This is a genomic window from Roseomonas sp. GC11, from assembly GCF_024437745.1.
GTDB lineage: Bacteria > Pseudomonadota > Alphaproteobacteria > Acetobacterales > Acetobacteraceae > Pseudoroseomonas.
In genome coordinates this window covers 11,692-67,940 of record NZ_JANFNY010000012.1, presented here as the reverse complement: position 1 = coordinate 67,940, position 56,249 = coordinate 11,692, and the positions used below count along the sequence as shown (strand labels likewise).

Annotated in this window: 50 protein-coding genes and 1 tRNA gene (1 of these 51 running past the window's edge); 28 read left to right on the top strand and 23 right to left on the bottom strand. The window is 70.1% G+C overall.

Annotation, left to right across the window (positions count from 1 at the left end; all coding sequences use genetic code 11):
* Positions 1-1,455 carry the 3' portion of a chloride channel protein gene (locus tag NON00_RS05770; RefSeq protein ID WP_256018389.1) on the top strand. The gene continues 321 nt to the left of window position 1, outside the view, so 1,455 of the gene's 1,776 nt are visible here — the last part of the coding sequence; the start codon falls outside the window, past its left edge; its stop codon occupies positions 1,453-1,455.
* Between the two features lie 109 nt (positions 1,456-1,564).
* On the opposite strand, the gene NON00_RS05765 is transcribed toward NON00_RS05770, so the two are convergent.
* A complete protein-coding gene (locus NON00_RS05765) occupies positions 1,565-2,683 on the bottom strand; it encodes a 2-aminoethylphosphonate--pyruvate transaminase (protein WP_256018386.1) in 1,119 nt (372 codons plus the stop codon).
* 47 nt (positions 2,684-2,730) lie between these two features.
* On the opposite strand from NON00_RS05765, the gene NON00_RS05760 reads away from it, so the two are divergent.
* Positions 2,731-2,955, top strand: a complete 225-nt coding sequence (locus tag NON00_RS05760; protein ID WP_256018383.1) for a hypothetical protein — start codon at positions 2,731-2,733, stop codon at positions 2,953-2,955.
* On the opposite strand, the gene NON00_RS05755 is transcribed toward NON00_RS05760, so the two are convergent.
* Complete coding sequence (locus tag NON00_RS05755; RefSeq protein ID WP_256018380.1) at positions 2,947-3,564, bottom strand: DUF1194 domain-containing protein; 618 nt, start codon at positions 3,562-3,564, stop codon at positions 2,947-2,949. The two genes, NON00_RS05760 and NON00_RS05755, sit on opposite strands and share 9 nt — an antisense overlap.
* Before the next feature lie 118 nt (positions 3,565-3,682).
* Here NON00_RS05755 and NON00_RS05750 point away from each other — a divergent pair, with 118 nt between their 5' ends.
* Positions 3,683-4,324, top strand: coding sequence for an exopolysaccharide biosynthesis protein (locus NON00_RS05750; protein WP_256018377.1), 642 nt, complete (start codon positions 3,683-3,685; stop codon positions 4,322-4,324).
* Positions 4,325-4,375: 51 nt separating this feature from the next.
* On the opposite strand, the gene NON00_RS05745 is transcribed toward NON00_RS05750, so the two are convergent.
* The 4 genes from NON00_RS05745 to NON00_RS05730 all read right to left on the bottom strand — a co-directional run bounded on the left by NON00_RS05745 (position 4,376) and on the right by NON00_RS05730 (position 10,554).
* Positions 4,376-4,927, bottom strand: a complete 552-nt coding sequence (locus tag NON00_RS05745; protein WP_256018374.1) for a cob(I)yrinic acid a,c-diamide adenosyltransferase — start codon at positions 4,925-4,927, stop codon at positions 4,376-4,378.
* A 10-nt stretch (positions 4,928-4,937) separates the two neighbouring features.
* The gene (locus tag NON00_RS05740; RefSeq protein WP_256018371.1) at positions 4,938-5,825 is read right to left on the bottom strand and encodes a cation diffusion facilitator family transporter; all 888 of its coding nucleotides are present in this window, start codon (positions 5,823-5,825) and stop codon (positions 4,938-4,940) included.
* A 242-nt stretch (positions 5,826-6,067) separates the two neighbouring features.
* The gene (metH, locus tag NON00_RS05735; protein ID WP_256018368.1) at positions 6,068-9,568 is read right to left on the bottom strand and encodes a methionine synthase; all 3,501 of its coding nucleotides are present in this window, start codon (positions 9,566-9,568) and stop codon (positions 6,068-6,070) included.
* 38 nt (positions 9,569-9,606) lie between these two features.
* Positions 9,607-10,554, bottom strand: coding sequence for a metalloregulator ArsR/SmtB family transcription factor (locus tag NON00_RS05730; protein WP_256018365.1), 948 nt, complete (start codon positions 10,552-10,554; stop codon positions 9,607-9,609).
* A gap of 28 nt (positions 10,555-10,582) precedes the next feature.
* On the opposite strand from NON00_RS05730, the gene NON00_RS05725 reads away from it, so the two are divergent.
* Positions 10,583-10,948 carry a hypothetical protein gene (locus tag NON00_RS05725; protein WP_256018362.1) on the top strand — a complete coding sequence of 122 codons (366 nt, stop codon included), beginning with the start codon at positions 10,583-10,585 and terminating at the stop codon, positions 10,946-10,948.
* Between the two features lie 116 nt (positions 10,949-11,064).
* Here NON00_RS05725 and NON00_RS05720 read toward each other — a convergent pair whose 3' ends face one another.
* The 4 genes from NON00_RS05720 to NON00_RS05705 all read right to left on the bottom strand — a co-directional run bounded on the left by NON00_RS05720 (position 11,065) and on the right by NON00_RS05705 (position 15,112).
* Positions 11,065-12,027 (bottom strand): lactate/malate family dehydrogenase, encoded by a 963-nt coding sequence (locus tag NON00_RS05720; protein WP_256018359.1) that lies wholly within the window; start codon positions 12,025-12,027, stop codon positions 11,065-11,067.
* Position 12,028: 1 nt separating this feature from the next.
* Positions 12,029-13,534 carry a DASS family sodium-coupled anion symporter gene (locus NON00_RS05715; protein ID WP_256018357.1) on the bottom strand — a complete coding sequence of 502 codons (1,506 nt, stop codon included), beginning with the start codon at positions 13,532-13,534 and terminating at the stop codon, positions 12,029-12,031.
* A 271-nt stretch (positions 13,535-13,805) separates the two neighbouring features.
* Positions 13,806-14,168, bottom strand: coding sequence for a hypothetical protein (locus NON00_RS05710; protein ID WP_256018423.1), 363 nt, complete (start codon positions 14,166-14,168; stop codon positions 13,806-13,808).
* A 152-nt stretch (positions 14,169-14,320) separates the two neighbouring features.
* On the bottom strand, positions 14,321-15,112 hold the full coding sequence (locus NON00_RS05705; RefSeq protein ID WP_256018354.1) for a ferredoxin--NADP reductase: 792 nt from the start codon (positions 15,110-15,112) through the stop codon (positions 14,321-14,323).
* A gap of 188 nt (positions 15,113-15,300) precedes the next feature.
* Here NON00_RS05705 and NON00_RS05700 point away from each other — a divergent pair, with 188 nt between their 5' ends.
* From NON00_RS05700 to NON00_RS05680, 5 genes are all read left to right on the top strand, one after another.
* Positions 15,301-15,951: a GNAT family N-acetyltransferase gene (locus tag NON00_RS05700; protein WP_256018351.1), complete on the top strand. Its 651-nt coding sequence runs from the start codon at positions 15,301-15,303 to the stop codon at positions 15,949-15,951.
* Positions 15,952-16,024: 73 nt separating this feature from the next.
* Complete coding sequence (locus NON00_RS05695; RefSeq protein WP_256018349.1) at positions 16,025-16,165, top strand: hypothetical protein; 141 nt, start codon at positions 16,025-16,027, stop codon at positions 16,163-16,165.
* Positions 16,166-16,251: 86 nt separating this feature from the next.
* Positions 16,252-17,655 carry an esterase-like activity of phytase family protein gene (locus NON00_RS05690; RefSeq protein ID WP_256018346.1) on the top strand — a complete coding sequence of 468 codons (1,404 nt, stop codon included), beginning with the start codon at positions 16,252-16,254 and terminating at the stop codon, positions 17,653-17,655.
* Positions 17,656-17,771: 116 nt separating this feature from the next.
* Positions 17,772-18,293: a GNAT family N-acetyltransferase gene (locus NON00_RS05685; RefSeq protein WP_256018342.1), complete on the top strand. Its 522-nt coding sequence runs from the start codon at positions 17,772-17,774 to the stop codon at positions 18,291-18,293.
* 228 nt (positions 18,294-18,521) lie between these two features.
* Positions 18,522-19,628 (top strand): mechanosensitive ion channel family protein, encoded by a 1,107-nt coding sequence (locus tag NON00_RS05680; RefSeq protein ID WP_256018339.1) that lies wholly within the window; start codon positions 18,522-18,524, stop codon positions 19,626-19,628.
* A gap of 58 nt (positions 19,629-19,686) precedes the next feature.
* Here the strand turns inward: NON00_RS05680 and NON00_RS05675 are convergent, their stop codons facing one another.
* On the bottom strand, positions 19,687-21,120 hold the full coding sequence (locus NON00_RS05675) for a chlorohydrolase family protein (RefSeq protein ID WP_256018338.1): 1,434 nt from the start codon (positions 21,118-21,120) through the stop codon (positions 19,687-19,689).
* Positions 21,121-21,329: 209 nt separating this feature from the next.
* Between NON00_RS05675 and NON00_RS05670 the strand changes: the two genes are divergently transcribed.
* Positions 21,330-21,806, top strand: coding sequence for a glutathione S-transferase (locus NON00_RS05670; RefSeq protein ID WP_256018337.1), 477 nt, complete (start codon positions 21,330-21,332; stop codon positions 21,804-21,806).
* A gap of 19 nt (positions 21,807-21,825) precedes the next feature.
* On the opposite strand, the gene NON00_RS05665 is transcribed toward NON00_RS05670, so the two are convergent.
* Positions 21,826-22,923, bottom strand: coding sequence for an alpha/beta hydrolase (locus NON00_RS05665; RefSeq protein WP_256018336.1), 1,098 nt, complete (start codon positions 22,921-22,923; stop codon positions 21,826-21,828).
* A gap of 117 nt (positions 22,924-23,040) precedes the next feature.
* On the opposite strand from NON00_RS05665, the gene NON00_RS05660 reads away from it, so the two are divergent.
* The 4 genes from NON00_RS05660 to purH all read left to right on the top strand — a co-directional run bounded on the left by NON00_RS05660 (position 23,041) and on the right by purH (position 29,332).
* Positions 23,041-23,265, top strand: a complete 225-nt coding sequence (locus NON00_RS05660; protein WP_256018335.1) for a zinc-finger domain-containing protein — start codon at positions 23,041-23,043, stop codon at positions 23,263-23,265.
* 90 nt (positions 23,266-23,355) lie between these two features.
* Entirely contained in the window at positions 23,356-26,190 is a 2,835-nt protein-coding gene (gene polA, locus NON00_RS05655) for a DNA polymerase I (protein WP_256018334.1), read from the top strand.
* A gap of 180 nt (positions 26,191-26,370) precedes the next feature.
* Positions 26,371-27,513 (top strand): ferrichrome ABC transporter, encoded by a 1,143-nt coding sequence (locus tag NON00_RS05650; protein ID WP_256018332.1) that lies wholly within the window; start codon positions 26,371-26,373, stop codon positions 27,511-27,513.
* A 241-nt stretch (positions 27,514-27,754) separates the two neighbouring features.
* Positions 27,755-29,332: a bifunctional phosphoribosylaminoimidazolecarboxamide formyltransferase/IMP cyclohydrolase gene (gene purH / locus NON00_RS05645; protein WP_256018330.1), complete on the top strand. Its 1,578-nt coding sequence runs from the start codon at positions 27,755-27,757 to the stop codon at positions 29,330-29,332.
* A gap of 72 nt (positions 29,333-29,404) precedes the next feature.
* Here the strand turns inward: purH and NON00_RS05640 are convergent, their stop codons facing one another.
* Positions 29,405-29,917 (bottom strand): GNAT family N-acetyltransferase, encoded by a 513-nt coding sequence (locus NON00_RS05640; protein ID WP_256018327.1) that lies wholly within the window; start codon positions 29,915-29,917, stop codon positions 29,405-29,407.
* A gap of 11 nt (positions 29,918-29,928) precedes the next feature.
* Positions 29,929-30,507, bottom strand: coding sequence for a helix-turn-helix domain-containing protein (locus NON00_RS05635; protein WP_256018324.1), 579 nt, complete (start codon positions 30,505-30,507; stop codon positions 29,929-29,931).
* A gap of 144 nt (positions 30,508-30,651) precedes the next feature.
* Here NON00_RS05635 and NON00_RS05630 point away from each other — a divergent pair, with 144 nt between their 5' ends.
* Positions 30,652-31,839, top strand: a complete 1,188-nt coding sequence (locus tag NON00_RS05630; protein ID WP_256018321.1) for a DNA recombination protein RmuC — start codon at positions 30,652-30,654, stop codon at positions 31,837-31,839.
* A gap of 139 nt (positions 31,840-31,978) precedes the next feature.
* Here the strand turns inward: NON00_RS05630 and NON00_RS05625 are convergent, their stop codons facing one another.
* The 4 genes from NON00_RS05625 to NON00_RS05610 form a co-directional block, all read right to left on the bottom strand.
* Positions 31,979-33,379 carry a nitronate monooxygenase gene (locus NON00_RS05625; protein ID WP_256018318.1) on the bottom strand — a complete coding sequence of 467 codons (1,401 nt, stop codon included), beginning with the start codon at positions 33,377-33,379 and terminating at the stop codon, positions 31,979-31,981.
* 227 nt (positions 33,380-33,606) lie between these two features.
* On the bottom strand, positions 33,607-35,817 hold the full coding sequence (gene pnp / locus NON00_RS05620; protein ID WP_256018417.1) for a polyribonucleotide nucleotidyltransferase: 2,211 nt from the start codon (positions 35,815-35,817) through the stop codon (positions 33,607-33,609).
* 518 nt (positions 35,818-36,335) lie between these two features.
* On the bottom strand, positions 36,336-37,952 hold the full coding sequence (locus NON00_RS05615; protein ID WP_256018315.1) for a phosphoenolpyruvate carboxykinase: 1,617 nt from the start codon (positions 37,950-37,952) through the stop codon (positions 36,336-36,338).
* A gap of 215 nt (positions 37,953-38,167) precedes the next feature.
* A complete protein-coding gene (locus tag NON00_RS05610; RefSeq protein WP_256018310.1) occupies positions 38,168-38,893 on the bottom strand; it encodes a HugZ family protein in 726 nt (241 codons plus the stop codon).
* Positions 38,894-39,150: 257 nt separating this feature from the next.
* Here NON00_RS05610 and NON00_RS05605 point away from each other — a divergent pair, with 257 nt between their 5' ends.
* Together NON00_RS05605 and NON00_RS05600 are read left to right on the top strand one after the other, a co-directional pair.
* Positions 39,151-39,852, top strand: coding sequence for a response regulator transcription factor (locus NON00_RS05605; protein ID WP_256018308.1), 702 nt, complete (start codon positions 39,151-39,153; stop codon positions 39,850-39,852).
* 2 nt (positions 39,853-39,854) lie between these two features.
* Positions 39,855-41,588 carry a stimulus-sensing domain-containing protein gene (locus tag NON00_RS05600; protein WP_256018306.1) on the top strand — a complete coding sequence of 578 codons (1,734 nt, stop codon included), beginning with the start codon at positions 39,855-39,857 and terminating at the stop codon, positions 41,586-41,588.
* Positions 41,589-41,642: 54 nt separating this feature from the next.
* On the opposite strand, the gene NON00_RS05595 is transcribed toward NON00_RS05600, so the two are convergent.
* From NON00_RS05595 to NON00_RS05585, 3 genes are all read right to left on the bottom strand, one after another.
* Positions 41,643-42,110, bottom strand: a complete 468-nt coding sequence (locus NON00_RS05595) for a GNAT family N-acetyltransferase (protein WP_256018305.1) — start codon at positions 42,108-42,110, stop codon at positions 41,643-41,645.
* Positions 42,103-42,558, bottom strand: coding sequence for a hypothetical protein (locus NON00_RS05590; RefSeq protein WP_256018304.1), 456 nt, complete (start codon positions 42,556-42,558; stop codon positions 42,103-42,105). The genes NON00_RS05595 and NON00_RS05590 overlap by 8 nt, the downstream gene beginning before the upstream one ends.
* Before the next feature lie 195 nt (positions 42,559-42,753).
* Entirely contained in the window at positions 42,754-43,725 is a 972-nt protein-coding gene (locus NON00_RS05585) for a threonine/serine dehydratase (RefSeq protein WP_256018303.1), read from the bottom strand.
* Between the two features lie 462 nt (positions 43,726-44,187).
* Here NON00_RS05585 and NON00_RS05580 point away from each other — a divergent pair, with 462 nt between their 5' ends.
* The 10 genes from NON00_RS05580 to NON00_RS05535 all read left to right on the top strand — a co-directional run bounded on the left by NON00_RS05580 (position 44,188) and on the right by NON00_RS05535 (position 54,253).
* Positions 44,188-44,676, top strand: a complete 489-nt coding sequence (locus NON00_RS05580) for an HPr kinase/phosphorylase (protein WP_256018301.1) — start codon at positions 44,188-44,190, stop codon at positions 44,674-44,676.
* On the top strand, positions 44,673-45,671 hold the full coding sequence (rapZ, locus tag NON00_RS05575; RefSeq protein ID WP_256018299.1) for an RNase adapter RapZ: 999 nt from the start codon (positions 44,673-44,675) through the stop codon (positions 45,669-45,671). The genes NON00_RS05580 and rapZ overlap by 4 nt, the downstream gene beginning before the upstream one ends.
* Before the next feature lie 13 nt (positions 45,672-45,684).
* Positions 45,685-46,146 carry a PTS sugar transporter subunit IIA gene (locus NON00_RS05570; RefSeq protein WP_256018297.1) on the top strand — a complete coding sequence of 154 codons (462 nt, stop codon included), beginning with the start codon at positions 45,685-45,687 and terminating at the stop codon, positions 46,144-46,146.
* A 181-nt stretch (positions 46,147-46,327) separates the two neighbouring features.
* Positions 46,328-46,630, top strand: a complete 303-nt coding sequence (locus NON00_RS05565) for an HPr family phosphocarrier protein (RefSeq protein ID WP_370688678.1) — start codon at positions 46,328-46,330, stop codon at positions 46,628-46,630.
* A 553-nt stretch (positions 46,631-47,183) separates the two neighbouring features.
* Positions 47,184-48,965 (top strand): phosphoenolpyruvate--protein phosphotransferase, encoded by a 1,782-nt coding sequence (gene ptsP / locus NON00_RS05560; RefSeq protein WP_370688677.1) that lies wholly within the window; start codon positions 47,184-47,186, stop codon positions 48,963-48,965.
* A 154-nt stretch (positions 48,966-49,119) separates the two neighbouring features.
* Positions 49,120-49,794, top strand: a complete 675-nt coding sequence (locus NON00_RS05555) for a class I SAM-dependent methyltransferase (RefSeq protein ID WP_256018292.1) — start codon at positions 49,120-49,122, stop codon at positions 49,792-49,794.
* Positions 49,795-49,904: 110 nt separating this feature from the next.
* A complete protein-coding gene (ahcY, locus tag NON00_RS05550) occupies positions 49,905-51,215 on the top strand; it encodes an adenosylhomocysteinase (RefSeq protein ID WP_256018289.1) in 1,311 nt (436 codons plus the stop codon).
* A gap of 283 nt (positions 51,216-51,498) precedes the next feature.
* Positions 51,499-52,590, top strand: coding sequence for a TRAP transporter substrate-binding protein (locus NON00_RS05545; protein WP_256018286.1), 1,092 nt, complete (start codon positions 51,499-51,501; stop codon positions 52,588-52,590).
* Positions 52,591-52,822: 232 nt separating this feature from the next.
* Positions 52,823-53,629: an undecaprenyl-diphosphate phosphatase gene (locus NON00_RS05540; RefSeq protein ID WP_256018284.1), complete on the top strand. Its 807-nt coding sequence runs from the start codon at positions 52,823-52,825 to the stop codon at positions 53,627-53,629.
* A 138-nt stretch (positions 53,630-53,767) separates the two neighbouring features.
* Positions 53,768-54,253 carry a hypothetical protein gene (locus NON00_RS05535; protein WP_256018281.1) on the top strand — a complete coding sequence of 162 codons (486 nt, stop codon included), beginning with the start codon at positions 53,768-53,770 and terminating at the stop codon, positions 54,251-54,253.
* A gap of 145 nt (positions 54,254-54,398) precedes the next feature.
* Here NON00_RS05535 and NON00_RS05530 read toward each other — a convergent pair whose 3' ends face one another.
* Together NON00_RS05530 and NON00_RS05525 are read right to left on the bottom strand one after the other, a co-directional pair.
* Positions 54,399-55,031, bottom strand: coding sequence for a CoA transferase subunit B (locus NON00_RS05530; RefSeq protein WP_256018278.1), 633 nt, complete (start codon positions 55,029-55,031; stop codon positions 54,399-54,401).
* A gap of 16 nt (positions 55,032-55,047) precedes the next feature.
* A complete protein-coding gene (locus tag NON00_RS05525; protein WP_256018276.1) occupies positions 55,048-55,752 on the bottom strand; it encodes a CoA transferase subunit A in 705 nt (234 codons plus the stop codon).
* Positions 55,753-55,923: 171 nt separating this feature from the next.
* On the opposite strand from NON00_RS05525, the gene NON00_RS05520 reads away from it, so the two are divergent.
* Positions 55,924-55,999 (top strand) — tRNA-Ala (locus NON00_RS05520).
* Positions 56,000-56,249 lie beyond the last annotated feature (250 nt).

Here is a 56,249-nt window from a genome sequence, read left to right as displayed (position 1 = left end):
CTCGACCCCATCGAGGCCAATGCCCTGCATGGCGGCCGCCTCTCGCTGTGGGATGCCGTGGTGGTCGGGGCGCAGAACCTGCTCTCCAACGGCTTCGGCGCCTCGGTGGGGCTGGAGGCGAGCTATACCCAGGCCGGCGGCGGCGTGGCCTCGCGCCTCGGCCGCCTCTTCGGGCTGCGGCGGGGCGATCTGCGCGTGCTGGTGGGCTGCGGCGCCGCCGGCGCCATCGCCGCCGCCTTCGGCGCCCCGCTCACCGGCGCCTTCTATGCCTTCGAGCTGGTGATCGGCACCTATGCCATCGCCTATCTCGGCCCGGTGCTGGCGGCGGCGGTGGCCGGCGCCATGGTCACCGCCCTGCTCGGCGGCGGCACCCAGGTGCTGGCCGCCGGCCTCGGCCCGCCGGACTGGGACGACACCGCCCTCTCCCTGCTGGTCGGCCTGCTCTGCGCCCTGGCCGGCATCGCGCTGATGCGCGGCGTCACCCTGGCCGAGGCGCTGATCCGCCGCGCCATCCCCTGGGGGCTGCTGCGCCCGGCGATCGGCGGGCTGGCGGTGGGCGGGCTGGCGCAGATCACCCCGGCCGTGCTCTCCGCCGGCCATGGCGCGCTGCACCTCGCCTTCGTGGTGGAGGGGCCGGCCCTGCCGCTGCTCCTGCTGCTGCTGCTGAAGGCGCTGGCCTCGGCCATCTCGATCGGCGCCGGCTTCCGCGGCGGGCTGTTCTTCGCCTCCCTGCTGCTCGGCGCGCTGCTGGGCAAGCTGGTGGCGGCGGCGGCGCTGGCGCTCGGCATCATCGTCGATCCGCTGATGGCCGCGCTGGTGGGGATGAGCGCCTTCGGTGCCGCCGTCATCGGCGCCCCGCTGGCCATGGCCTTCCTGGCGCTGGAGACCACCGGCAGCTTCCCCATCGCCGGCGTGGTGCTGATGGCCGTCGTTGTCTCCGCCACCGCGGTGCGGCGGCTCTTCGGCTATTCCTTCGCCACCTGGCGCTTCCACCTGCGCGGCGAGGCCATCCGCAGCGCCCATGACATCGGCTGGCTGCGCGACCTGACGGTGGGCAAGCTGATGCGGCGGGAGGTGCGCACGGTGCGGCGGGACACCCGGCTGGGCGCCTTCCGGCGCGACTTTCCGCTGGGCTCCACCACCCATGTCGTCGCGCTGGACGAGGCCGGGCGCTATGCCGGGCTGATCCTGGTGGCCGAGGCCCATACCCCCGACCTCGCCGAGACGGAGACGGTGGACAAGCTGCTGCACCTGGAGGACCAGGTGCTGATGCCCGCGCTGAACGCCAAGCAGGCCATGGCCCTGTTCGACGCCACCGATGCCGAGGCCCTGGCGGTGGTGGACCAGAAGGACACCTCCCGCGTGCTGGGCATCCTCAAGGCCTCCCACCTGCTGCGCCGCTACAGCGAGGAACTGGACAAGCGCCGGCAGGATGAGCTGGGGCTGGTGGCCTGAACCCACAAAAGGCCCGGGGCCTTTGGAAGCCCCCATGCCGGTTTCCCCTGCCGGGGGCGTCTCATGGGGAAGTCTGAGGGGGGCGAAGCCCCCTCAGGGCCGCAAAACCTCAGGCCGCGTTGCGCTGGAGGACGCCGAGTTCCTCCAGCGCGCCACGCATGGCGCCCAGGGCGAAGCGCATCTCGTCCGGCCCGACATGGCCGATGCAGCCGATGCGCATGGTCGGCGCCTCGGTGTTGTAGAAATTGCTGATCAGCACGCCACGCCGCTTCAGCGCGTCCACGAAGCCCTGGAGCGTGAAGTTCTCATGCAGGGGCTGGTGGAACAGGGCGATGATCGGCCCCTGATTCTCCCAGGAGAGATAGGGCTTCAGCCCCAGCGCCTGCGCGCCCTCATAGAGGATGCGGCAATTCTCGCGGTAGCGGGCGAGGCGCGCGGGCTGGCCGCCCTCCGCCACGAAAATGTCCAGCGCCACGCCGAAGGCGTGCAGCGCCTGCACCGGCGGCGTGAAGCGGAAGCTGCCCCAGCCGGCGCGCTGGGCGGTGTCATAGACATCGGCGAGGTCGAAGGACCAGGACCCGGCCTGGCCCCGGCTGGCCTCCACCCGCGCGATCGGGCAGACGGCGAAGGCGATGCCCGGCAGCCCCTCGATGCACTTGTTGGAGGTGAAGACGACGGCATCGACCTCCGGCTGCTCCTCCAGGCTGAAGGGCAGCGCGCCGAAGGCCGAGACGGCATCGACGATCATCCGCCGCCCCGCGGCGCGCACCACGGCGCCCACGGCCGGGACATCGTTCACCAGCCCGCTGCCCGTCTCGGAATAGACGATGCCGACATGGGTGATGGCCGGGTCCGCCGCCAGGGCGGCCGCCACGGCCTCCGGCGCCACGCTGCCGCTATCCGGCGCGGGGAGGTTGACGACACTCCGCCCGGCCTCCTGCGCCAGCCGCGCCATGCGGTCGGCATAGGTGCCGTTGCGCACGATCAGCAGCTTGCCCGTGCCCACAGGCACGAAGGTGCGGATGGCGGCCTCGGTGATGAAATGCCCGGCCCCCTGCAGGGGCAGGCAGGCATGCACCCCGGCCCGCCCGCCGGCGAGGTCCCGCACCTTCTCGCGGATGGCGATGTATTCGGGGGCGAAGTCGCGGTCCCACGGCGCGATGTCCACGGCCATGGCGGCCCGCACATCGGGGCGGGTCTGCACGGGGCCGGGAATGAGCAGCAACATGTTCGGGTCCTGAGGAAGACAGGGAAACGCCATCCGGAAGCCGGCAGGTGGCCCTCCACCCGCGCCTCTGCACAGACAAGCCTTCCCAGGCTGCACCCTTCGCGCGGCAAAGGGAACCCCTGGCGGGGCAGAGATTTTTCCCAGAACAAGAATGTTCTTTTTTGAAAAAAAGAACCAAAAAACTTTTATCCGTTGAGCGTCCCGCTGCGCCGGGAGACGGCGGCAGCCTGAAAGAAAATCTTTTTCTTCAGAAAAAGAAGTATTTATACTGAAATAAAATCCCTCTCGATCTCGCGCAGCAGCTTGCGCTGGATGGCCTCCGCGAAATCCGCGTAATCGGCGCAGCTCATGGCGAAGCTGCCGGGGCCGCCGATCACCTCCGCCGTGTAGTGCTCCAGCAGGTCCGGCTCCTCGTTCAGCACGGCCAGGGCGTTGATGGTGACGCCCGCGCCCACGCCGATATCGCGCACCGGCCCGGGTGGCCGCCCCTGATTATGCGCCCCATCGCCCGAGACATCGAGCGCGAGGCGCGCCGCCTCCGCCGGGCAGCGCGCCAGCAGCGCCAGCGCCGCCGCCATGCCCGGCCCCAGCGCCGTGGCCCCCGCCTCCGGCAGGCGCGGCGCCGCCTCCAGCGCATCGGCCAGGGCCGTGGCCGCCGCCAGGCCGTCCAGCCGCATCCAGGGCACCGCCACATCCTGCGCCGAGGACCAGAACAGCACCGCCACCGCCACCGCCCCGCGCGGCCCCGCCGTGCAGGCCGCCACGATCTCCGGGGCGCGGAAGGCCGCGGCCAGCCCGCCCACCATCAGCCCGAACTCGTCGTAATCGACGCTGGCCGAGACATCGACGGCCAGGCACAGCGCCAGATCCACCGGCTCCACGCGCCCCTCCCGGAGCTTACCCCACAGCATCCCGTTGTGGCGGGCGATTGAACGGGCGCCGCGCCGTCCTCATCTCCTGGCACGAGGCGAGGCTCATCACCAGGGGCGGCGACAGAATATGGATGGCATCGCCGGCGCACCCGCGCCGGATACCGGGGATCACGGGCAGGGCGCCCCGATCTCCCGCATCGTGACCGAGGTCGCGGCCGCTTTTCCCGGCGAGCGCATCAGCCTGGGCGACATGGCCGAAGCCTTCGGGGAGCGCGCCTTCGGCCTGCTGATCCTGCTGCTCTGCCTGCCCAGCCTGCTGCCGGGCATGGCCAGCGTCTTCGGCATCCCCATGCTGGTGCTGGGGGCGCAGATGGGCCTCGGCCTGCGCGTGCCCCGCCTGCCCGGCTTCATCGCCCGCCAGACCGTGCGCCGCGCCGACCTGCTGCGCCTGGCCTCCGCCTCCTCCCGCGGGCTGAAGCCCATCGAAAGGCTGGTCCGCCCCCGCGCCGGGTGGTTCATCACCCCCTTCGCCGAAAGGCTGGTGGGCTGGGCCACGGTCTATTCCGCCATCATGCTCATCCTGCCCGGGCCAGGGACCAACGGGCCACCCGCCTTCGGCACCATCGTCATGGCCCTCGGCATCGTCGAGCAGGATAGCCGCGTCACCGGCATCGGGCTGGCCCTGGCCATGGCGGGGTGCCTCTTCGCCACCGGCGTGCTCGCGGTGCTCTGCTGGGTCGGGGTGCAGGCGCTGGGGTGGGTGCTGTAGGAAGGAAAAGAGAAAGGGTTCTTTTTTGGAAAAAAGAACCAAAAAACTTTTTCAGCGGGCGGCGCCGGGAACCCAGAGGATGTCGCCCCCGGCATTCAGCACCCGCGAGGCCACGAAGAGGTGGTCCGACAGACGGTTGAGGTAGCGCACAGCCACGGGGTTGAGCGGCTCGGTAGCGGCCAGGGCCACCAGGATACGCTCCGCCCGCCGCGCCACGGTGCGCGCCAGATGCGCATGCGCCGCCGCCGGCGTGCCCCCCGGCAGGATGAAGGAGCGCAGCGGCGGCAGGCCCTCATTCATCGCCGCCACCTCCGCCTCCAGCCGGGCGCACTGGCTGTCCGCCATGCGCAGCCGGTCGCGCGAACTGTCCTCCGGCACGCAGAGATCGGCGCCGAGGTCGAACAGGTCGTTCTGGATGCGCGCCAGCATGGCATCCGTCTCGCCTTCGGTGTGCAGGCGCAGCAGGCCCAGCGTCGCGTTCAGCTCATCCACCACGCCGATCGCCTCGATCCGCAGCGCGTCCTTGCGCACCCGCGTGCCGTCGCCCAGCGAGGTCTGCCCGCCATCGCCGCCACGGGTGGTGATCACATCCAGCCTGACCATGCCTCAGCCCCTAGAGAACAAGCACCCCCTGGTGCTTCGCCTTTTCCTCCGGCTCCACATGGATGGTGATCACGGCGCTGCCAAGCTCGGCTTTCAGGGCTGTTTCGATGCGATCACAAATCTCATGCGCCTGCGCCACCGTCATCCCGCCGGGGACGACGAGGTGGAACTCCACGAAGGTGGTCCGGCCGGCATGGCGGGTGCGCAGGTCATGCGCCTCGATCGCGCCTTCCGCCTCCTGCGAGACCAGGGTGCGGATGCGGCCCAACTGCGCCGGCTCCACCGCCTCGTCCATCAGCCCGCCCACGCTCTCGCGCAGCAGCTGCCAGCCGGAGAACAGGATGTTCACCGCCGTCAGCCCGGCCAGCAGCGGGTCGAGCCAGAGCACGCCCGTCATCGCCACCGCGCCCACGCCCAGCACCACGCCGCCGGAGGTGACGACATCCGCCATCAGGTGCCGCGCATCGGCCAGCAGCGCCGGGGAGCGCAGCCGCCGCCCCGCCCGCGTCAGCAGCCCGGCCCAGCCGAAATTGATCGCCGTGGCGCAGACGGACACCGCGAGGCCCACCCCCGCCTGCTCCGGCGCGCGCGGGTTGAACCAGGCCTGCCAAGTCTCGTTCAGGATCAGCAGCGCGGCGACGACGATCAGCACGCCTTCCAGCACCGCCGAGAAATACTCGGCCTTGGCATGGCCATAGGGATGATTGGCATCCGGCGGCGCGGCGGAGACGCGGATGGCCAGCAGCGCCGCGCAGGCGGCGGCGACATTGACGATGGACTCCAGCGCATCGGCCATCAGCGCCACGCTGCCGGTCAGCCACCAGGCAATGGCCTTCAGCCCGAGCACCGCCACGGACACGCCCACACTGCCCGCCGCGAGCGTCGTCGCACGGTCCATCCACCACCATCCCGCCTTGTCCAGAACCGGGTTCTAAGCCACCCCGCCCCGGATTGGGAAATCCGAAACGCCCAGGCCTGAGCCGTCTTTTTTCAAAGAGAGGGCCAAGGGAAGAATCTTCTTTTTCTGAAGAAAAAGAAGCAAAAAGACTTTTTCCGTTGAGCGCCCCGCCTCAGGCCTGAAGCGGGACGCAGACTGAAAAAAGTTTTTTGGTTCTTTTTTGTAAAAAAGAACGCTTTTCCTTAAACCGAAAAATACTTCGCGCGCGGATGGTGCAGCACGATGGCGCTGGTGGACTGCTCCGGGTGGAGCTGCCACTCATCGCTGATGGAGACGCCGATCCGCTCCGCCTGGAGCAGCTTCAGCAGCGGCGCCTGGTCCTCCAGCCGCGGGCAGGCGGGATAGCCGAAAGAGTAGCGCCCGCCGCGATAGCCCTGGGCCAGCATCTTCTCCATGTCCCGGTCATCCTCCCCGGCATAGCCGAGTTCGGCGCGGATGCGCTTGTGGATGTATTCCGCCATGGCCTCGGCCATCTCCACCGAGAGGCCGTGCAGGTAGAGATAATCCTGGTAGCGGTTGCCCTCGAACCACTCGCGCGCCACGTCGCTGGCCTTCTGGCCGACGGTGACGACCTGGAGCCCGATCACGTCGCGCGCCGCCGGGCCATCGGCGATGTCGCGCACGAAATCGGCGATGCACTCGCCATCATCCCTCGGCTGGCGCGGCAGGGTGAAGCGCGTGGCCTCGGTGACGCCATCCTCCTCGAACAGCACGAGGTCATTGCCCTGGCCGGCGCATTTCCAATAGCCGTAGATGGCCTGCGGGCGCAGGATTTTTTCCTGCTCCGCCAGGGTGAGCATGCGCTTCAGCACCGGGCGCAGCTCCTGCTTCGCCCAGCCGATGAAATCCTCCAGGCTGCGCCCCTGCTTCCGGAAGCCCCACTGGAACTGGTAGAGGCTGCGCTCGTTGATGAAGGGGATGATGGCCTTCGGGTCCGCCTCCATCACCCGCGCGCCCCAGAAGGGCGGCACGGGCACGGCCTCGCCTTCCGTCACGCGGCGGCGGCGCGCCTGGGCATAGTTCACATCGACGGGCGCGAAGCCGCGCGGGTCGGCGGTGCCCAGGGTGCGGGCGGTGTTCTTCGACTTGCCGGCGCGCTTGGATTGCAGCGCGGCGATATAGCCGTCGAAATCCTGGCCCATCACCTTGTCCATCAGGTGCAGCCCGTCAAAGGCATCGCGCGCATAGGCGACGCGGCCGCTGGCATAGGCGCGGACGCAATCCTCCTCGACGAAGTTGCGCGTCAGCGCGGCGCCGCCCAGCAGCACCGGCACCCCGACGCCGAGGCGCGACATTTCTTCCAGATTCTCCTTCATCACCACCGTGGATTTGACGAGGAGGCCGGACATGCCGATGGCATGGGCACGGTGTTCCCGCACCGCCGCCACCATCTCGTTCAGCGGCACCTTGATGCCGAGATTGATGACCTTGTAGCCATTGTTGGTGAGGATGATATCGACGAGGTTCTTGCCGATATCGTGCACATCGCCCTTCACCGTGGCGAGGACGATGGTGCCCTTCTCCTGCCCCTCGATCTTCTCCATGAAAGGTTCGAGGTAGGCGACAGCGGCCTTCATCGTCTCGGCCGATTGCAGCACAAAGGGAAGCTGCATCTTGCCGGCGCCGAACAGCTCGCCGACGACCTTCATGCCTTCCAGCAGGATGCCGTTGATGATGTCGAGCGGCTTCCAGCCCTGGGCCATGGCATCGGCCAGTTCCAGGTCCAGCCCCTTGCGGTCGCCATCGACGATGCGGTCCTTCAGCCGGCCTTCCACCGTCTCCGCCCGCTTCTTCGCCGCCGCATCCGCCGCCTTCCGGCCGGCGAACATCTCCAGCAGCTTCTGCAGCGGGTCATAGCCCTCGCTGCGGCGGTCGAAGATCAGATCCTCGGCGACCTTCACCTCTTCCGGCGGGATGGCGTGCAGCGGCTTGATCTTGGAGACATGCACGATCGCTCCCGTCATCCCCGCCTTCACCGCGTGGTCGAGGAACACCGAGTTCAGCACGTGCCGCGCCGCCGGATTCAAACCGAAAGAGATATTGGACAGGCCGAGGATGATCTGGATGTCCGGGAACTTCTCCCGGATCATGCGGATGCCCTCCAGCGTCCACAGCCCCAGCTTGCGGTCATCCTCATTGCCGGTGGCGATGGTGAAGGTCAGCGGGTCGATCAGCAGGTCGCTCTGCGGCAGGCCATGCCTGGTGCAGGCGAAATCCACCAGCCGCTCGGCGATGCGCAGCTTGTCCTCGGCCGTCTTGGCCATGCCCACCTCGTCGATGGTGAGCGCGATGACGGCGGCGCCGAACTTCTTCGCCAGGATCATGCGGTCCGTCGCATGCCCCTCGCCATCCTCGAAATTGATCGAGTTGATGATGGGCTTGCCGCCATGCAGCTTCAGCGCGGCCTCGATCACCGGCGTCTCGGTGCTGTCGATCACCAGCGGCGCGTTGACGCTGCTGGTGAAGCGGCGCACCACCTCGTTCATCTCCGCCATTTCGTCGCGGCCGACAAAGGCGGTGCAGATGTCGAGGGAGTTGGAGCCCTCCCCCACCTGCTCCCGCCCCATGGCGACGCAGCCATCCCAGTCATGCGCCGCCTGCCGCTCGCGCCACGCCTTGGAGCCATTGGCGTTGCAGCGCTCGCCGATGGAGAAATAGGCATTCTCCTGGCGCAGCGTGGTGGCGCCGTAGAGGCTCGCCACCTGCGGCACCCAGTGGACGAGGCGCTTCACCGGCGCCGGGCGGAAGCGGCCGCCCCCCACCTTCCGCAGCATGGCATCCAGCGCCTGGATATGCGGCGTCGAGGTGCCGCAGCAGCCGCCCACGAGGTTCACCCCGTCCTCGGTGACGAAGCGCTCCATCCACACCGCCATCTCGGCGGGGGCGAGGGGGTAATGCGTCCGCCCATCCACCAGTTCCGGCAGGCCGGCATTGGGCTGGACGGAGACGAGGCCGGGCCAGTTCTTCGCCAGATACCGCACATGCTCGGCCATTTCCTGCGGGCCGGTGGCGCAGTTCAGCCCCATCAGCGGCACGTCCAGCGCCTGCACCACCGTCGCCGCCGCCGCGATATCGGCGCCCACCAGCAGCGTGCCGGTGGTCTCCACCGTCACCTGCACGAAGATCGGGATGTCTTTCCCGGCCTCGCGCAGCGCGAGCTTGGCGGCATTCACCGCCGCCTTGATGAACAGCGTGTCCTGGTTGGTCTCGGTCAGCAGCGCATCGGCGCCGCCGGCGATCAGCCCGCGGCACTGCTCGGCCAGCGCGGCTTCCAGCGTGTCATAGTCGATATGCCCGAGGCTCGGCAGCTTCGTCCCCGGGCCGATATCGCCGATCACCCAGCGGTCGCGCCCATCCGCGAAACTCTCCGCCGCCTCGCGCGCCAGCTCCACCGAGAGCCTGTTGATCTCGAAGGCGCGGCTGCCCAGCTGGAACTCCTCCAGCGTGATGGGGGAGCCGCCGAAGCTGTTGGTCAGCACCATGTCCGACCCGGCCTCGTAATAGCCGCGGTGGATCTCGCGCACGAGCTCAGGGCGGGAGAGGTTCAGCACCTCGGTGCAGTTCTCCTTGCCCCAGTAATCCTTCTCGACATCGAGGGTGAGGGCCTGGACGCGGCTGCCCATGCCGCCATCGCAGAGCAGCACGCGGTCAGCCAGGGCTTCGAGCAGGGACGGACGGGCCATGGGGCGGGGCCTTCTCGGTGATGGGGAGTCAGGTCAGATCAGAAATGCAGGGCCGGCTCGGCGGCCACCGGCAGGGCCAGCCGCCGCGCCGGCCAGAGCCGCACCGGCAGCGGGCCGGCCAGTTCCACCGGCGGCAGCGGCGCGCAGCCGGCGGCGCCGAGCCAGCCGGCCATCGCCGCGTCATCGAAGCCGGGCCAGCGATGCGCCTGGCTCTCCAGCACATCCTGCCGCGCATGCGGGGCGAGGTCGATCACCACCAGCAGCCCCTCGGGGCTCAGGATGCGCGCGGCCTCGGCCAGGGCGGCGGCCGGGTCCTCGGCGTAGTGCAGCACCATCTGCAGCGTGGCGAGGTCGAAGCCGCCATCCGGCAGGGGCAGGCGGTACATGTCGGCCAGCCGCACCGTGGCATGGGCGAGGCCACGCTCCCCCAGGCGGGCGCGGGCCAGGGCCAGCATCTCGCGGCTGGCATCCAGCCCCAGCACGGCGCCGGCGCGCGGCGCCAGCACCTCCAGCAGCCGCCCCGTGCCGGTGCCGATATCCGCCACCCGCCGCAGCCGCCCCGGCAGCAGCGCCAGCAGCGCCGCCTCGATCGCCGGGCCAGGCAGGCCGAGGGCGCGCATCTCGTCCCAGTCCGCGCCATGGCGGCGGAAGGAATCCGAGGCGGCGCGCGCCCGCTCCGCCGCGATGCGCGCGGCGGCGCGGCGGTCGGCGGCGATGGTGGTATCCTCCTCCGGCAGGCGGGCCAGCATGTGGCGCACCAGATCGGCCTCCGGCGGAAGCTGGAAATAGACATTGGCGCCTTCCGGCAGCCGCTCCAGCAGCCCGGCCTCGACCAGCAGCTTCAGGTGGCGCGACAGGCGCGGCTGGCTCTGGCCCAGAATGGCGCACAGCTCGGTCACGCAGAAGGCCCCGCGGGCGCAGAGCGCCAGCAGGCGGAGGCGGGTCGGTTCGGCGGCGGCGCGCAATTGCGCCAGCAAGGGCTCCATGCCTTGCGGATGACATAAAGAGTTCTTTATGTCTAGCATTATGCGCTGGTCCCTGGATGCCCGAACCCCGCTCCGCCTCGCCGAGGCCGCCGCCGTGCCCCCGGGCGCCGTGCTGCTGGCCGAGGATGGTGCCCCCCTGCCCGCCAGCCCCGCTGTGGTGGAACGCTTCGCCGCGCCGCCGCCCCAGCCACACCCGGTGGGCTGCGCCTGCTGCCAGCCGCGCAACCCGGTGGCCATCGCGCTGGATCGGCTCTTCCTGGCCCGCACGCGCGGTCAGGCGCCCTGGTTCAAGGAAATCTGGGTGGTGCTGCGCAGCGCCGATGGCGCCCGCGCGCTGGAGGCCGCGCTGGACGGGGATAGCGTGACACAGGCCCGCTTCAGGAAAGCCGACTGAAAAAAGCCAACCGAAAAAAGAATCCGGGGGAATGAATTCCCCCGGACCCCCATCTTTTTTCTGTCAGGCTGCCGCCGTCTCCCGTCCAGGCGGGACGCTTCACGGATGGCGGGGGGTCAGGGGGCGGAGCCGCCTGCCAGAACCTTCATCCCGTCCGCGATGGTCTCCGCCAGCACCGCCGCGCTGGCGCGCAGCGCCGCCGCCTCGGCGGCGTCGAGCGGCGGCAGGAAGGCGGCCGAGGCCCCGGCGCTGCCCAGCACATGCGGCAGGGAGACACAGGTCTGTTCCACCCCCATCAGTTCGGGCAGGAAGGTGGAGACGCTGAACACCCCGCGCTCATCCATCAGGATGGCGCGCACCAGCCGCGCGATGCAGCCGCCAATGCCGAAATTGGAAACGCCCTTGCCCGCCTTGATGCGATAGGCGGCGGTGCGGACATCCTCGGCGATCTGCCGGCGCAGCGCGGCATCGATCGGCCGGCCGCACTGCGCGGCGAAGTCCAGGATGGGCACGCCGCCCACCTGCGCGCTGGACCAGTGCAGCACCTCCGAATCCCCGTGCTCGCCCAGCACATAGGCGTGGACGGAACCCGGGGAGACCTCCAGGTGGTGCGCCAGCCGGTCGCGGAAGCGGATGGAATCCAGCGTGCAGCCGGTGCCGATGGCCCGCCCCGGCGCCACGCCGAAATGCTGCACGGCAATGGCCGGCATCACATCCACCGGGTTGGTGGCGAAGAGCAGGATGGTCTCCGGCGCTGCCTTCAGCACCTGCTCCACGATATGCCCGACGATGCGGATATTCTGGTGCAGCAGTTCCAGCCGCGTCTGGCCGGGCTTCAGGCTGGCGCCCGCCGTCACCACCACCAGCGCCGCGCCGGCGAGGTCGGCATAGCCGCCCTCCCGCACCCGCGCGGCCGTGCCGAAGGCGGCGGCATGGCCGATATCGGCGGCCTCCCCCGCGGCGCGCGCGGGGTCGAGATCCACCAGCACGATCTCACTGACACCGGGGGTGGCGGAGAGCAGATAGCTCGCCGCCGCACCCACCTGCCCCGCGCCGATCACGCCAATCCGCGCACCCATCTCACAGCACTCCCATCATCGGCCAGAGGGTGGCGGAGAAGAGCAGGATCAGCAGATAGCCCGCCACCGTCACCACCAGCCCGACCTTGGCGAACTGCGCCATCGAGAAGGCGCCGGTGCCGTAGCACAGCATGTTCTGCGGCGCGTTGGTCGGCAGGATGAAGCCGAAGGAGACCACCAGGCTCTGGATCAGCACGATGCCGAAGCCGGTTTCCTTCGACACCGGCAGGGTCTGGCTGAAGGCGATGAAAATGGGGATCAGCGTGCTGGCCAGCCCGGTGGCCGAGGCGAAGCCGAGATGCAGCACGATGCTGAACAGCGACAGCGCGCCCACCACCGCCACCACCGGCAGCCCGTCGAGGCCAAGCTGCCCCAGGGTCTGCTGCGCCAGCCAGCCGGCGGCGCCGGTGCGCGCCAGCAGCGTGCCGAGCGAGATGGAGGCGGCGAACAGCACCACCGTGCCCCAGGGCACCAGCTTTTCCGCCTGCGCCCAGTGCATGACGCCGAACTTGGGCATCAGCAGCAGGGCGATGCCGATCTGGGTGGTGGTGGTGGTGTCGAAGGGGTGCAGCGAGCCCTCGGTGGACCACATGAACAGCAGCAGCACCGCCACGCCGATCAGCCGCTTCTCCGGCGCGGTGACGGGGCCAAGGGCGGCGAGCTGCTCGCGCAGCTTGGCGGCGGCCTCCTCCTTCGCCGGCACCTCAGGCCGCAGCAGCCAGAGCGAGACAAGGAACAGCACCACGCTCATGCCCAGGGTGAAGGGCAGCGCGGTGATGAACCACTCGCCCCAGGTCACGCTGTGGCCATAGGCGCCCTGCATGAAGTTCAGGCTGATCAGGTTCTGCGCCGCGCCGGTCTTCACCGCCATGTTGAAGATGGAGCAGGCCTGCGCCGTCACCACCATCAGCGTGGCGCCGAGGGTGCTGCCCACTGGCAGGCCGAGCGCCGCGGTGATGCCCACCATGATGGGAATGACCGCGCCCACCCGCGCCGTGGCCGAGGGGATGAAGAGCGCCAGCACGAAGCCCACCAGCATCGCCCCCAGCGTCAGCCGGGCGGGGGAGATGCCCACCTTGCTCATCACCAGCAGGGCGACGCGGCGGTCCAGCCCGGTGTGCTTCAGCGCCACCGCCAGGAAGAGGGCGGCCGCCACCAGCAGCACGGCGGTGGAGGAGAAGCCGCCCAGCATGACCGTCAGCGCGTCGGTCGAGGTCATGGGCTTGGCGCCGGCGGTCAGCGGCTTGCCCATCAGCCCCAGCACGGCCATGCCGGTGAGGATGACGGCGCTGTTGGCGGGCGAGACGCACTCGCTGATCCACAGCGTGATGACCAGCGCCAGCAGCGCCAGCGACACCTGCCCGGAGGGCGTCAGCCCCGCCGGCGTCGGCAACAGCAGCACCAGCCCATAAAGCGCCAGGGCCAGCAGGAGAAAGGCGAATTTCCGGTTCGAACTGGGCTCCGGGGCGGAGACAATCGGGGCAACCGGATGCGGGGCGGCAGACATGGTTGATCCTTCGCGATCCAGGGCAGGGTCCGTTGCCGGCCCGGCCTGCGGCGCATCCTGCCGCCCGGGGCGGGGCAGGACATTGACGGGGATCAAGCCCGGCGCGGTTTTTTGCTGCGATGCGAAGGAGAAATAAATGGATGTTCTTTTTTGAAAAAAAGAACCAAAAACCTTCTCTCAGATAGCGTCCCGCCTCAGGCCTGAGGCGGGACGCCAGACGGAAAAAGTCTTTTTGCTTCTTTTTCTTCAGAAAAAGAAGATATTCAAAAAATTACTTTGCCACCGCGCTCATCTTGTCGAGCAGGGCGGAGGCCGCCGTCACGCAGGCCTGGGTGGATTCATTCTCGGCGCAGCGGATGGTGATGGAGGCATCCCCCCGCTCCAGCCGGAAAGAGGCGGCCTTGGAGGGCGGCGGCGGCATCATGCCGTGCGGCCCGGGCATACCCATGCGGGGGCCGAAGCCATGCGGCCCGGGGCCACGCGGCCCGCCTTCCGGCGGCATCGGGCGCTCGGCGCCAGGGGCAGCACCAGGGGCGGGCGGCTGGCCGCCCGGCTGCGGCGCGGGCTGCGCCACGGCCAGCCCGGCCATGCCCAGCACCAGCATCCCCGCGCCCAGCATCAGCATTTTGCGCATGACTCTTCCTTTCCTCATAAGCCGCTGAACAAAATTCACCGGCGTCCTGACGGAAACGCTAACAGCCCACCACGTTTCAGTCCCGGCGGCTGAAGCAACAAAGTTTTGCGCCCAGGCGCCGCCACCCTGAGCTGGGCCGGCCGCGGGCAGGATTATTTCTCGACGAAGGCCTTTTCGACGACGTAGTGGCCGGGGCGGTTATTGGCCCCCTCGGTGAAGCCGCGCCCCTCCAGCAGGGCACGCATGGAAACCAGCATCTCCGGGCTGCCGCAGAGCATCACGCGGTCCTGCTCCACGGAAAAGGGCGGCAGGCCGAGATCGGCGGCCAGCTTGCCGCTCTCCAGCAGCTCGTTGACGCGGCCCTGGTTGCGGAAGGGCTCCCGCGTCACGGTGGGGTAGTAGAGCAGCTTGTCCCGCACCAGCTCGCCCAGCAGCTCGTGGTTCGGCAGGTCCTGGCTCAGCCAGTCGTGGTAGGCCAGTTCCGCCACCTGGCGCACGCCATGGACGAGGACGACGCGCTCGAAGCGGTCATAGACCTCCGGCTCCTTCACCAGGGACATGAAGGGGGCGAGGCCCGTGCCGGTGCCGAACATCCACAGGGTGCGGCCGGGCAGCAGGCTGTCCGGCACCAGCGTGCCCACCGCCTTGCGGCCGATCAGCACCTTGTCCCCCGGCTGGATATGCTGGAGGCGGCTGGTCAGCGGCCCGTCCTGCACCTTGATGGAGAGGAATTCCAGATCCTCCTCATAGGGCGCGGAAGCCATGGAATAGGCGCGCACCAGCGGCTTGCCCTCCACCATCAGCCCGATCATCGCGAATTGCCCGGCCTGGAAGCGGAAGGCGGCATCGCGCGTGCAGCGGAAGGAGAAGAGCCGGTCCGTCCAGTGGTGCACGGAGAGAACCGTCTCGGCGAAATAGGCGGCGTTGGGTGCGGGTGCGTTCATGGCGGGAGAGATCGTCTCGGCTGGGCGCGGAACAAGCGCTTCCCGGGGAGGAAGTGGGGCAGGCGGACGGCTTGCGCGGCGTCGGGTTTCAGGTCCAGCCTGGGCCTATCATGACAGCGCCCGCCGACGCCACACCCCTCCCGCCCGCCGCCCCTCCGCCCGCGACGACCCCACCCGTGGGGCCCGAGGTGGACGCCACCCCCCGCCCCCTGCCCGCCCGCCTGCCCCACCGCGGCACGGCCGTGACGCTGGAGCCGCTCGGCCTGCGCCACGCGGAAGAACTCTGGCAGGCCACCCAGGGGGCAACAGACAGCTGGGCCTATATGGGATACGGGCCCTTCCCCGATGAAGGCGCCTTCCGCCGCTTCCTCGCCGGCTTCGCCACCACCCACGACCCGATGGCCTGGGCGGTGCGCCCGCATGTCTCCGGCCTCGCCTCCGGCTGGCTGACGCTGATGGAGATCCAGCCCGCCAACGCCGCCATCGAACTGGGGCATATCTGGTTCTCGCCCCGCATGCAGCGCAGCCGCGCCGCCACCGAGGCCATGTTCCTGCTGATGCGCCACGCCATGGACGATCTCGGCTACCGCCGCCTCGTCTGGAAGTGCAACGCGCTGAACGCCCCCTCCCGCCGCGCCGCGCAGCGCCTGGGCTTCACCTATGAAGGCACGCTGCGCGCCCATCTGGTGGTGAAGGGGCGGCGGCGCGACACCGCCTTCTTCTCCATCCTCGAAGACGAATGGCCCGCCCGGCGCGACGCCATCGCCGCCTGGCTGGCCGATGAGAATTTCGACCATCACGGCGTGGCCCGCACCGCGCTGCGCGCCGCGCCGGGGTAAGGGAGGGGAGGGAGAAAGGTTCTTTTTTGGAAAAAAGAACCAAAAAACTTTTTCCAGAAAGCAGCGCGCCAGGATGGGCACGGCCCTCGCCATGGTGGCGGGGCTGCCAAGCGGGGGCGCGGCCGCGGAATTGCGGCTGGAACTGCCAGGAGGCGTGCAGACGCTGCAAAGCGGCACCCTGCTCGCCTATCTGCGGCATCAGGCCGCGCGGTGAGGCCGCCTTGGTTTTGTAAATTTTCCGTAAAGCAGCGGTAACGCCCACCCCGTAACAGCGCCGCACGCGACAAGGGAGAAACTCACATGCGCGCGCTGCTGCTCGCCGCCACGGCCCTGCTGGGCCTGTCCGGCATCGCTCAGGCCCAAGCCCAGGCCCAGGCCCCCGCTCCCACCCCGGAAGCGAAGCTGGAGGCCCGCCTGGCCGGCCACGCCATCCTGCCGGCCTTCACCATGACCCTGCCCCCGGCCGATGCGCCGCGCGATGCCATGGTGTCGGGCAAATTCACCGCAGGCAGCCGCGTGGACCAGCCGGGCACCCTGCCCGGCACCACCGGCCCCGCCCCCGCCGGCCGCCCCACCGGCATCAGCCTGCCCTTCATCGGCCAGCCGGTGCAGGGCTTCTCCGGCATCAAGCCCGTCCAGGGCGAGCCGGGCGCCTACTGGGTGCTGACGGATAACGGCTTCGGCAACAAGCGCAACAGCCCCGACGCGCTGCTGATGGTCCACAAGATCCGCCCCGACTTCGCCACCGGCGCGGTGAAGGTGGAGCGTACCCTCTTCCTCTCCGACCCCGCCCGCCGCGTGCCCTTCCGCATCGCCTATGAGGGCACCGAGGCGCGCTACCTGACCGGCGGCGATTTCGACCTGGAGAGCATCCAGCCCATCCCCGGCGGCCAGGGCTTCTGGATCGGCGAGGAATTCGGCCCCTTCCTGCTGCGCATCGATGCCGAAGGCCGCGTGCAGCAGGTGGTGGAGACCCAGCTGGAAGGCCGCGCCCTGCGCAGCCCGGACCACCCGGCCCTCTTCGTCCCCAACAGCCCGGCGGCGGGCGTGGCCTTCCAGACCCAGCGCTCCGGCGGCTATGAGGGCATGGCGATGACGCCGGATGGCAGCCGCCTCTGGGCCCTGCTGGAAAAGCCGGTGCTGACGGCCGAGGGCAAGCCGGAAGGCGAATTCCTCCGCCTGATCGAGTTCGACACCGCCAGGGCCGCCTGGACCGGGCGCAGCCTGAAGTTCCGCTTCGCCGCCGGCGCCACCGCCATCGGCGATTTCAACTTCATCGACGAGCGCCGCGCCCTGGTGATCGAGCGCGACGATGGCGAGGGCGATGCCTCCCTGGCCTGCGCCGCGGGGCAGAACCCGCCGGGCTGCTTCGCCACCCCGGCGCGGGTGAAGCGCATCTCCCTCATCGATCTCGGCGCCACCGATGCGGAGGGCTTCGTCAGGAAGCTCGCCTATATCGACCTGCTCGACATCCGCGACCCGGAGGGGCTGGCCCGCACCCAGGGTGACCGCGCCGCCAGCCTGCCGCGCGAGCGCTTCGCCTTCCCCTTCCTCACCATCGAGAATGTGGCGCGGGTGGATGAGGAGCACATCATCGTCGCCAACGACAACAACCTGCCCTTCAGCGCCGGGCGGCACCTGACGCGGGCGGACGACAACGAGTTCATCCTGCTGCACGTGCCCGAACTGCTGCGCACGCGCTGAAAAAAGCGGCCGGCCGGGCGCGCCCCGGCCGGCTTCCGGCGCCGCGTGGCTTGCGGTGGGCGCGCGCTGTCCCTACCCCTTGTGGCAGAGAAACGCCCACCTCGCGGAGAGACCGCATGCCGCTGCTGCGTGACGCCACCCCGGATGACCTGCCGGCGATCACCGCGATCTACGCGCACCATGTGCTGAACGGCACCGGCAGCTTCGAGGAGGTGCCGCCCACCGAGGCGGAAATGGCCGCCCGCATGGCGCGCATCCAGCGGAATGGCTGGGCCTGGCTGGTGGCCGAGGAAGCGGGGGAAGTGCTGGGCTTCGGCTTCCTCACCGCCTGCCGCGAACAGGCCGGCTGGCGCCACGCGGCGGAGGATTTCATCTCCGTCCGCCACGATGTGCACGGCCAGGGCCTGGGCAAGTCGCTGGTCGCCGCGCTGATCGCGCGCGCCGAGGCGGCGGGCTTCCGCCAGATGATCGCCGTGATCGGCGATTCGGAGAATGTCGGCTCCGTCGGGCTGCATCTCTCGCTGGGCTTCCGGCAGGCCGGGCTGCTGCGCGCCGCCGGCTACAAGGCCGGGCGCTGGCTCGATGTGGTGCTGATGCAGCGCCCGCTCGGCCAGGGGGATAAGACGCCACCCCGGTAAAAGAATTTCGATAAAGATATTTCGTTCTTTTTTGAAAAAAAGAACCAAAAAACTTTTATCCGTTCAGCGTCCCGCCGTGCCGGGAGACGGCGGCAGCCTAAAAAAGTCTTTTTGCTTCTTTTTCTTCAGAAAAAGAAGATTCTTATTTACGAAAGAATATCTCAGCAACGCATTCCCCTTTTCCCGCGTTCTCCTTCACCTGCGGGGCCACGGGAGAAGGAGAGGGTGTTGCTCGAACAGATCGACGAACTGGGCCAGCAGGCCGTGCAGTCGCTGGCCTGGGCGCCGGACTGGGCGGTAAGCCTGCTGGTGCTGGGCCTGGCGGTGCTGGCGGCGGTGAGCCTGCACCGCGCCGTCTACCGCCTGCTGACACGGCTGGTGGAACAGAGGGACCTGTTCTGGCGCTCCCTGGTGCAGCGGACGGAAGGGCCGGTGCGGCTCGCGCTCATGGTGTTCGGCCTGTCGATCGCCGCGGGCTTCGCGCCGCTGACGCCGGGGCAGACGGCGCTGCTGCGCCACGGGCTGCTGATCTGCTTCATCGGGCTGGTCGGCTGGGTGGCGCTGACGGCGCTGCACATCTGGACCACCGTCTATCTCCGCCGCTTCAAGCTGGAGGCGGAGGACAACCTCCTGGCCCGCAAGCACGCCACGCAGTCGCGCATCCTCCAGCGCGTGGCGGCAACGCTGGTGGTGCTGGTCACCGCCGCCGCGGCGCTGATGACCTTCGACGGCGTGCGGCAATACGGCGTCTCGCTGCTGGCCTCGGCCGGCGCGGCGGGGCTCGTCGTCGGCCTCGCGCTGCAACCCCTGCTGAAGAACCTGATCGCCGGCATCCAGCTCGCCATCACCCAGCCCATCCGGCTGGAGGATGCCGTGATCGTGGAAGGCGAGTGGGGCAATGTCGAGGAAATCTCGGCCACCTATGTCGTCGTCCGGCTGTGGGACTGGCGGCGCATGGTGCTGCCGCTCAGCTACTTCATCGAGCACCCCTTCCAGAACTGGACGCGGGAGAGCTCGGCGCTGATCGGCACGGTGATGCTCTACGTCGACTACACCGCCCCCATCGCCGAGATGCGCCGCCGGCTGGAGGACATCGCCCGCGGCTCCCGCCTGTGGGATGGCAAGGTGATGAACATGCAGGTCACCGACTTCAGGCAGGAGACGATGGAGGTGCGCATGCTGGTCAGCGCCGGCAATGCCGGGCGCGCCTTCGACCTGCGCTGCGAGGTGCGGGAGAAGATGATCGGCTGGCTGCAGGCCGAGCACCCCCACGCCCTGCCCCGCCGGCGGGCGGAGATCGACCGCGCGCCCCAAACGGCGCTGGCGGCGGAGTGAGCCGGGGCCAGGGTGGCGCGGCCACCCCAAATCCTGCCCCGCCCCCGCCCGCGCCGCGTCAGTCCTGGAAGCCGGGGAAGCTGGAGGGAGAGAGCTGCTCGATGTCGCGCCCGGCCCAGTCGCGCGACTTCATACCCTCCCACATCGCCTCCGCGCCCTGCTGCACCGCGCGGCCCAGTTCCACCGGGTCGTAGCCGGGCACCACGCCGCCCTGCATGACCACGCGGCCATCGATGATGCTGGTGTCGAGATCCTCCGCCGTCGCCGAGAAAACAATGTTGCGGATGGGGTCGCGCAGCGGCGTCATGAACATCGACTCGCCGTGCCAGATCAGCAGGTCCGCCTTGGCGCCGGGGGCGATGCGGCCGAGGTCGTCGCGGCCCAGCGCCTTGGCGCCATTCAGCGTGGCGGCGTTGAAGACATCGGCGGCGGTGGCCACCTGGGTGCGGCGGTCCACGATCTTGCTCGCCACCGAGGTCCAGCGCATCGCCTCGATCATGCTCTGCGGGCAGGTGTCGGTGGCGATGGTCATGTTGACCCCGCGCGCCAGATACTTGGAAAAACTCTCCATCGCGATGCCGCGCCGCGCGAAGACCCAGACGGCATGCGCCACATTGGCGCCGGTATCGGCCAGGATGCCGATATCATCGGCCTGGTAATTGGCCCAGCTGCTCTCACCGGGAATGATGCAGTGCCCGAGGATGCAGCGTTCCGACAGAAAGCCGATCTGCTCCAGCCACTCGATGGGGGTGCGGCCGTGGCGGCGCGTCATCTCCTGGAATTCCGGCACGGATTGCGAGACATGCAGCGCCAGCGGCACCTTCATGTCGCGCGCCGCATCGGCGGAGCGGCGCAGCAGCGCCTCGGAGCAGGTATCCACCTGCATCGGCGTCAGGAAGCCTTTGATGCGGCCATTCGCCCGCCCCTCGACGCGCTCGATGAAGGCCACGGCGTCGTTGAAGCCGGCGAGGCCGTCATCTGCCAGCCACTCATATTCGACGGTGCGGCCATTGGCGGTGAGCCAGCGGCCGGAGCGGTAGCCCTGGCCGATATAGGCGCGCAGCCCGACGCGCTCCGCATGCTCGGCCACCACATCGCCATGCCAGCCGATTTCCATGATGGTGGTGGTGCCGGTGCGCAGCAGCTCGGGCATGGAATAGGCGATGCAGGCACGCCGCGCGGCGTCGGTGATGGCGCCATCCCGCGCCGTCAGGAACTCGAACAGGCCGGAGAGGTAGAATTGCCGCGGCCCGCGATCCTCGACGAAGCTCTTGTCCAGCGGGCTCTCGGAGAGATGGGCGTGGGTGTTGATCAGGCCCGGCGTCACCACCTGGCCCTGGGCCTCGATCACCCTGTCCACCGGCCCGTCATAGTGGCGGCCGACATGGAGGATGCGGTCCTCCTCGATGACCACCACGCCATCCTTCAGGTGGCGGTGCCCGCCCCCCTGGTAGGCGATGATGTGGGAGGCGCGAATCAGCGTGCGGGCCACGGGCTTCTCCTGGGCGGGGATGGGGGAGAAAGCGTTTCAAAGGGGCGGCGGGGGGTCAACCAGCGGCGGGGAAGGGGGTGGGAAAACAAGGGGCGGGGCGGCAAACTCGCCGGCGGGTGTATCGGCTGGCGCAGCGGCGGGGGCGCCGCCCCCGCACCCCCGCCGGGGTGGCGGGGCCACCCCGGACCCCGCCTTCAGGGAGAGGCGCGATGTATCGGCTCTATTATTCGCCCGGGGCCTGCTCACTGGCGGTGCATATCGCGCTGGAGGAAAGCGGGCTGCCCTACGCGCTGGAACTCTGCTCGGCACGGAATGGCGGGGAAGGCACCGGGGCCCTGGGCTATCTGGCGCTCAACCCCAAGGGGCGCGTGCCGGCCCTGGCCGGCGTGCCCGGCCGCGCCGTGGTGGCCAAGGGGCACGAAAACCTCCGCGAGCACTACGCCTTCATCGAATCCGTGCTGGCCGACGGGCGGGGCTGGGCGGTGCCGGGCGGCTACAGCGTGGCGGATGCCTTCCTGCTGGTGTTCTGGCGCTGGGGGGGCCGGGTGGGCTTCGACATGCCGGGCGCCTTCCCCGCCTGGACCGCCCTCGCCCGCTGCCTGGCCGCGCGCCCCGCCATCCGCCGCGCCCTGCACCGCGAGGCCCTGGACCAGGAACCCGCGATCGCGGCCCTGCTCTGCCCCTGATGCGGGGGTCCGGGGGAACTCAGTTCCCCCGGCGGGGTTCCAGGGGCGGAGCCCCTGGTGCTTTTTCTTCCTCACCCAACCACGCCTCCCCCACCCGGTCCGCCCCCGACGGCAGCGCCGCCCCCGGCTGTGCCATCCAGGCCAGCAGATCCGGGATGACGGTGGCGCTGACCTTGTCCCGCAGCAGCAGGTGCCACCCCTCCGGGTAGCGGGCGAGGGCCACGTCTTCTCCCATTCGGGCCAGGGCGCGGCGGGTGATATCGGGCGGCACCACGCGGTCCTTCGCGCCCTGCAGCACCAGGGTGGGCAGGCCGCAGCAGCCGGGCAGGGCCAGGGTGGCGCGGTCCATCAGCCCGAACAGCCCCCAGGCGGCATCGAAGCGCGTATCCTTGATGGTCAGCGGATCGCGGCTGAAGCGGCGCAGGGCGGCGATATTGTCGCTGGCGCTGATATTGCCGGCGCCGGGCGGGAAGGCCAGGGCCGGCACGCTGTGCGCCACCAGCCAGAACAGCCCGACCGCCACCGGCCCCACCGCCTCGCGCGACCAGAAGGCGGGCGCCATCAGGATGAGGCCCTGCACCGGCAGGGGCTGCTCCGCCGCCGCCAGCACCGCCACGGCGGCGCCCATGCTCTCCCCCATCAGGAAGAGGGGCAGGTCCGGGTGGCGGGTGCGCAGCAGGCGGAGGGCCTCGGCGGCATCGGCCACCATGCTCTCCGCCCCGGCCCAGACGCCGCGATGGGGGGAGGCGCCGAAGCCCCGCTGGTCATAGGCATAGACCTGCACCCCGGCGGCGGCGAGGTCGCCGAAGCCATCCACCAGGAAATTGCCGGCATGGTCGTTGAAGCCGTGCAGCGCCAGCAGGACGGCGCGCGGCGCCACGCCGGGCGGCGGGTCGCGGCGGTGGAGGCGCAGGCGCGCGCCATCGGCGGCCAGGAAGCTGTCCTGCTCCGGCCGCCAGGCGGGGGTGGCGATGGCGGGGCCGGCGGGCTCCACGCGCGGCGCGCAGGAAGCGGGCAGCAGGGCCAAAGCCAGGGGCAGCAGCAGCGGGGCCAGCCGGGCGGCGGCAAGCCGGTGGAGGGCGAGCCGGGGAAGGGCCTCTCGGGGGCGGCGCGGCATCTCCCCCTGCATAGCGCGGGACGCGGGCGGGGGTCCATCCTGGCGCCCCATCATGTCTGGCGGGGCGGCAGCGTTGCGCCTATGTTCCGGCGGACCTCTGTGAACGGGAACAACCCGATGCGCGACGCAAAACTGACCGGCTATGCCCCCCGGGCCGTCCCCGGCGTGACGCCTCAGGACATTCTTGAAGCCCATAGCCGCGTGGTGACCTGCGATGGCGGCGGTGGCGCGCTCGGCCACCCCAACGTGGCCCTGCGGATCGAGGACAGGCAGGTGACCTGCCCCTACTGCTCGCGCACCTATGTCCTCGCCGAGGGCGCCGGGGGCGGCGACCATCACTGACCCCCTCCCGGGCGCGCCGCCGGCAGCCTGTCCCTGAGCGCCCGGGATTCTTCTTTCAGTCACGATGTTCTGCCCGGGGCCGCTTCCGCGATGACACCGCACCTGATTCTCGTGGACGGCTCGGGCTATATCTTCCGCGCCTTCCACGCCCTGCCGCCGATGACGCGGCCGGATGGCGTGCCGGTGAATGCCGTCTTCGGCTTCACCACCATGCTCGGCAATTTCCTGACGAAGCATGTCGGCACCCATCTCGCCGTGGTGTTCGACACCTCGCGCGTCACCTTCCGCAGCACGATCTACCCCGACTACAAGGCCCACCGCCCCGAGCCGCCGCCGGAGCTGGTGCCGCAATTCGCCCTGATCCGCGAGGCCACCGATGCCTTCGGCATCGCCCGCGTCGAGCAGGAAGGCTTCGAGGCGGATGACCTGATCGCCGCCTATGCCCGCGCCTTCCTCGCCGGGCACGGCGCGGCGGGCGGGCAGGTCACCATCGTCTCCTCGGACAAGGACCTGATGCAGCTGGTGCGCCCCGGCGTGCAGCTGCTGGACCCGATCAAGCAGAAGCCGATCCGCGAGCCCGAGGTGCTGGAGAAATTCGGCGTCCCGCCGGAGAAGGTGGTGGATGTCCAGGCCCTGGCCGGCGACAGCACGGACAATGTGCCGGGCGTGCCGGGCATCGGCATCAAGACCGCCGCGGCGCTGATCCTGGAATATGGCGACCTGGAGGGCCTGCTGGCCGCCGCGCCGCAGATCAAGCAGCCCAAGCGGCGCGAGGCGCTGATCGCCCATGCCGAGCTGGCGCGCATCAGCCGCCGCCTCGTGCTGCTGGACGAGCACGCCCCGCTCCCCGCCCCCGTCGAGGCCCTGGCCACCCGCCCGCCGGAGCCGGGGCGCCTCGCCGCCTTCCTGCGCGACCAGGGCTTCCGCTCCCTGCTCGGCCGCATGGGGCTGGAGGCCGATACGGCGCCGGAGGGCGCCCCCGTCAGCCGCCCGCGCCATTCCTTCCAGCTGCCGGAGCTCGGCGCCGAGGCCACCACCAGCGGGGCCGCCACCGCCGCCCCGGCCGAGGCCGCGCCCTTCGGGCCCTATGAGACCATCACCAGCCTCGACGCGCTGGCCCCCTATCTGGAGGCCGCGCGCGCCGGCGGGCTGCTCGCCATCGACACCGAGACGGACAGCCTGGACGCGCTGAACGCCGCGCTGGTCGGCCTCTCCCTGGCGGTGGCACCGGGGCGGGCCTGCTACATCCCGCTGCGCCACGGCCCGCCGCCCGGCACCGGCGACCTGCTGACCGAGGCCCCCGCCACCCCGGCGCAGCTGCCGCAGGAGGCGGTCGTGGAGGCGCTGCGCCCCCTCCTGGCCGACCCCGCCATCCTCAAGATCCTGCACAACGCCAAATACGACCTGGAAGTGCTGGGCCGACCGGAGCATGGCGCCCTCGCCATCGCGCCGGTGGATGACACCATGCTGATCTCCTACAGCATGGATGCCGGCCGCCACGGCCACGGCATGGACGAGCTGTCGCTGCGCCATCTCGGCCACCGCCCCATCCCCTTCGATGAGGTGACCGGCACCGGCCGCACCCGCATCACCTTCGCCCAGGTCGCGCTCGACAAGGCCACCGCCTACGCCGCCGAGGACGCGGATGTGACGCTGCGCCTCTGGCACGCCCTGCGCCCGCGCCTGCGCGCCGAGCAGAGCCTCGCCCTCTATGAGCAGGTGGAACGCCGCATGGTGCCCGTGCTCTGCATGATGGAGCGCACCGGCATCAAGGTGGACGGCGCCGAGCTGGCCCGCATCGGCGAGGATTTCTCCCAGCGCATGGTCGTGCTGGAGCGGGAGATCCACGAACTCGCCGGCAAGCCCTTCAACGTCGGCTCGCCCAAGCAGCTCGGCGAAATCCTCTTCGACGAGCAGAAGCTGCCCGGCGGCAAGCGCGGCAAGAACGGCGCCTGGGGCACCGATGCCGCCGTGCTGGAAGACCTCGCCGCGCGCGGCCACGAACTGCCGCGCCGCGTCCTGCACTGGCGCCAGCTCGCCAAGCTGAAATCCACCTATGTCGAGGGCCTCGCCGCCCAGATCGACACGCGCGACGGCCGCGTCCACACCGATTTCTCGATGGCGGTCACCTCCACCGGCCGCCTTTCCTCCACCGAGCCGAACCTGCAGAACATCCCCATCCGCACCGAGGAGGGCGTGCGCATCCGCCGCGCCTTCGTCGCCGAGCCAGGGCATGTGCTGCTCGCCGCCGACTATTCGCAGATCGAGCTGCGCCTGCTCGCCCATCTGGCGGACGTGCCCTCGCTGCGCGAGGCCTTCGCCAAGGGCGAGGACATCCACAGCCGCACCGCCGCCGACATCTTCCACCTGGCGCCGGAAGCCGTGGACAAGGAAGCCCGCCGCCGCGCCAAGACGATCAATTTCGGCATCATCTACGGCATGTCCGCCTTCGGCCTCGCCGCCCGCCTCGGCATCGGCCCGGGCGAGGCGCGCGGCATCATCGACGCCTATTTCGCCCAGTATCCCGGCATCCTGGAGGAAATGGAGCGGCTGAAGGCCTCCGCCCGCGAAACCGGCTATGTCCTCACCCCCTTCGGGCGGCGCCTCTGGATCGACGGCATCCAGGCCAAGGAACAGGCCCGCCGCGGCAATGCCGAGCGCGCCGCCATCAACGCCCCCTTCCAGGGCGGCGCGGCGGAAATCATCAAGCGCGCCATGGTCCGCATGCCCGCCGCCCTCAAGGCCGCCGGGCTCTCCGCCCGCATGCTGCTCCAGGTGCACGACGAACTGCTCTTCGAGGTGCCGGAGGCCGAGGTGGAGCAGACAGCCGCCTGCGTGCGGGACGTGATGGAAGGCGTTGCCCAGCTGCGCGTGCCACTGCGCGCGGAAATCGGCACCGGCGCCAACTGGGCCGAGGCGCACTGACCGGAACAGGGTGGGGGCGCCGCCCCCACACCCCCGCCGGGGTGGCGCGGCCACCCCGGACCCCGCGATCCGGAAAACATCCGGAAAAATACAGAGCCTTGAAGAATCGGCGTTTCTGGGATGCGGTGGCGGTCTGGGGCTGTTGTTGACATTAATTCTTAATTGCGTCTACTTGCACCCATGCCGCGCCGACGCTCCCTCCTCACCGCCGGCCTGCTGCTGGCACAGCCCTGCGCCACCCTCTTCAGGGCGCCCCCCGCCCGGGCGCAGGGCGCCGCCTGGCCCCGGCGGCTGACCGACCTCGCCGGCCGCACCATCACCCTCCCCCGCCCCGCCCGCGCCCTGCTGCTGGCCACGGGCTTCGACCTCGTCGCCCTCTCCCTCCTCCACCCGGACCCGGCCAGCCTCCTCGCCGGCTGGGTGGATGACCTGAAGCGCATCAACACCGCCCTGGTGGACGCCTTCACCGCACGCTTCCCCCACCTTGCCACCGTGCCCCTGCTGGGCAGCGCGGCGCAGGACAGCCTCTCGGTGGAAAAAGCCCTCTCCCTGGGGGCGGATCTCGCCCTCCTACCGGGGTGGCAGGCCGCAACACCCGCCGGGCAGGCCCTGATCCACGCCCTGGAACAGGCAGGCATCCCCTCCCTGGTGCTCGACTTCACGCAGGATCCGCTGGGGGCCACCCCGGCCAGCCTGCGCCTGCTCGGCCAGGCCCTCGGGCGGGAAGAACAGGCGGAGGCCATCGCCCGCTTCCACGAGGCGCGGCGCGACGCCATCCTGGAGCGCGTCGCCGCCAGCGGGCAGCCCGGGCCGCGCGTCCTGCTGCACGCCTTCGCCGGCAGTGAAAGCTGCTGCTGGGTGTGGAACCAGTCAGGGCTGGGCAGCTTCGTCACCCGCCTGGGCGCCCGCAACCTCGGCAGCGACCTGCTGCCCGCCGCCGGCATGGGCGGCATGCTGCACCTGGAAACCGTGCTGGCCGAAGATCCGGAGGTCTATATCACCACCGGCCTGCCCCGCTATCCCGTGCGCCTCGGCCCGGGCCTGACGCGGGAGGAAGCCCGCGCCTCCCTCGCCACCGTGCTCCAGGCGCCGCCGCTCTCCGGCCTCTCCGCCATCCACGCCGGGCGCGCCCATGCGGTGTGGAACCACTTCAACACCGTGCCGCTGAATATCCTGGCCTTCGAGGCCATGGCCCGCTGGGTCCGCCCCGGTCTCTTCCCCGATCTCGACCCCGCCGACACCCTCGCCGAGATCAACCAGCGCTTCGCCGCCATGCCCCTCGAAGGGGCGTGGTGGGTCAGCCTGAAGCCAGGAATTCCGTGAAGAGGTTGAAAGAAAACGTTCTTTTTTGAAAAAAAGAACCAAAAAAACTTTTTCAGTGCAGCGCCCTGCCTCCCTCGGAAACGGCGGCACCCCGACAAACGCGGCCCGCCGTGCCGGGAGACGGCGGCAGCCTGAAAAAGAGCCGTGCCGGGAGACGGCGGCAGCCCGGAAGAAAGGTTGAGTGGGGGCACGTGAGGGTCTAAGCCCCCGCGCGACGAGACTGCTGGAAGGTTGGACCGCCATGGCCGACATCGTGACCATCCGCCGCGCCCTGATTTCGGTGCATGACAAGACCGGGCTGCTCGAGTTTGCCCGCTTCCTCGCCGCGAAGGGGGTGGAAATCCTCTCCACCGGCGGCACCGCGCGGCTGCTGCGCGACAACGGCGTGGCGGTGGTGGATGTCTCCGACCACACCGGCTTCCCGGAAATCCTGGATGGCCGCGTGAAGACGCTGGTGCCGCAGATCCATGGCGGCCTGCTCGGCCGCCGCGCCCTGCCCCAGCACGTCGCCCAGATGGAAGCGCACAGGATCGCGCCGATCGACCTGCTGGTCTCCAACCTCTACCCCTTCGAGGCGACGGTCGCGAAGGGCGCCTCCTATGAGGAGACGGTGGAGGAAATCGACATCGGTGGCCCGGCCCTGACCCGCGCCGCCGCCAAGAACCACGAGGACGTGGCCGTCATCACCGCGCCGGAACAGATGGCCGAGGTGCGGGCGGAACTGGAAGCCCAGGGCGGCACCAGCCTCGCCACCCGCAAGCGCCTGGCGGCGGCCGCCTTCGCCCGCACCGCGGCCTATGACACCGCCATCTCCACCTGGTTCGCCGCGAAGCTGGAGCAGGACTTCCCGCCCCGCCTCGCCGCCGCCGGCGTGCTGAAGCAGACCCTGCGCTATGGCGAGAACCCGCACCAGCAGGCCGCCTTCTACACCGATGGCTCCAACCGCCCCGGCATCGCCACCGCCACCCAGGTGCAGGGCAAGGAACTCTCCTACAACAACCTGAACGACACCGACGCCGCCTTCGAATGCGTCGCCGAGTTCGACCAGCCGGCCATCGTCATCGTCAAGCACGCCAACCCCTGCGGCGTGTCGGAAGGCAGCTCGCTGGCCGAGGCCTGGGATCTGGCGCTGCGCTGCGACCCCGTCTCCGCCTTCGGTGGCATCGTCGCCGCCAACCGCACCCTGGACGCCGCCGCCGCCGAGAAGATTTCCGCCATCTTCACCGAGGTCGTCGTGGCGCCGGATGCCGATGAGGCGGCCAAGGCCATCTTCGCCCGGAAGAAAAACCTGCGCCTGCTGCTGACCGGCGGCCTGCCGGACCCGGCGGCGCCGGGTCGCATCCTGCGCTCCGTCTCCGGCGGCTTCCTGGCGCAGTCGCGCGATGCCGGCCGCATCACCCCCGCCGAGCTGAAGGTGGTGACGAAGCGCGCCCCGACCGCGCAGGAAATGGCGGACCTGATCTTCGCCTTCCGCGTCGCCAAGCACGTCAAGTCCAACGCCATCGTCTATGCCAAGGGCGGCTCCACCGTCGGCATCGGCGCCGGGCAGATGAGCCGCGTGGACAGCGCCCGCATCGCCGCCTGGAAATCCGCCGAGGCCGCCAAGGCCGCCGGGCTGGAAGCCCCGCTGGCGCATGGCTCGGTCGTCGCCTCCGATGCTTTCTTCCCGTTTGCCGACGGGTTGCAGGCGGCGGCGGCGGCGGGGGCCACGGCCGTCATCCAGCCGGGCGGGTCGATCCGCGACAATGAGGTCATCGCCGCCGCCGATGAGGCCGGGCTGGCCATGGTCTTCACCGGGATGCGGCATTTCCGCCACTGAGACCCCGGCCAGGAGGGGCCTTGCCCCTCCCGGACCTCCCCACCGGGGTGGCAGGGCCACCCCGGACCCCGCCTAGAGGGTTTTGTAGTAGAACACCGTGGGGTCGGTGCCGCCCTCGCTCGCCAGGGCATAGCCGGGAATCGTCCCCGCCTCCTGCCAGCCATCGGCCCGGTAGAGCGGCTCACCCGCATCCCCCGCCCGGGTGTCCAGCACCAGCAGGTGGCGGCCCTCCGCCAGCGCGAGGCGGTAGAGCCCGGACAGGATGGCGCGCGCCACGCCCTGGCGCCGCGCGCCCGGATGCACCATCACCTTCGAGACCTCCGCGCGGTGCCGGCCATTCGGCAGCCCGGCCAGGGCCAGCGCCCCCGTGCCCAGGATGCGCCCCTCCCGCCGCGCCACCAGCACACGGCGGGAACCCTCGCGCAGGCTGCCCTCCAGCCCGCTCCACCACGCCGCCGCCTCGCCTTCCGCCATGGGGTGCAGGAAGCCGATGCTGGCCCCCGCGGCCACGCAATCCTCCAGCAGCGCCGCCAGCTCCGGCAGCGCGGTGGGCAGGGTGTCGGCGGTGAGTTCCTCGATGACCATGCGGCCCCTCCTCAGGGCAGGATGAGGGCCAGGACGTAGCGCGCCGCGCCCCCCCCGGCCGGACAGTGAAAGCGCGACGGCCCATGCAGCCGGTAGCGCAGGCAATCCCCGGGCGAGAGGCGGTGCGTCACCCCCTCCACCATCATCTCCAGCGCGCCTTCCAGCAGCCAGATGTGGTGCTCCAGCCCCGCCTGCGGCGCCGCCGCATAGGCGATGACGGCCCCGGGCGGCAGGCGGCCCTCGATCATCTCCCCCCGCAGCCCGGCCCCCGGCGGCGAGACGACGCGGCGGTGAAAGCCGCTCTCCGGGTCGGTCCAGCACGCCTGCGCGGCGGCCGGGATGAAGCCGGGCGCGGCCTCCTCCACCTCCGCCATCAGGCGCGAGAGGGTCAGCCCATAGGCGGTGCACAGCCGCCCGAGCATGGCGGCGGTAGGGCTGGCCTCCCCGCGCTCCAGCCGCGACAGGGTGGCGCGGCTGATGCCGGTGCGCTCGGCCAGTTGCTCCAGCGGCACCCCGCGCTCCCCCCGCAGCCGGGCGAGGCGGGCGGCAATACGCGCTTCCAGCGGATCGGCAGCCTGATTCTCTCTCATGAGAGAATTTTTCCCCATTTAGAGAATTTTGACAACCCTGAAGGCGGGGTCCGGGGGGACCCTGTCCCCCCGGCGGGAGGGCGCGGGAGGGCAGCGCCCTCCCGCTGCTTGCGCTAAGCTGCGAGGATTCTTGGAGAAACCCGGATGCCTGACTGGATCATCCCCGCTGCGCTTCTGATGATCCTGGCCGCGGCCCTTCTCCTGGTGCTGCTGGCGCTGGCCCGCCGCCCCCAGCGTGACACCGCCCTGGAGGGCTTCGCCCTGCTGGCGGGCAAGCTGGAGGCCCTGGCGGGCACGCAGGAGCGCCTGGCCGGCTTCACCGCCGACCGCCTGGCCGAGACCGTGCACCGCCTCGACTCCGCCCTGCTGGCGCAGAACGACCGGATCGCCGCCTCCGCCACGGTGATGACGCGCGCGATCGCCGCGCAGAATGAGCGGCTGGACGCCGCCCTGGCCGCGCAGAACGAGAAGCTGGCGCAAAGCCTGCTCGCCCAGGCGCAGAAGGCGCAGGAGGCCGCCGGGCAAATCCATGAGCGCCTCGCCGTGATCGACGCCGCCCGGCAGAACATGGAGGCGCTCGGCCAGCAGGTGACGACCCTGGCCGGCATCCTGGGCAACAAGCAGGCGCGCGGCGCCTTCGGCGAGATGCAGCTGCGCCAGCTGATCGAGGACCGCCTGCCGCCGGAGGGCTTCTCCTGGCAGCATGTCCTCTCCAACGGCACGCGCTGCGACTGCCTGATCCGCCTGCCCTACCCGCCCGGCCCGGTGGTGGTGGACAGCAAATTCCCCCTGGAGGCCTGGAACGCCCTGCGCGCGGCGGAGGACGCCCCGGCCCGCGCCATCGCCACCCGGCAATTCGCCGCCGATATGCGCCGGCATGTGGACGACATCGCGCGCAAATACCTCCTCCCCGGCGAGACGGCGGAGGGCGCCATTCTGTTCGTGCCCTCGGAGGCCATTTTCGCCGAACTGCACACCGGCTTCGCCGCCGTGGTGGACGAGGCCCAGCGGCGGCGGGTCTATATCGCCTCGCCCACCACGCTCTGGGCCATGCTCTCGGCCATGCGGGCGCTGATGCAGGATGTGCGGATGCGCGCCCAGGCCGGGCGCATCCAGGAGGAGGTGGCGAAGCTGGTGGGCGATGTCGCCCGGCTGGGCGAGAGGGTGGGCCGGCTCAAGAGCCATTTCGCCCAGGCCCAGGACGATATCCGCCAGATCGAGATCAGCACCGACAAGCTGATCCGCACCGGGGCGCGCATCGAGCAGGTCGAGCTGGAGGATGCGGCGGAGCCGGTGCGGATTGAAAACAAACAATCAGAGGAAAAGGAATAAGAGTTCTTTTTTGGAAAAAAGAACCAAAAAACTTTTTTCTGTTCGCGTCCCGCCTGGACGGGAGATGGCGGCAGCCTGACAAAAAAACGCCCGGCCGGGGGCCGGGCGCGTTCACCGAGGCTTGATGGAGCGGTGCCGCTCAGCGGCCGGACATGATCCGCTCGACCAGCTGCTTCACCGTCGGGATGAAGCCGTTCGAGTAGAAGGGGTCCTGCCCGAAGCGATAGGCATTGTGGCCGGCGAACATCAGGTTGTGCTCGATGCTGCCGTCATGCGCGATGTCCTGCAGCGTCTTCTGGATGCAGAAGCTGCGCGGATCGGCCTTCTTGCCGTTGGTGTAGTCCGGGCCGTGCTGCGTCCAGTTGCTGAAGCGGCAATGGGAGAGGCAGCCCATGCAATCCGTCTGGTCCTTCAGGATCTCGCGCGACTGCTCGGGCGTGACGAAGACCAGCGTGTTGTCCGGGGTGCGCAGCGCCTCGGTGAAGCCCTCGCCCTCCCAGTGGATGACACGCTCCCGGTCGCCGGGGGCGAGCCAGACGGGGCGCTTGCGCGGGCCGATGCCATATTCCGCCGTGTGCTCGCCGAGCAGCTCGGGCGAATAGGCCACCTGCCGCTCGCTGCGCGCCTCAAGGTCGCGCAGGAACTCGTTGCGCACCGCGGAGGAGTAGAAGCCGGTGGGCGAGAAGGGCTGGAGCAGCACATCGCCGGGCTTCAGCTCCAGCAGGCGCTGCTTCCAGGCGTCGCTGATCGGGCTCTCGCGGGTCAGCAGCGGGCGGGTGCCGAACTGGAAGGCGACGGGACCCAGCTCCGGGTTGTCGATCCAGTCTTCCCACTCCTCCAGCCACCAGACGCCGCCGGCCATGATGATCGGCACATCGCCCAGGCCGAACTGGCGCATCTGCTCGCGCAGCTTGCGCACGCGCTCATAGGGCGCCTCGGGCTTGGCCGGGTCCTCGGAGTTGGAGAGGCCGTTATGGCCGCCGGCCAGCCAGGGGTCCTCATAGACCACGCCGCCCAGCAGCTCCGCCGTCTTGGAGTAGCTGCGCTTCCACAGCGCCGCGAAAGCGCGGGCGGAGGACACGATGGGATAGTAGAAGACGTTGAATTCGCGGGCGATCTCAGCCAGCTTGTAGGGCATGCCGGCGCCGCAGGTGACGCCGTTGATCAGCCCCTTGGCGCCTTCCAGCACGCCGCGCAGCACGCGCTCGGCACCGCCCATCTCCCACAGCACGTTGATGTGGATGCGGCCCTTGCCATTGGCCCGCTCATGGGCCTCGCGCGCCTGGGCGATGCCGCCCGAGATGCCATAGGCCACCAGTTCCTCATGCCGGTCCCGCCGGGTGCGGCCCTGATAGACCTGCCGGATGACATGGCCATCCGCGTCATAGCTGTCGGCATTGACGCCGGAAAAGGTGCCGACGCCGCCGGCGCCCGCCCATTCCCCACAGGAAGCCCCCGTGGACACGGCCACGCCCTTGCCACCTTCGACGAGGGGCAGAACGTCCACACCGCCCATCCGGATCGCGTTGATCGCCTTCACCGCAGCCTACCGTCCCCAGAAGCCATTCATCACGAGAGCGTCATATAGCGCCACAGGAGACAGCTTCGTAGCCCCCTCTTGCGGCTGGCCGCCAATGGCGTGCCCCGGGGCATGCCCCGGCCGCGCCATGCGGAGGGGAGGCGGCCTTGCCGCCCCCCATGGGCCGGGGCATCGCTGCCCCGGCGCACGTCTTGGTCCCGGTCCTGATCCGGGTCCTGATCCCGGTCTTAGTCGCGGTCGCGGCGCGGGCGGCGCTCGCCGCGGTCATGCCGCTCACGGCGCGGCTCGCCCTCACCCTCGCCATCCTCGCGCGGGCGGCGGGCGCCGACCTGGTCGCTGATATCGGCACCGGTGGCCTGATCGACAACCCGCATGGACAGCTTCACCTTGCCGCGGTCGTCGAAGCCCAGCACCTTCACCTTCACCTTGTCGCCCTGCTTGACGATGTCGGTGGTCTTGGCGACGCGCTCATTGGCCAGCTCGGAGATGTGGACGAGGCCGTCCTTGGCGCCGAGGAAGTTGACGAAGGCGCCGAACTCGGCGGTCTTCACCACGGTGCCGTTGTAGATCACGCCCACTTCCGGCTCGGCGGTGATGCCGCGGATGCGGTCGATCGCGGCCTGGGTGGCCTCCTGGCTGGTCGAGGCGATCTTGATCGTCCCGTCATCCTCGATGTCGATCTTGGTGCCGGTCTGCTCGACGATCTCGCGGATCACCTTGCCGCCCGTGCCGATGACCTCGCGGATCTTCTCCTTCGGCACGTTGATCACGGTGACCTTGGGCGCATTGGCGGCGACGTCGGAGCGCGCGCCGGTCAGGCCCTTGGCCATCTCGCCCAGGATGTGCAGGCGGCCGCCCTTGGCCTGCTCCAGGGCGATCTTCATGATCTCCGGCGTGATGGACGTGATCTTGATGTCCATCTGCAGGGCGGTGATGCCCTGCTCCGTGCCGGCCACCTTGAAGTCCATGTCGCCGAGGTGGTCCTCGTCGCCCAGGATGTCGGAGAGCACGGCGAAGCCGCGGTCTTCCTTGATCAGGCCCATGGCGATGCCGGCGCAGGGGCGCTTCAGCGGCACGCCGGCATCCATCAGCGAGAGCGAGGTGCCGCACACCGTCGCCATCGAGGAGGAGCCGTTCGACTCGGTGATCTCCGAGACGACGCGCAGCGTGTAGGGGAACTTCTCCTTCTCCGGCAGCAGCGGGTGGATGGCGCGCCAGGCCAGCTTGCCATGCCCGATCTCGCGCCGGCCCGGGCTGCCCATGCGGCCCGTCTCGTTCACCGAGTAGGGGGGGAAGTTGTAGTGCAGCATGAAGTTCTCACGGTACTCGCCCGTGAGGCTGTCGATGATCTGCTCGTCCTGCCCGGTGCCCAGCGTGGCCACGGCCAGCGCCTGCGTCTCGCCCCGGGTGAAGAGGGCGGAGCCATGCGCGCGCGGCAGCACGCCGACCTCGGCCACGATCGGGCGCACGGTCTTGGTGTCGCGGCCGTCGATGCGCAGGCCGGTGTCCAGGATGGCGTCGCGGACGACGGTGGCCTCAAGCTCCTTCAGGAAGCCCTTGGCCATGTCGGTGTCCAGGCCCTCCTCGGCGAGCTGCGCCAGGATCGCCTTCTTCGCCTCGCCCACCTTGCCCTGGCGGACCAGCTTCTGGGTCTCCTTGTAGGCCTCGGCCATGCGGGCGGTGCCGATCTCGGCGATGCGCTGCTTCAGCGCCACCTCGGCCGCGGCCGGCTCCGGCAGGTCCCAGGGCTCCTTCGCGGCGCGCTCGGCCAGCTCGATGATGCCCTCGATGACCGCCTGGAAGCCCTGGTGGCCGAAGGTCACGGCGCCCAGCATGATCTCTTCGGTCAGCTCGCTGGCCTCGGACTCGACCATCAGCACGCCCTCGGCCGTGCCGGCGACGACGAGGTCGAGCGCGCTCGCCTTGGTCTGCTCCAGCGTCGGGTTCAGCACGTACTGGCCATCGACATAGCCGACGCGCGCGGCGCCGACGGGGCCGAAGAAGGGAATGCCGGAGAGCGTCAGCGCCGCCGAGCAGCCCACCATCGCCACGATGTCGGGGTTGTTCTCCATGTCATGCGACAGCACCGTCGCGATGACCTGGACCTCGTTGCGGAAGCCCTCGGGGAAGAGCGGGCGGATCGGGCGGTCGATCAGGCGGGAGATCAGCGTCTCGGACTCGGAGGGCCGGCCCTCGCGCTTGAAGAAGCCGCCCGGGATCTTACCGGCCGCGAAAGCCTTCTCCTGGTAGTTCACGGTGAGCGGGAAGAAATCCTGCCCCGGCTTCACGCTGCGGGCGCCGACCACGGTGCAGAGCACGATGGTGTCGCCCAGGCGCGCCATCACGGCGCCATCGGCCTGGCGGGCAACCTTGCCCGTCTCGAGGGTGAGGGTCTTGCCCCCCCAGGCGATGTCCTTGCGGAAGTAGTTCTCGAACATGAAAGTCCCTGTGGCATCGCGGCCCGTCGTCACGGGCACGGCGTTCCCCGCCGGGCGGCGGGGTGTCAAATGAGCGATGCGGGAAGTGCCAGTGCCGGACCGGGTCTCACCCTCCCCCTGCGGGGAGGTACTCGGCGTCTCGGGCGGCATGGAGGGGCCGCGGGGGCTGCCGCGGAACGCACCCATGTGGCCGGAAACGCCGCCACGCCCCCGCTCAGCGGGGGATCGCGCCCGGCGCAGCCTCCAGTCTTTCCCGCACGCTCGCGGGTCCAGGTGGCCGCGATGGCGCACCCGCCCGGCGTTATGAACGCTCAGCCCGCCCGGCGCCATGGAAAAATCATGACGCGGCGCGGCATCGGGCAGGGTCAAAAAAAGTCCGGGGGAAAGCATTCCCCCGGACCCCCATCTTTTTTCTGTCAGGCTGCCGCCGTCTCCCGTCCAGGCGGGACGCCAGACTGATGGCGGGGGTCTGGGGGAGACCCTGTCTCCCCCAGCCTTCTCTTATTGAGCCTTCTCTCTTACGCGGCGACGCGCAGGGCGACGGCCTTCACATCCTCGCCCACGGCGCTGGCGAAGGTCTCGAAGTTCTTCTCGAACAGCGCGACCAGCTTGGCGGCGGTGGCGTCATAGGCGGCCTTGTCCGCCCAGGCCTCGCGCGGGTTCAGCACCTCGCGCGGCACGCCCGGCACGTCCTGCGGCACGGCGAGGCCGAAGAACGGATCGGTCGCGAAGGTCGCATGGGCCAGGCTGCCATCGAGGGCCGCGCGCAGCAGGGCGCGGGTGTGGCGGATGGACATGCGCTGGCCCGTGCCATAGCTGCCGCCGGTCCAGCCCGTGTTCACCAGCCAGACCTGCGCGCCATGGGTGGCGATCAGCTCGGCCAGCATCCGGCCATAGACCTCCGGGTGGCGCGGCAGGAAGGGGGCGCCGAAGCAGGTGGAGAAGGTCGCCTGCGGCTCCTTCCCGAGCCCCTTCTCGGTGCCCGCCACCTTGGCGGTGTAGCCGGAGAGGAAGTGATACATCGCCTGCGCCGGCGTCAGCCGGGCGATCGGCGGCAGCACGCCGAAGGCATCGGCCGTCAGCATCACCACATTCTTCGGCAGCCCGGCCTGCCCGCCCGGCGCCGTGCCGGGGATGAACTCGATCGGGTAGCAGGAACGGGTGTTCTCCGTCAGGCTGCCATCGTCGAGGTTCAGGTTGCCCCGCGCATCGGCGATGACGTTCTCCAGCACGGCGCCGAAGCGGTGCGACGCGTTCCAGATCTGCGGCTCGGCCTCCTGGCTGAGCTTGATGACCTTGGCGTAGCAGCCGCCCTCGAAGTTGAAGACGCCCTTGTCCGACCAGCCATGCTCGTCATCGCCGATCAGCGCGCGCTCGGGGTCGGAGGAGAGCGTGGTCTTGCCGGTGCCGGAGAGGCCGAAGAACAGCGCCGTGTCCCCCGCCTTGCCGACATTGGCGGAGCAGTGCATCGGCAGCACGCCCTTGGCCGGCAGCAGCCAGTTCATCACCGTGAAGATCGACTTCTTGATCTCGCCCGCATAGCTGGTGCCGGCGATGGCGATGATCTTCCGGGCGAAGGACAGCGCGATCAGCGTGGTGGAGTTGGCGCGGCCGCCATGCTCCGGCTTCGCCTCCATCTCCGGCGCGTGCAGGATCACGTAGTCCGGGGTGAAGCTCTCCAGCTCCTCCACCGGCGGGCGGATGAACATGTTGCGGGCGAAGAGGGCGTGCCACGCATTGGTCGTCACCAGCCGGACCTTGATGCGGTGCGCGGGGTCGGCGCCGGCATAGAGATCCTCGGTGAACAGCTCCTTCTGCTCGCCGAGCCAGGAGCGGACATCGGCGGTGAAGGTGTCGAACCTGGCCGGGGCCAGCTTCTGGTTGACCTTGCCCCACCAGATCTCGTTGGTGACCTCGGGGTCGTCGGCCACGAACTTGTCCTGCACGGAGCGGCCGGTGTGCTGGCCGGTCACCGCGATGAAGGCGCCATCCGCCGAGAGCCGGCCCTCGCCGCGGCGCAGCGCGTGGGCATAGAGCCCGGCCGCGGTCAGGTTGGCATGCACAGGGGCGGTGGTGGTGACACCGGTCCCAGCCAGCAGGGCGGCATGGGCGGACGCGGCAGCAGTCGCTGTCATCAGATGCGGACTCCGGTCAAGGCGCTTTTCCTCCACCGGGAATCCGGCGGGGCAGTAGCCGAGGGGATATCCGGCGCGGGGCCGCATCACGTGCACCGCACCCCATGCGCCGCACGCCGGATGTCTCACAAACTAGGACGTTGCCTGTTCAGCGGTCAATGTATGTGTTCCTGTCATATTATCATACAAGTTGCCGCAAGCGCCTGAATTCCGCCTTATTTCTCCCCATTCCGCGCCTGCCGCACCGCCGCCACCAGGGCCTGCCGCACGCCATCGGGCGCCGCCACGGGGGATGCGAAATTCAGCCGGCACCGCCCCTCCCCGGCCACCAGATCACAGCCATCGACATCCACCGCCACCATCCGCCACGCCCCTTCCGGCTGCCCCAGCAGGCGGGTGGCGATGAGGCCCAGCGCCTCGGCATGGTCGGCATTCACATGCCCGCAAATGTCAGATTCCGCTTCCGCAATGGTTTGCGCGGCCACGGGGTCCGGCAGCAGCGCGCTGCCACGCAGGCGCAGCGCGGCGGCGAAGCCGCCCACCAGCAGCGCCGCCTGCGGCCGGATGCGCCAGAGCGCGAAATCCGCGAACTCCGCATAGAGCGCGGCATAGGGATGCAGGGCCAGCCAGCGCGCCTTCAGGGGGGCGAGATCCTCCCCCTCCACCCGCTCGGCCAGCCCGGTCACAGTCACGCGAGGGGCGGTCTGCGGATTCGCCTCGGCCGCCTCGCCCTGGACCAGCAGGGCGCAGCGCGGCTCCCGCGCCAGCTGCCGCGTATGGGCCGAGAGCGAGGACAGCCAGAGCAGCACGGACAGATCCGGCGCCATGGCCGGCGTCACCAGGCTGGCGAAGGGCTGCCCCTCCTCCTGGGTGGCCAGCGCCCCGGAGCGCGCCCCGCGCAGCAGGGCCCGCGCCCGCGCCACCCCCTCATCCTTCTCCATGTTCTCGCGCTCTCCGCCAGGGACTCGCCAAGGAACTCGACAGGGCACTCTACGCAGCCGGGGCGCCACGGCCCAGGGCGGCGCAGCGCCCGCTCCTGAGAGGGGCTCCGCCCCTCTCGCACCTGCAAGGCAGCGCCTTGCAGCCGCCAAAGGCCTGAGGCCTTTGGAAACCCATTCGGGCCACCCCACGCGGCGCCGGCCCGAAAGAAGACATAAAAGGGCGGCAGAGTGGATGGGGAAGGAGTACAGAGTTCCCCATGCCCGCGACCATTGCCCTCGTTGATGACGACCGCAACATCCTGACCTCCGTCTCCATGACGCTGGAGCAGGAAGGCTTCCAGGTGCGCACCTACACGGATGGGGAAAGCGCGCTGCAGGGCCTGCTCTCCCGCCCGGTGGACCTGGCCGTGCTGGACATCAAGATGCCCCGCATGGACGGCATGGAACTGCTGCAGCGCCTGCGCCAGCGCTCCTCCGTGCCGGTGATCTTCCTCACCTCGAAGGATGAGGAACTGGACCAGCTGATGGGCCTGCGCCTCGGCGCGGATGACTACATCACCAAGCCCTTCAGCCAGCGCCTGCTGATCGAGCGCATCCGCGCCCTGCTGCGCCGCAACGAGGCCAGCCGCGCCGAGGGCAGCGGCGCCCCGCCCAGCGGCGTCATCACCCGGGGCGACCTCGTGCTGGACGAAACCAAGCACACCTGCACCTGGAAGGGGCAGGCGGTGCAGCTCACCGTCACCGAGTTCCTGCTGGTCAAGGCGCTGGCCCAGCGCCCCGGCATGGTGAAGAACCGCGACCAGCTGATCGATGCCGCCTATGGCGAGGCCATCTATGTCGATGACCGCACCATCGACAGCCATGTGAAGCGCGTGCGCAAGAAGTTCCGCGCGGTGGATGACGACTTCTCGATGATCGAGACGCTCTACGGCATCGGCTATCGCTACAAGGAAGCCTGACCTTGCCCGACGCAGGCGGCCCCGCCCCCGCCGCGGCCCCCATTGCGGCACCAACTCCGCCGGCGGCCCCCCTTCCCGCCGGCGCGCCGGCCGAGGCCGCGCCGCGCCGCCGCGTCTCGCCGCTGCTGCGCCGCATCCTGCTGCTGAACGTCATGGCGCCGGCGCTGCTGGCGGCGGCGCTGCTCTACCTGGACCAGTATCAGAACGGGCTGCTCGCCGCCGAGGTCGAGTCGCTGCGCACCCAGGCGCGCATCTACGCCGCCGGCATTGCCGAGGCCGCCGTCCGCCTCCAGGATGACCGCGCCATCCTGGTGCCGGACAGCGCCCGCCCCCTGCTGCGCCGCCTGGCCGAGCCCAGCCCCAACACCCAGGCCAAGCTGTTCGACACCACCGGCCTGCTGGTGGCCGACAGCCGCGTGCGCGAGGGCCAGGGCGGCGCCATCGTCACCGAGCCGCTGCCGCCGCCGGAGCCGCGCGGCGCCTTCGCCGGCACCATCGCCGGGCTGTATGACCGCATCCTCGCCCTGCTGCCGCGCTCGGTCTACGGGCCGCGCAGCGCGGATGACGCCGTCTTCGTCGATGTCGGGCCGAATGCCCCCTCCTTCGACTGGCAGCCCGCCCTGGGGCCGGACCGGCGGGAGGAACTGCGCCTCGCCCTTGAGGGCGGCGTGCGCCCCTATATCCGCCGCACCCAGGAGGGGCGGCTGCTCGTCTCCGTGGCCGAGCCAGCGCGGCGCGGCGGGCAGAGCGTCGGCATCATCCTGCTCACCCGCGAGGCGCGGGAGGTGGATGCGCGGCTGCTCGATATCCGCTCCTCCGTCCTCGGCCTCTTCCTGCTGGCGCTGCTGCTGACGGTCGCGGCCTCGCTCTACCTCTCGCGCACCATCGCCTCGCCCATCCTGGCCCTGGCCGGGGCGGCGGCGGCCATGCGCCAGGGCAAGGGCCGCGCCGGTTCCGTCCCCTCCGCCCTGATGGCGCGGGAGGACGAGATCGGCATCCTGGCGCGCGACCTGCAATCCTCCGCCACCGCCCTGTGGGCGCGCATCGACATGAATGAGCGCTTCGCCGCCGATGTCGCCCACGAACTCCGCAACCCGCTGACCAGCGTGCGCAGCGCCATCGAGACGCTGCGCCGCATCGAGAATCCGGAGCACCAGAAGCGCCTGCTCGGCATCATCGCCGATGACGCGGTGCGGATGGACCGGCTGATCGCCGATATCGCCGATTCCTCGCGCGTGGATGCCGAACTCTCGCGCACGGCGTCGGAGCCGGTGGACATCGCCCCCATCCTCTCGGCCCTGGCGGAGCTGCACAACACCACGCGCGGCGAGGACGATACGATCGTCGAGCTGGACATGGCCGCCGGGCCGCTGGTGGTGCGCGGGGTGGAGGGGCGCCTGGTGCAGGTGTTCCGCAACCTGCTGGGCAATGCCATTTCCTTCTCGCCCGAGCGCGGCCGCGTCTGGATGCGCGCCCGCCCCACCGGGGCGATGATGGAATTCACCGTCGAGGATGAAGGCCCCGGCATCCCCGAGGCCAAGCTGGAGGGGATCTTCGCCCGCTTCTACTCGGAGCGCCCGCATGGCGAGCGCTTCGGGCAGCATTCGGGGCTGGGCCTGTCCATCAGCCGGCAGATCGTCGAGGGGCTGGGCGGGCGCATCAGCGCCGAGAACCGCCGCGACGAGGACGGCAAGGTGACGGGCGCGCGCTTCGTCGTGCGGCTGCCCCTCGGCTGACCATTCTTTCTGTGGGTGGCCGCGGGGGACCACGCCCCCCGCCCCCCTGCCCCCTCAGGCCACCGCCGGGCCCGCCGCGCGCGGCGGCAGGTCGCGCCACTCGAAGAAGGTCTTGGTGCCGCCGGTGAAGCCGGCCTCCGCGTAGAAGCGCAGCGTGCCCGGCTCTTTCGAGCCGGTGGCGAGCATCACCTTGTAGCAGCCCTGCCCGCGTGCCTGCTCCAGCGCCGCGCGCAGCACGGCATGGCCCAGGCCGCGGCGGCGCCAATCGGCATGGGTCACCACGTTTTCCACCAGGGCATAGGGACGCGCGCCCGCAGTCACATTGGGCACCACCACCAGGGTGCAGGAGGCCACCGGCACGCCCTCCGCCACCGCCACGAAGACGGTGGCGCGCGCCAGCAGCGCGGCCCAGGCCGGGGCGGCCTGCTCCGGCGTCAGGGGCGGGTCACGCTCATTCAGGTGGCGGTAGAGCGCCAGCATGCCCGGGAGGTCATCCTCCCGGGCGGGGCGGATCTCAGCCATCGGCTTCGGGCCAGGTGATGAACAGGCCGATATCCCCCGGCATGCCGTTCGGGTAGCTGATGACCCGCGCATTGAAGCCAAAGCCACCGGGGCGCAGCGCCTCATCCCAGAACTCATAGACGCGGCGGGCATAGCCCGGCAGTTCATCCTCCCAGCCCGGCAGGGCGTGGTTGATGTGCCGCCCCTCATCCGGGCAGAAGCCGCTGGGGAAGGTGACGACCTGCAGCGACTTCTCCCCCGCGTCGAAGGCGGCGCGGATGTGGTCCTGGATTTCCCTGCGGTCCGCCGCGGTCAGCGGCCGGGCCTCGAAGGCCTTGCGCTGCCGGGCCAGTTCCTCGGCCGCGTGGCGCGTGGCGGCCTGCTCCGCCGCCAGCTTGCCCGCCTCGATCTGCTGCCGCTCCACGAACAGGCCGTGGACGGTCAGCGCGGGTTTCTCATCATCGCTCATGGGACATCCCTTGCACCCGGCGGGCGGAGTCTAGGCCGGTGGGACGCCTCCCGCCTGCTCACATCACCGCAAGGCAGACCCGCGCGGGCCAGGAGACTTTTTTCAGTTGGCGTCCCGCTTCAGGCCTGAGGCGGGCCGCTGAACTGAAAAAAGTTTTTTGGTTCTTTTTTTCAAAAAAGAACCTCTCCCCTTTTCTCAAACCACACTTCCCGGATCGGTATTGCTGCCGCAGACGACAACGCCCACCCGCGCCCCTTCCGGCGGCACGAAGGCGCCGCAGAGCAGGGCGGCCAGGGCGGTGGCGCCCCCTGGCTCGGCCACCAGCCGGACCTGTTCCCACAGCGCCTTCTGGGCGGCGCGGATGGCCTCGTCCGGCACCAGCAGGGCGGTGCCGATATTGCGCCGGGCGACCTCGAACATCAGCCGGCCGACCTGCCGCGCGCCCAGGCTGTCCGCCGCCACGCCGCCCACCGGGGCGGGCACCGGGTAGCCCTCGCGCAGGGCGGTGAACAGGGTGGGGCAGCCTTCCGGCTCGACGCTGATGACCTCCACCCGCTCGCCATACCAGGAGGCGACGCCGCCGATCAGCCCGCCGCCGCCGGTGGCCACCAGGATATGGGTCAGTTCCGGCGCCTGCTCCTCCAGTTCCAGCGCCAGCGTGCCCTGGCCGGCCAGGACCTCCGGCTGGTCATAGGCGTGGACGATCAGCGCGCCCGTCGCGGCGGCGCGGGCCTCGCTGGCCTGGCGGGCCTCGTCATAGGTGGCGCCGCCCTGCACCAGGGTTGCGCCATAGGACTGGATGCGGGCCAGCTTGGCCGGGCTGGTGATCTCGGGAACGAAGATCTCGGCCGGGATGCCGAGGGCGCGCGCCGCATAGGCCACCGCCGCGCCATGATTGCCCCCCGAGGCGGCGATGACCCCGGCCGGTGGCAGCAGCCCCGCCGCGCGGGCCGAGAGGATGCGGTTGAAGGCTCCGCGCGGCTTGAAGGAGCCGCTGGCCTGGAGCAGTTCCAGCTTCAGCGTGACGTCGCAGGGCGTGCCCAGCGCGGCGGCCGGCAGGGAGAGCAGCGGCGTGCGGCGCACCCAGGGGGCGATTCGCCCGGCGGCGGCGCGGATGGCCGCGGCATCGGGCGGGATCGCGCGGATGGTGACGGTTTCTTCGCTCATGGTGGCGCAAGGTGGCATCACCCCCCGCCGCCCGCAACGGCCGCCCCCCTTGACCGGGCGCCCGGCCCCGGCGGGGCCAGGGCGCCCGGGCGCTGGCTTTCCGCCAGGCCCTGGGCGGGTCTCCCGGCACCCCGGCCCCAGCCCCGCGCCACGCGGGCCTGCTGGCGGGGCGCCGGGCCATCCATCGCGAAAAGCCCCCCAAGCTTCCACCGCACCACGTCCAGGACCGAACCCCGAGGCACAGCATGGGCCCCCTTCCCCTTCCGGGCAGCCCCCCCTTCCGCGCCCGCCTCCCCGCGCCCCTCCCCGCGCCCCTCCCCGCGCCGCCCCTCGCGCCATCCCTCGCGCTGGGGGCAAAAAGCCCGCCCTGGCGACAACTGCCGGTGCCCCTGGGGGATGGCTTTTACAGCCGCCTCGATCCTGCCATATTTCGGCAAGTTTCAGGGGGGCCCGTCCTCGGCGATGATCCAGCACGGCAGTTGCGCGGCCCTGCACGGCGCGGGCGTCCTGTTCCTGGGCCCGCCCGGAAGCGGCAAGTCGGATCTCGTGCTGCGCCTGCTGCGCCAGGGCTGGACCCTGGTGGCGGACGACCAGGTGGTGCTGGAGCCCACCCCCACCCCCGGCGAGACCCTGGCCCATGCCCCCGAGTCGCTGGCCGGGATGCTGGAGCTGCGCGGCCTCGGCCTGGTGGAGGGGCTGCCGCATGCCCCGGCGCCGCTGCGCCTCGTGGTGGAGCTGCGCCCGCAGGGGGAGGAGATCCCCCGCCTGCCCGAGCCGCGCCACCACGCCGCGCCGGGCGGCCCGCTGCCCGCCCTGCGGCTGCATGGCTTCGAGGCCTCCGCCCCCGCCCGGCTGGAGATGGCCCTGGCCACGCTGGGCCTCGGCCCCGCCCCGCTGGCCCTGCGCGCCGGGGCCTTCGGGGGGGCCTTCGAGAGGGCCTTCACCGCGTGAGCGCGGCGCGGCCTGTCGTCATCGTCACCGGGCTGTCCGGCGCCGGCAAGGCCTCGATCCTGCGCATGCTGGAGGATCTGGGCTTCGAGAGCATCGACAACCCGCCCCTCTCCATCCTGGAGGAGGTGGTGCGCGAGGCCGCCCCCGGCGGCGCGCATGTGCCGCTGGCGGTGGGCATCGACGCCCGCACCCGCGGCTTCGACGCGGCGGGGCTGCTGCGGCGGATCGACCATCTGCGCGCCCTGCCGGGCCTCGCGCCCGAGCTGCTCTATGTCACGGCGGAGGAGGCGGTGCTGCTGCGCCGCTTCTCCGAGACGCGGCGGCGCCACCCGCTGGCGCCGGGCGGCTCGCTCGGCGGCTCGGTGGCCGATGGCATCGCGCGGGAGCGCGCCCTGCTGGAGCCGCTGCGCGACGCGGCGGATGCCGTGATCGACACCACCGAGCTGCCCCTGCCCGAACTCCGCCGGCAGGTGGAGCGGCGCTACCGCACCGGCGCCGGGCCGGAGGGCATGGCGGTGGCCGTGCTTTCCTTCGGCTTCCCGCGCGGCCTGCCGCGCGAGGCGGATCTGGTGCTGGACCTGCGCTTCCTGCGCAACCCGCATTACGACCCGGCGCTGCGCCCGATGACGGGGCAGGATGCCCCGGTGGCCGCCTTCATCACGGCCGACCCGGAATTCGTCCCATTCTGGCAACGCATGACGGCGCTGCTAGACCCGCTGTTGCCCCGCTACGCGGCGGAGGGCAAAAAATATCTCACCGTCGCGCTCGGCTGCACGGGCGGCAAGCACCGCTCCGTGCTCGTGGCCGAGCGACTGGCGGCCCATCTCGCCACACAAGGGTGGCGGGTCGATCTCCGCCACCGCGAACTGGCGATCACCGGAATAATGGCCACCGAAATAACAGCGGGGGCACCGGCGCGGCCGGAGCTTCGCAACGGCGCCGCCGCGCCGCCCACGCAACCGGGTCGGGAGGGCCCTTCTTCTTGCACATTCTGATGGCGCATTCCCGATGATCGGCATGGTTCTGGTCAGCCATGGCCGCCTGGCCGAGGAGTTCCGCCTGGCGATGGAACACGTCGTCGGCCCCCAGGCGCAGGTCGAGACGGTCTGCATCGGGCCGGAGGACGACATGGACGGGCGCAAGCACGATATCCTCGGCTGCGTCGCCCGCGTCGACAGTGGCGATGGCGTGGTGCTGCTCACCGACATGTTCGGCGGCACCCCCTCCAACCTCGCCACCGCCGTGGCGCAGGACAGCCTCGCCGCCGGCCGCGGGATCGAGGTGATCGCCGGCCTCAACCTGCCCATGCTGGTCAAGCTTGCGCGGGTTCGCGGGGCGGAGCCACTGGGACCCGCCGTGGACCATGCCATGCGCGCCGGGCGTCACTATATTGCCTGCGCGACGCCGGCCCGCTGCCAGCCCCCGGCCGAGCCCGTCCCCGCCGCCGAGCCCGCCCGCAACGCGGGCTGAGCCCCGCCGGGGCCGGAGAGAGGGCGGCACAGCCATGGTGGCACGGCGCGCATCCCCGCGCCGCGCCACCCAAGGAGGAGACAGGCCCATGAGACTGGACCCGCAGCCCCTGTGTTTCTGGCGGAGCGCCGCGCTCCTCGCCCCGTCCGACATGGCGGGCGAGGGCATGGCGGGCGAGGCCATGGCCGCCCCGGCCCTGGCCGAGGCCAATCCCCTGGTGCTGCGCCGCAGCGTGCGCATCATCAACAGCCGCGGCCTGCATGCCCGCGCCGCCGCCAAGCTCGTTTCGCTTGCTGAGCGATTTTCTGCCTGCCTTACCGTCTCTCGCGATGGTCAGAAGGTGCCCGCCTGTTCCATCATGGGGCTGATGATGCTGGGTGCCGGCAAAGGCAGCGAGGTCGTGGTGGAAGCCGAGGGGTGGGATGCCAAGGAAGCGCTCGATGCGGTGGCCGGCCTGATCGAGGCCGGCTTCCATGAAGACTGACGCGCGCAAGGCAGACACCGCCCGCCCCGCCGCCCAGACCACACCCACCCAGACCACGCCCACCCAGACCACACCGGCCGCCGCCTCACCCCCGGCGGCCGGGGCCACGCCCGGCATTGTCGCGCCCGCCGCCCGCAATACCGCGGGCAAGAGCACCTCCGCCAAGGACACGCCCGTGCCCGAAGCCGCGTCCAAGACTGCTCCCAAGGCCACCGAGGGCAAGATGCCCCCCGGCAAGGCCACCCCCGAGGCCGAGGCCCCGCCGAAACCCCCGGCGAAGCCCGCCGAGGCCAAGGCCGCCGCGAAGCCGGCGCCCGAGCCCGACGCCGCGCCCAAGCCACCCGCCAAGGCCGCCGCGAAGCCGGCGCCCGAACCCGACGCCGCGCCCAAACCGCCCGCCAAGGCCGCCGAGGCCAAGGCCGCCGCCAAGCCGGCGCCCGAACCCGACGCCGCGCCCAAGCCGACCGCCAAGGCCACCGAAGCCAAGGCCGCCGCCAGGCCGGCCCCCGAGCCGGAGGCCGCCGAGGCCGAGCCGCGCGCCCAGCCCCGCCGGCTGCGCGAGGCGACGATCAAGGGCCTCGCCATCAGCCCGGGCGTGGCCATCGGCGCCGTCTTCGACACCTCCGAGGTGCCGACCCTCGCCCCGCGCCGCAGCATCGCCGCCGATCAGGTGGAGCCGGAGCGCCAGCGCCTCGCCAACGCCGTCACCGCCAGCCGCAAGCAGGTGGCCAAGCTCAAGGCCCGCCTCTCCGTCCTGCCGGAAGAGGCGCAGGGCGAGCTGGAGCCGCTGCTCGACGCCTATGCGCTGATGCTGGGGGAGAGCCGCCTGCTGCGCGGCGCCCGCCGCCGCATCGCCGAGGAACTGCTGGCCGCCGAGACCGCCGTCCAGGACGAGGCGGAGGCCATCGCCGCCGTCATCCTGGCCGCCAAGGATGACGACAAGGCCGGGCTGAAGCGCCGCGCCGGCGAGGTGCGCGAAATCGCCCGCCGCCTCACCCGCAACCTCACCGCCACCCCCTTCCGCAGCCTGAAGGACGTGCCCCCCGGCGCCATCCTGGTGGCCGAGGAACTGACCCCCGCCGATGCCGCGCTGCTCGACCCCACGCGCATCGCCGGCGTCGCCACCGAGGAAGGCGGCGCCGATGGCCACACCGCCATCATGCTGCGCGCGCTGGGCATTCCCTCCGTCCTCGCCTGCCCCGGCCTGACCGAGGCGGCGCGGCGCGGGGACGAGGCGGTGCTGGATGGCGGCGCCGGCACCATCGTGCTGCGCCCCGGCGCCGCCGCGCTGGAGGCCGGGCGCGAGGCCCTCGCCGCCTATGCCAAGGAAAAGGCCCGCCTCGCCAAGCTGCGCCGCCTGCCCTCCGTCACGCTGGACGGGGAGGAGGTGGACCTCCAGGCCAATCTGGAAATCCCGGCCGAGCTGCCGCTGATCGCCCAGGCCGGCGCCCAGGGCATCGGCCTGCTGCGCACCGAGTTCCTCTTCATGAACCGCGAGGACCTCCCCGACGAGGATGCGCAGTTCGAGGCCTATAGCCAGATCGTCGGCCCCCTGGCGGGGGACCATGTGACCATCCGCGTGCTCGACTGGGGCGGGGAGAAGGATATCGAGGCCCTGGCCGAGGGGATCGAGCCTTACCATTCCGGCCCCAACCCGGCGCTCGGCCTGCGCGGCATCCGCATGCTGCTGAAGCGGCCCGAATTGCTGGAGGCGCAGTTCGCCGCCATCCTGCGCGTCGCCGTCCAGGGGCCGGTGCGCATCCTGCTGCCCATGGTCACCATCCCGGCCGAGGTCGCCCAGGCGCGCGAGATCTATGAGCGCGTCGCCCGCCGCCTGCGCCGCAAGGGCGTCCCCCTGCCCGACAAGCTGCCGCCCCTCGGCGCCATGATCGAGACGCCGGGCGCGGCCCTCGCCGCCGACGCCATCGCGCTGGAGGCGGATTTCTTCGCCATCGGCACCAATGACCTCGCCATGTACACCCTGGCCGTGGACCGCGCGGAGGCCGAGGTCTCCCACCTCTACGACCCGCTGCACCCGGCCGTGCTGCGGCTGATGCAGTTCGCCACCGAGGCGGCGCTGCGCCTGCGCATGCCCGTCTCCGTCTGCGGCGAGATGGCGGGCAATCCGCGCCTCGTGCCCCTGCTGCTCGGCCTCGGGCTGCGCTCGCTCTCGATGAATGCCAGCGCCATCCCGCGCGTGAAGCAGATGGTCCGCACCCTGAAGATCGATGACTGCGCCCGCTTCGCCCGCCGCGTCATGGAGCAGAGCGACCCCAAGCGCATCCAGGAACTCGTCATGGCCTTCAGCGATCCGACGGCCAGCAAAAGCGATTAAATCAAATAATCTTCTTTTTCTAAAGAAAAAGAAGTTTTTTCAGGCTGCCGCCGTCTCCCGGCACAGCGGGACGCTAAACTAAAAAAAGTTTTTTGGTTCTTTTTTTCAAAAAAGAACACTTAAAGAAAACCCTCTTCGCGCGCAGGACCCCGGCATGACCGACACCACCACCCAGAGTCTGGCGCGCGAGCTTTGCCTGAAGCTCTATGGGGAGGATCCTTTCGCCGGCTATGTCCCGGACCTGCCGGCGGACCTCCAGGGCTGGAACAGCACCCACCCCACCCTCGCCCGGCTGGTCCAGGAGGTGCGGCCGCGGGTCATCCTGGATGTCGGGGTGTGGAAGGGTGCCTCGGTGAATTTCCTGTGCCAGGCGATGGCCAAGGCCGGGGTGGAGGGCGCCGTCATCGCCATCGACACCTTCCTGGGCAGCCCCGAGCACTGGAACCGCGAGCGGCCGGACCGCATCTTCGAGTCGCTGCGCCTGCGGCATGGCCTGCCGGGGCTGTACTGGCAGTTCCTCAGCAACATGGTCCATCGCGGCCTGCAGGACCGCGTGGTGCCGCTGGCCCAGACCAGCGAGAACGCCGCCCCCATCCTGCGCCGGCTGAAGGTGAAGGCCGACCTCATCCACATCGACGCCGCCCATGAATACGAGCCGGTGCTGCGCGATGCCCGCCTGTTCTGGGGCCTGCTCAACAAGGGCGGCGTGCTGGTGGGGGATGACTACCCCTGGGCCAGCGTCGCCCGGGCCGCCCAGGCTTTCGCCGCCGAAATCGGGCAGGAACTGGTGGTGGAAAGCCCGAAATGGATTCTCCGCAAGCCGCGCTGAACGCACCGCCCACCCCGCCAAAGATATAAACACATCCTTATGACTGGGTGCCTCGGCCTGTTCGCGCCGGGCGGGCTGTGCTATCGCGCGGGCACTTCTGGAGAACAGCCATGCCCGACGCGAAGACCGGTTTCACCGACTACAAGGTGAAGGACATCTCCCTGGCCGAATGGGGCCGCAAGGAGATCTCGATGGCCGAGGACGAGATGCCCGGCCTGATGGCGCTCCGCGCCGAGTATGGCGCCAGCCAGCCGCTGAAGGGCGCGCGCATCGCCGGCTGCCTGCACATGACCATCCAGACCGCCGTGCTGATCGAGACGCTGACCGCGCTCGGCGCCGAGGTGCGCTGGTCCTCCTGCAACATCTTCTCGACGCAGGACCACGCCGCCGCCGCCATCGCCGCCGCCGGCATCCCCGTCTTCGCCTGGAAGGGCATGAACGAGGAAGAGTTCTGGTGGTGCATCGAACAGACCGTCCGCGGCCCGGATGGCTGGGAGATCAACATGATCCTCGACGATGGCGGGGATCTGACGACGCTGATGCACGACAAGTACCCGGAGATGCTGAAGGCCAACGTCAAGGGCATCTCGGAGGAGACGACCACCGGCGTCCACCGCCTGTGGGAGATGGCGCGCCAGGGCAAGCTGCTGGTCCCCGCCATCAACGTGAATGACAGCGTCACCAAGTCGAAGTTCGACAACCTCTATGGCTGCCGCGAGAGCCTGGTGGACGCCATCCGCCGTGGCACGGACGTGATGATGGCCGGCAAGATCGCCGTCGTCGCCGGCTATGGCGATGTGGGCAAGGGCTCCGCCGCCTCGCTGCGCAATGCCGGCTGCCGCGTGCTGGTGACCGAGGCCGACCCGATCTGCGCCCTCCAGGCCGCCATGGAAGGCTATGAGGTCGTGACCATGGAGGACGCCGCGCCGCGCGGCGACATCTTCGTCACCGCCACCGGCAATATCGACGTTATCACGCTCGACCACATGCGCGCGATGAAGCACCGCGCCATCGTCTGCAACATCGGGCACTTCGACTCCGAGATCCAGATCAGCGCGCTGCGCAACTTCCAGTGGGACAACGTCAAGCCGCAGGTGGATGAGGTCGTCTTCCCCGGCGGCAAGCGCCTCATCGTCCTCTCGGAAGGCCGCCTCGTGAACCTCGGCAACGCCACCGGCCACCCGAGCTTCGTGATGTCCGCCAGCTTCTCCAACCAGACCCTGGCGCAGATCGAGCTGTGGACCAACCACAAGGCCTATGAGAACAAGGTCTACACCCTGCCCAAGAAGCTGGACGAGAAGGTGGCCTTCCTCCACCTCGCCAAGGTTGGCGCCAAGCTCACCCAGCTGAGCCCGGCCCAGGCCGAATATATCGGCGTGCCGGTCTCCGGCCCCTTCAAGCACGAAGAATACCGCTACTGAGGCATTGGGGGGGCCTCGCCCTCCCCAAACAGGCCATCGTCTTGGGGAGGGCTCCGCCCTCCCCAAACCCCTCCGCCGGGGTGGCACGGCCACCCCGGACCCCGCGTTCAGTTGCGCCCCCCCTGATGGCGGGGTCCCAAAAGGAAATATGGGGGACACTGGCCCCCCAGCGGGGACCGGGGCAGCGCCCCGGATTGCGCGCTTTCTCGCCGTGGCAGGCTTTCCTTGCGGGGCAACCTGTCATAGAAGCAACAATGTTGCGCCCACACGGAAGGAAAACGCCATGAACCGCCGCGCCCTGCTCGGCGCCGCCGCCGCCGCTGCGCCGGCCGCCCTCGCCGCCCCCGCCCTGGCCCAGACGGCGGCCCCGGAAGTGCGGTGGCGCCTGACCAGCTCCTTCCCGCGCAACCTCGATATCCTCTTCGGCGCCCCGGAACTGATCGCCCGCCGCGTCGCCGCCATGACCGACGGCAAGTTCCAGATCCGCACCTTCCCCGCCGGCGAGATCGTCGGCGGCCTCCAGGCGCTGGACGCGGTGCAGGCCGGCACCGTCGAGTGCGCCCATACCGCCTCCTATTATTATATCGGCAAGGAGCCGGGCTTTGCCTTCTTCACCGCCCTGCCCTTCGGCCTGAACACCCGCATGTTCAACGCCTGGTACCGCCATGGCGGCGGCGCGGCGCTGGCGGCGGATCTCTTCGGCGCCTACAACATCGTCGCCTTCACCGCGGGCGACACGGGCGCCCAGATGGGCGGCTGGTTCCGCAAGGAAGTGAAGACCCTGGCCGAGCTCCAGGGCCTCAAATTCCGCATCGCCGGCTTCGCGGGCCAGGTCTTCGCCAAGCTCGGCGCCGTGCCGACCCAGGTCGCCGCCTCGGACATCTACCCCTCGCTGGAACGCGGCACCCTCGACGCCGTCGAGTTCGTCGGCCCCTATGACGATGAGAAGCTGGGCTTCGCCCGCGTCGCCCCCAACTACTACTTCCCGGGCTTCTGGGAGCCGGGCGCGCGCCTGCACCTGATGGTCAACAAGGCCGCCTTCGAGGCCCTGCCCGCCAGCTACAAGGCCATCCTGGAGGCCGCCTGCGCCGAGGCGGACCAGGAAATGACCGCCCGCTACGACGCCGGCAACCCGCAGGCCCTGCGCCGGCTGATCGCCGGTGGCGCGCAGCTCCGCCCCTGGTCGCGCGAGATCCTCTCCGCCGCCTGGAAGGCCGCGCATGAGCTGTATGAGGAGACGGGCGCCAAGAACGAGCGCTTCAAGACCATCTGGGAGTCCTACCGCCGCTTCCGCGACGATGAATTCGCCTGGTTCCGCGTCGCCGAGAACTCCTTCGACAACTTCGCCTTCACCGCCGGCCAGACGGTGCGCTGAGAGATCGTGAGAGGGGCTTCGCCCCTCTCAAACGCGCCCCACCAAAGGCCTGAGGCCTTTGGAAACCCGCTCTGAAGGCGGGTGCAGGGGACCCTGCCCCTGCCCAAGGGAAAGAAAGGGGGGCGAGGGGGCCAAGCCCCCTCGGCGCGCGTGACGCAGGCGTCACGAAGCGGGCGGTGACAGCCGGCGCGGGCAAGGCTATCCCGCCTGTTCCCGCGCCAGGATCATCCGCATGGACTTCGCCTCGATCGTGCCCGCCCTCGCCATGGGCGTGGTGGAAGGACTGACCGAGTTCCTTCCCATCTCCTCCACCGGCCATCTCATCCTGCTGGGGGAGGTCATCGGCTTCCAGGGGCCGCCCGGCAAGACCTTCGAGATCAGCATCCAGCTCGGCGCCATCCTCGCCATCATCTGGCTGTTCCGCGGCACACTCTGGCGCATCGCCACCGGCATGTGGCGGCGTGGCAGCCATGAATACTACTTCGCCCTCAACCTGATCCTGGCCTTCCTGCCGGCCATGGTGCTCGGCGCCACGCTCTACAAGACGGTCACGCAGCTGCTCTACACCCCGCTCGTGGTGGCGCTGGCGCTGATCGCGGGCGGGGTCGCCATCATCGCCATCGAGCGCGTCCAGCGTGCGCCCTCCATCCGCTCGGTGCCGGAGATCGGGCCGCTCGCCGCGCTGCTCATCGGCTTCGGGCAGGCGCTGGCCATGATCCCGGGCACCAGCCGCTCGGGCGCCACCATCATCAGCGCCCTGCTGGTCGGCGTGGACCGCCGCACCGCCGCCGAGTTCAGCTTCCTCCTCGCCATCCCCACCATGATCGCCGCCACGGTGTTCAGCCTGTGGAAGAACCGCGCCGATCTCGACTTCTCGGCCCTGGGCGAGATCGGCATCGGCTTCGGCGCCGCCTTCGTCGTGGCGCTGCTGGTGGTGCGCTGGCTGATGGGCGTCATCAGCCGTATCGGCTTCACCCCCTTCGCCTGGTACCGCATCGTGCTGGGTGTCGCGATCCTGGGCTGGCTCGCCCTGCGCTGAGCCACCGCCACACGGCCGGGGCCGCCACGGCCCGGGGGGCCCTCCCCCGGGCCTTTTTCATGCCCGCCGCAGGCCCTTGAACCCAACAGGCGGAGCCGCCATCCTGGCCCTCAACCCCCAGGATGAGGATCTGTGCGCATGCGGTTTCCGGCGCGGGCCCCGCTGCTGACCCTGCTGCTGACCCTGCTGGCGCTGCCCGCCCCGCCGGCGGCGGCCCAGATGTGGCCGAACGAAACCGGGCCAGGCGGCGACCTGCTGGGCAATTCCGGCCGGCAGTTCGACCGCATCCGCCCCGTCGAGCCCGCCCGGCCCGCCACCGCCACCGGCCTGCCGCCGCTGACCCTGCCGGGGCAGCAGCCCGCCATGGCACCAGCCTGGACGCCGCCGCCCCTGCCGCGCGAGGAGGCCACCCGCGCCACCACCACGCGCCGCCGCGCCGTGCGCCGGGCCGCCCCGCGCCGCCTCACCGACGAGCAGTGGCAGCGCAGCTTCACCCGCCGCGAACAGGAGATCGAGCGCCTGCGCCAGCGCCTGGATGACGACCGCCAGCGCTACGACTCGCAGCGCGCCGGCACCGCCCTGCGCTCCACGCCGCAGCCTGCCTCGCCGGCCATCACGCAGTAATTTTTTTGAAGATCTTCTTTTTCTGAAGAAAAAAAAGCAAAAAGACTTTCTTTCAGTCTGACGTCCCGCCTCAGACCAGAAGCGGGACGCTGACTGAAAAAAGTTTTTTGGTTCTTTTTTCCAAAAAAGAACCTTTTTTTCTGTTTCAGGCTTTAAATTCCGCCTCGGTCTTCTCGCGCACCTCATCGAGCGTCACGCCCGGCGCCAGTTCGACGAGGCGGGTGCCGCCGCCCTTGCGGTCGATCTCGAACACCGCGAGTTCGGTGATGACGATATCGACCACGCCCTTGCCGGTCAGCGGCAGGGTGCATTCCTTCAGCAGCTTGGGCTTGCCGCCGGCGGTGTGCTCCATCAGCACGACCACCTTCTTCACCCCGGCGACGAGGTCCATGGCACCGCCCATGCCCTTCACCATCTTGCCGGGGATCATCCAGTTGGCGAGGTCGCCATTCTGCGCCACCTGGAGCGCGCCCAGGATGGAGAGGTCGATATGCCCGCCACGGATCATGGCGAAGCTGTCGGCGCTCGAGAAGAAGCTGGTGGTGGGCAGGGCCGTGACGGTCTGCTTGCCGGCATTGATCAGGTCCGCATCCTCCTCGCCCTCGAAGGGGAAGGGGCCCATGCCGAGCATGCCGTTCTCGGACTGGAGCTGCACGCTCATCCCCTCGGGGATGTGGTTGGCCACCAGGGTGGGGATGCCGATGCCGAGGTTGACATAGAAGCCATCCTGCAGCTCACGCGCGGCGCGCGCCGCCATTTCGTCGCGGGTCCAGGGCATTGCTTGTTCCTCCCTCTCAGGCGCGCGGGCGCACGGTGCGCTGTTCGATGCGCTTCACGTAGCCCTCGGGCAGCTTGACGATGCGCTTCACATAGATGCCGGGGGTGTGGATGTGGTCGGGGTCGATCTCCCCCGGCTGCACCAGGTGTTCCACCTGCACCACGGTCACCTTCGCGGCGGTGGCCATCATCGGGTTGAAGTTGCGCGCCGACTTGCGGAAGACGAGGTTGCCCTCGGTATCCGCCTTCCAGGCGTGGATGATGGCGAGGTCGGCGAAGATGCCGCGCTCCATCACATAGGCCTCGCCGTCGAAGTCGCGGGTTTCCTTGCCCTCGGCCACCGCGGTGCCGACGCCCGTCTTGGTGAAGAAGGCGGGGATGCCGGCGCCGCCGGCGCGGATGCGCTCGGCCAGCGTGCCCTGCGGGTTGAACTCGATCTCCAGCTCCCCGGCCAGGAACTGCTCGGCGAAGGTCTTGTTCTCCCCCACATAGGAGGAAATCATCTTCTTGATCTGCCGCGTCTTCAGCAGCAGGCCGAGCCCGGCATCATCGACGCCGGCATTGTTGGAGACGACGGTCAGGTCCTTCACCCCGGCGTCGCGGATGGCCTCGATCAGCGCCGAGGGAATGCCGCACAGGCCGAAGCCGCCGGAGTGGATCAGCATTCCGTCGCGCAGCAGGCCGTCCAGCGCGGCGCGCGCATCGGGGTAGACTTTCCGCATTTGACGCTCCCCAGTTTCAGGTGCGCAGGAGGCTACCGGTGGCAGCGCGGCGGCGGAAGGGGCGAGCGGGGCGCGGGCGGTGCCGGCGCGGTGCAAAAAACGCAAATCATCGCGCCCTTCCCGCTTGCGCACCCCTGCCCCCGCCGTTATACCCCCGCCTCACTTCCCTGAGGGGCCATAGCTCAGTTGGGAGAGCGCTTGAATGGCATTCAAGAGGTCGTCGGTTCGATTCCGATTGGCTCCACCAGTTCAACGGGCTGCCTGAAAAGGCGGCCCGTTTTATTTTGCGCTGTTTTTGCGCGCCCGCCCCGAGCCGCCATCCCGAGCCGCTGCCAGACTCCCCCAGGGCGGCGCCCCTGCCCCGGCGTTTTCCCTGCTTTTCCCCGCTTGCGTCCCCCGCCGCCCGCCGCTATACGCCGCCCTCACTTCCCTGAGGGGCCATAGCTCAGTTGGGAGAGCGCTTGAATGGCATTCAAGAGGTCGTCGGTTCGATTCCG

Excerpts from the sequence above, each read along its gene's own strand:
- NON00_RS05765 (WP_256018386.1), bottom strand. The coding sequence starts at position 2,683 with ATGTTGCTGCTCATTCCCGGCCCCGTGCAGACCCGCCCCGATGTGCGG.
- NON00_RS05750 (WP_256018377.1), top strand. The coding sequence starts at position 3,683 with ATGGATGGCATCGCCGGCGCACCCGCGCCGGATACCGGGGATCACGGG.
- NON00_RS05745 (WP_256018374.1), bottom strand. The coding sequence starts at position 4,927 with ATGGTCAGGCTGGATGTGATCACCACCCGTGGCGGCGATGGCGGGCAG.
- NON00_RS05740 (WP_256018371.1), bottom strand. The coding sequence starts at position 5,825 with ATGGACCGTGCGACGACGCTCGCGGCGGGCAGTGTGGGCGTGTCCGTG.
- metH (WP_256018368.1), bottom strand. The coding sequence starts at position 9,568 with ATGGCCCGTCCGTCCCTGCTCGAAGCCCTGGCTGACCGCGTGCTGCTC.
- NON00_RS05730 (WP_256018365.1), bottom strand. The coding sequence starts at position 10,554 with ATGGAGCCCTTGCTGGCGCAATTGCGCGCCGCCGCCGAACCGACCCGC.
- NON00_RS05725 (WP_256018362.1), top strand. The coding sequence starts at position 10,583 with ATGTCTAGCATTATGCGCTGGTCCCTGGATGCCCGAACCCCGCTCCGC.
- NON00_RS05720 (WP_256018359.1), bottom strand. The coding sequence starts at position 12,027 with ATGGGTGCGCGGATTGGCGTGATCGGCGCGGGGCAGGTGGGTGCGGCG.
- NON00_RS05715 (WP_256018357.1), bottom strand. The coding sequence starts at position 13,534 with ATGTCTGCCGCCCCGCATCCGGTTGCCCCGATTGTCTCCGCCCCGGAG.
- NON00_RS05710 (WP_256018423.1), bottom strand. The coding sequence starts at position 14,168 with ATGCGCAAAATGCTGATGCTGGGCGCGGGGATGCTGGTGCTGGGCATG.
- NON00_RS05705 (WP_256018354.1), bottom strand. The coding sequence starts at position 15,112 with ATGAACGCACCCGCACCCAACGCCGCCTATTTCGCCGAGACGGTTCTC.
- NON00_RS05695 (WP_256018349.1), top strand. The coding sequence starts at position 16,025 with ATGGGCACGGCCCTCGCCATGGTGGCGGGGCTGCCAAGCGGGGGCGCG.
- NON00_RS05690 (WP_256018346.1), top strand. The coding sequence starts at position 16,252 with ATGCGCGCGCTGCTGCTCGCCGCCACGGCCCTGCTGGGCCTGTCCGGC.
- NON00_RS05685 (WP_256018342.1), top strand. The coding sequence starts at position 17,772 with ATGCCGCTGCTGCGTGACGCCACCCCGGATGACCTGCCGGCGATCACC.
- NON00_RS05670 (WP_256018337.1), top strand. The coding sequence starts at position 21,330 with ATGTATCGGCTCTATTATTCGCCCGGGGCCTGCTCACTGGCGGTGCAT.
- NON00_RS05665 (WP_256018336.1), bottom strand. The coding sequence starts at position 22,923 with ATGCCGCGCCGCCCCCGAGAGGCCCTTCCCCGGCTCGCCCTCCACCGG.
- NON00_RS05660 (WP_256018335.1), top strand. The coding sequence starts at position 23,041 with ATGCGCGACGCAAAACTGACCGGCTATGCCCCCCGGGCCGTCCCCGGC.
- polA (WP_256018334.1), top strand. The coding sequence starts at position 23,356 with ATGACACCGCACCTGATTCTCGTGGACGGCTCGGGCTATATCTTCCGC.
- NON00_RS05650 (WP_256018332.1), top strand. The coding sequence starts at position 26,371 with ATGCCGCGCCGACGCTCCCTCCTCACCGCCGGCCTGCTGCTGGCACAG.
- purH (WP_256018330.1), top strand. The coding sequence starts at position 27,755 with ATGGCCGACATCGTGACCATCCGCCGCGCCCTGATTTCGGTGCATGAC.
- NON00_RS05640 (WP_256018327.1), bottom strand. The coding sequence starts at position 29,917 with ATGGTCATCGAGGAACTCACCGCCGACACCCTGCCCACCGCGCTGCCG.
- NON00_RS05635 (WP_256018324.1), bottom strand. The coding sequence starts at position 30,507 with ATGAGAGAGAATCAGGCTGCCGATCCGCTGGAAGCGCGTATTGCCGCC.
- NON00_RS05630 (WP_256018321.1), top strand. The coding sequence starts at position 30,652 with ATGCCTGACTGGATCATCCCCGCTGCGCTTCTGATGATCCTGGCCGCG.
- pnp (WP_256018417.1), bottom strand. The coding sequence starts at position 35,817 with ATGTTCGAGAACTACTTCCGCAAGGACATCGCCTGGGGGGGCAAGACC.
- NON00_RS05615 (WP_256018315.1), bottom strand. The coding sequence starts at position 37,952 with ATGACAGCGACTGCTGCCGCGTCCGCCCATGCCGCCCTGCTGGCTGGG.
- NON00_RS05610 (WP_256018310.1), bottom strand. The coding sequence starts at position 38,893 with ATGGAGAAGGATGAGGGGGTGGCGCGGGCGCGGGCCCTGCTGCGCGGG.
- NON00_RS05605 (WP_256018308.1), top strand. The coding sequence starts at position 39,151 with ATGCCCGCGACCATTGCCCTCGTTGATGACGACCGCAACATCCTGACC.
- NON00_RS05595 (WP_256018305.1), bottom strand. The coding sequence starts at position 42,110 with ATGGCTGAGATCCGCCCCGCCCGGGAGGATGACCTCCCGGGCATGCTG.
- NON00_RS05590 (WP_256018304.1), bottom strand. The coding sequence starts at position 42,558 with ATGAGCGATGATGAGAAACCCGCGCTGACCGTCCACGGCCTGTTCGTG.
- NON00_RS05585 (WP_256018303.1), bottom strand. The coding sequence starts at position 43,725 with ATGAGCGAAGAAACCGTCACCATCCGCGCGATCCCGCCCGATGCCGCG.
- NON00_RS05580 (WP_256018301.1), top strand. The coding sequence starts at position 44,188 with ATGATCCAGCACGGCAGTTGCGCGGCCCTGCACGGCGCGGGCGTCCTG.
- NON00_RS05570 (WP_256018297.1), top strand. The coding sequence starts at position 45,685 with ATGATCGGCATGGTTCTGGTCAGCCATGGCCGCCTGGCCGAGGAGTTC.
- NON00_RS05565 (WP_370688678.1), top strand. The coding sequence starts at position 46,328 with ATGGCCGCCCCGGCCCTGGCCGAGGCCAATCCCCTGGTGCTGCGCCGC.
- NON00_RS05555 (WP_256018292.1), top strand. The coding sequence starts at position 49,120 with ATGACCGACACCACCACCCAGAGTCTGGCGCGCGAGCTTTGCCTGAAG.
- ahcY (WP_256018289.1), top strand. The coding sequence starts at position 49,905 with ATGCCCGACGCGAAGACCGGTTTCACCGACTACAAGGTGAAGGACATC.
- NON00_RS05545 (WP_256018286.1), top strand. The coding sequence starts at position 51,499 with ATGAACCGCCGCGCCCTGCTCGGCGCCGCCGCCGCCGCTGCGCCGGCC.
- NON00_RS05540 (WP_256018284.1), top strand. The coding sequence starts at position 52,823 with ATGGACTTCGCCTCGATCGTGCCCGCCCTCGCCATGGGCGTGGTGGAA.
- NON00_RS05535 (WP_256018281.1), top strand. The coding sequence starts at position 53,768 with ATGCGGTTTCCGGCGCGGGCCCCGCTGCTGACCCTGCTGCTGACCCTG.
- NON00_RS05530 (WP_256018278.1), bottom strand. The coding sequence starts at position 55,031 with ATGCCCTGGACCCGCGACGAAATGGCGGCGCGCGCCGCGCGTGAGCTG.
- NON00_RS05525 (WP_256018276.1), bottom strand. The coding sequence starts at position 55,752 with ATGCGGAAAGTCTACCCCGATGCGCGCGCCGCGCTGGACGGCCTGCTG.